Raw genomic sequence first — 41,753 nt, 5'->3', positions numbered from 1 at the left:
CCGCCGGCCCCCCCCCCGGCGGCCCCGCCCCGGGCGTCGTGGTGGTTATGGAGACGGAGTGGGTTCCGGCCGGAACTCGCTCCGTCTCCATACCCACAACCCAGTTGGTCAGTGGGCCAGGAAGCCCAGCAGGTCGTGGCGGGTCAGGACGCCGACGGGGTTGCCGTCGGCGACCACGAGGATCGCGTCGGAGCCCTGGAGGGCCGCGCGCACGGCGTCGATGCCCTCGCCCGCGCCGACGAGCGGGAACTTCTCCTCGAGGTGGTCGCCCACGCGGTCGGTGAGCGACGCCTTGCCGGAGAACACGGCGTCGAGCAGGGTGCGCTCTGTGACGGAGCCGGCCACCTCACCGATCTTCACGGGCGGCTCGGCGACGACGACGGGCATCTGCGACACCGAGTACTCGTGCAGGATCACGATGGCGTCCCGCACCGTCTCGCTCGGGTGCGTGTGCACGAGCTGCGGCATGTCGCCGGCCTTGTCGCGCAGGATGTCGCCCGCGGTGACCTCGGACTCGGCCTCGAGGAACCCGTAGGACCGCATCCAGCCGTCGTTGAAGATCTTCGACAGGTAGCCACGGCCGGAGTCGGGCAGGAGCACCACGATCACGGCGCGGGCCGCGGCCTCGGGATCCTCGTCCTCGAGCCGGCGGGCCAGCCGCAGCGCGGCGACGACGGCCATGCCGCACGAGCCGCCGACCAGCAGGCCCTCCTCGCGCGCGAGGCGGCGCGTCATCGCGAACGAGTCGGCGTCGCTCACGGCGATGACCTCGTCCGGGACCTTGGGGTCGTACGCGGTCGGCCAGAAGTCCTCGCCGACGCCCTCCACGAGGTACGGGCGTCCGTCGCCGCCGGAGTACACGGAACCGGCCGGGTCGGCGCCGACGACGGCGACGCGACCGCCGTCCGCCTCGGACCGGTCCGCCGAGACGTCGTGGAGGTAGCGGCCGGTGCCCGTGATGGTGCCGCCCGTGCCGACGCCGGCGACGAAGTGCGTCACCCGCCCGTCGGTGTCGGCCCACACCTCCGGGCCGGTCGACTCGTAGTGCGACGCCGGGCCGTTGGGGTTGGAGTACTGGTCGGGCTTCCACGCGCCAGGGATCTCCCGGACGAGGCGGTCGCTCACGGAGTAGTAGGAGTCCGGGTGGTCGGGCGGCACGGCCGTGGGCGTCACGACGACGCGCGCCCCGTAGGCCGCGAGCACGTCCCGCTTGTCCTGGCTCACCTTGTCCGGGCACACGAACACGCACTCGTAGCCCTTGCGCTGGGCCACGAGGGCCAGCCCGACGCCCGTGTTGCCCGACGTCGGCTCGACGATCGTCCCGCCGGGCTGAAGCTCGCCCGAGGCCTCCGCGGCCTCGATCATCTTGAGCGCGATGCGGTCCTTCACGGAGCCGCCGGGGTTGAGGTACTCGATCTTCGCGAGGATCGTCGCGGACAGTCCCTCGGTGACCGTGTTCAGCCGGACCAGCGGGGTGCCGCCTACCAGCTCGGAGATGTGCTCGGCGTATCGCATCCCCCCATCCTTCCGTATTCCGTCTCGCATGCCGAGCAGCGCAGGCCGTCAGCACCTTGGGACGACGACGGCCCGGCCGCCTCCCGGAGGGGGAGACGGCCGGGCCGTGGGCTCAGCGGGTCAGGCGCCCGCAGGCGTCAGTCGCTGCTCGAGAAGATCGCGATGAGGCGCAGGAACTCGAGGTACAGCCAGATCAGCGTGACCAGCAGGCCGAAGGCCGCAGACCAGGCGAACTTGGCGGGCACGCCCTGCCGCACGCCGCGCTGGATCGAGTCGAAGTCGACGATCAGCGAGGCCGCGGCCAGGCCGATCGCGATGAGGCCGATGACGATGCCGAGCGGGCCCGAGCGCATGCCGAAGCCGCCGAGCACGCCCGTCCACACCAGGACCATGTTGATCAGCGCGAACGCGGCGTAGCCGACGAGCGCGATCAGGAGCCACCGGGTGAACTTGGGCGTCACCCGCACCTTGCCGCTGCGGAACAGGAGCAGCGCGCCCGCGAACGTCACGACCGTGCCGATCACCGCCTGCGTGACCGCGCCCTCGGCGAACGAGTTGTAGACGAACGAGATGCCGCCCACGAAGACGCCCTCGAAGACCGTGTACGCGATGATCAGCGCGGGGCTCGGGTTGCGCTTGAACGCGTTGATCAGGCCGAGGACGAGGCCACCGATCATGCCGATGACCCACAGACCGGGGGCCAGGGTCCACGTCGCGGCCGCTACGACGACGAGCAGGGCCAGCAGGCCGCCCGTCTTCACGATCACGTCGTCGTAGGTGAGTCGCTTGGTGTCCGCCGTGGTGGCGGCGGGTGCTTCATACATGGCGTCGAGTTGGGCGGCGTCCATCGCGCCGTACTGGCCCGTGCCGTACTGGGGCGGTGTGCCGTAGGCAGGCGTGCCGGGGTTCTGGGTCTGGGCGGCGCCTCGCGACGCCCCGTTACGCCGGGGCTCGCCGAAGACGGCGCTGTTCGAAAAGACGGGGTTGCTCATGTGCTCCTCCTGGTCGTGCTCACCATCCTAGGGAACGCAACCAGCATCCCGGGAGTTCCTGGGGAGAAGTTCAGGGTTTCCCCGGTGTCCGCCCGGGCCCGAGGTCCCTAGGCTCGACCTACACGAAGGGCAGGGAGGCGCGAGATGATCGAGGCCGCAGGCCTGACAAAGCGATACGGCGAGAAGACCGCCGTCGATGGGGTGACCTTCACGGTCCATCCCGGGAAGGTCACCGGGTTCCTCGGACCCAACGGGGCGGGGAAGTCCACGACGATGCGCATGATCGTGGGCCTGGACCGGCCCACCGCCGGGACCGTCACGGTCAACGGGCGCCCGTACGCCAAGCATCGCCGGCCGCTCGCCGAGGTAGGTGCCCTGCTCGACGCCAAGGCCGTGCACACGGGCCGCACCGCGTACAACCACCTGCTCGCCATGGCGGCGACGGCCGGGATCTCCCGGCACCGGGTGGACGAGGTGATCGAGCTCACGGGTCTGCAGGCAGTGGCACGCAAGCGCGTCGGCGGCTTCTCGCTCGGCATGGGGCAGCGCCTCGGCATCGCCGCCGCGCTGCTCGGCGACCCGCGCACCTTGATCCTCGACGAGCCGGTCAACGGCCTCGACCCCGAGGGTGTCGTGTGGGTGCGCAACCTGGCGAAGTACCTCGCGTCGGAGGGGCGCACCGTCTTCCTGTCGTCGCACCTCATGAGCGAGGTCGCCCTCACGGCGGACCACGTCATCGTGATCGGCCGCGGCCGGATCATCGCAGACGCCCCGGTCCAGGACGTGGTCGACGGCGCCTCGCGGCGCCTCGTGCGGGTCCGCTCGCCCCAGGCGACGGACCTGGCCGAGCTCCTCACCCGCGACGGCGCGACCGTCACGAGCGGCGGGCCCGGTCTTCTGGAGATCACCGGCCCCGACGCGGCGTCGGTGGGCGAGCTCGCCGCCGCCTCCCGCATCGTGCTGCACGAGCTCACGCCCGTGGCGTCGACTCTGGAGGAGGCGTACATGGCGCTGACGGCCGACTCCGTCGAGTACCAGTCCGAGGACCTCGCGACGGCCGACCAGGCGGCCGCCGAGCGGGCGGCCGAGCAGGAGCTCGTCGCGGAAGGAGACCACCGATGAGCGCGACCGTCACCGCCCCGGGCGGGCGACCGGTGTCGAGCAGGACGGCGGAGCGCGTCTCCGTCCGTCCCGTGACTTTCGTGCGGGTGCTGCGCTCCGAGTGGATCAAGTTCTGGACGCTGCGCTCGACCTGGTGGACGCTCGGAGCCACCGTGGTCCTGATGGTCGGCCTCGCGCTGCTCTTCGCCATGGCGATCAGCGCCATACCGGCCGACGACACGGCGGCCCAGGAAGGCATGGCCGCGGGCGGCGTGGTGGGGCCCACGATCGTCACTCTCGGGTCCGAGTTCGCCCAGCTCGTCGTGGCGGTGCTGGGCGCTCTCGTGGTCACGGGCGAGTTCTCGACCGGGATGATCCGCTCCACCTTCGCTGCGATCCCGGGTCGGATCTCCGCCCTCTGGGCCAAGCTCGTGGTGCTGCTCGCGGTGACCGCCGTCGTGTCGGCGGTCGGGGTGGCTCTGGCGTACGTGGCCACTGCGGGAATGCTGGACGACCTCGGCCTGCCCGTCGACTTCGGCGACGCCGACCAGGTGCGCGCGCTCGTCGGTGCGGTGCTGTACCTGATGGCCGTCGCGGCGTTCTCGCTCGGGGTCGGCGCGCTCCTGCGCCACACCGCGGCGTCGATCGGCGTGCTCATGGCCGTGTTCTTCGTGCTGCCGATCGTCTTCCAGATCATCGTGGCGGCGTCGGGCGCGGACTGGGCGGTCGACGTCAACGCGTACCTGCCGAGCGTCGCCGGCGAGCAGATCATGTCCGGCGGTCCCACTCAGGAGGGCCGGCTCGAGCCGTGGACGGGCTTCTCCGTGCTGGCCGGCTACACCGCCGCGCTCCTCGCGGCCGCGGCAGTGTCGCTCAAGACGCGGGACGCGTAGCCTCCCCGTCCGGACGGCGTCGGGCCTTCCGTCGTTCCCGGGGCCGCTCACTGTCAGGTGACGATGTCACTCACGGTGAGCGGCCCCCGTCGGCATCGCCTTCTCGCGAAGGCGGTCGGTCCGACGTCGGACCGACCCTGTGGGCTACGGTTCCGACGTGGCCTTCACCCGCGTTGCGGACGGCGTTCTCGTCCGCACCGGCCGTCGCATGGCGACGACCACCACGATCGTCTTCCGTCCATCGGGGGTACCCGCCGGCCGGGTCCTGCCCGGCCGGCGTGCTGGCGCCTTGCCCGCCGTTCTCGTCGACCCGGCCTGGGACGCCGACGAGCTCGAGGCGATCGCGGACGAGCTCGACGCCCTCGCCGTGCGGCCGGCCGCCGGCTTCTCGACCCACGCCCACTACGACCACCTGCTGTGGCACCCGCGGTACGGCGACGTCCCGAGGTGGGCGTCGGAGGGGTCGGTCCGGGTGGTGCGGGAGCGGCGGGACGAGCTGGTGGAGCAGCTGCTCGGCGGCGACCCGGAGCGGTACCCGAAGCCGGTGCTGGACCTGTTCGCGCACGTCACCGAGGTTCCGGACCCGCCCTCCGGCCTGCCCGACCTCGACGACGCGCTCCCGCGGACGGAGGTCGTGGTGCACGACGGGCACGAGCAGGGGCACAGCGCCCTCTGGCTGCCGGAGTCCGGCGTGCTCGTCGTCGGCGACATGCTGAGCGACGCGGAGATCCCGCTCCCCTACCACCCCGACAACCTGCCCGCCTATCTCGCGGGCCTCGACCGCCTGGCCCCCTACGTCGAGGCCGCGGCGGTGCTGGTGCCCGGCCACGGGACACCGTCGTACACACCGGTGGAGCGGCTCGACGCCGACCGGCGCTACCTCGACGCGGTGCTCGCCGGGCGCGAGCCGGACGACCCGCGCCTGGCGAACCGGGCGATGGCGGAGGAGCACGAGCGCCTGGTGCGCGCGTTCCCCCCTCGTTGAGTGCGGGAGATCTGCCGGCCCCGGGGCCGCCGACCCAACAGACACGCCGCGCTCAACGGGCGGGACGGGGCGGATCGGATCCAAAGGACTTGTTGCAAAGAAACACTTGCAAAGACTTCTTGGCAAGCGTAACGTTGTCGTCATCGCAGCACCCACCCTGCCGCCGGCCCGGCCGGCCCTCGTGCAAGGAGCACCGTGATGACCACCTACGCACCGTCCGTCCGCACCGCCCTCCCGCTGAGCCCGAGCCGCGACGCTGTCGTCGTCCCGCGGCAGCCCGCCCGCGCGGAGGCGGCCGGCGAGTCCCGCACCGAGTCCCGCACCGAGACCCGTGCCGCCGTGCGCGAGCGCCTCGCCCAGGAGCGCGCCGTCGCCGACCGCCGCGCCGCCCACGCGGAGCGGATCCGCGACAACCGGGCGGCCCGCCACCCGCTCGGCCTTCGCTGAGCCCCGCTCAGGCTGGGTAACGTCACACCATGAACGACAACGAACGTCCGGTCCCCCCGAAGGGCCTCGGCGACGCCATCCGGAGCAGCGTGGCCGACAGCGTCGCCGAGGCGCGAGCCGGGGTCGCCCAGGGGGCCGAGGGGCTCGCGGAGACCCTCGGCGGTCTGGGCGGCGAGATCCGCGCCGCGGTCGAGGAGGCCACGCGCGAGGTGGTCGGGCCGAGCGCGCTCCGGGGCCTGGCCCACCCGCTGCGCGTCAAGATCCTGGACCTGCTCGGGACTCATGGCCCCCTCACGGCGAGCGGGCTGGGAGAGCTGCTGGGCGAGTCGAGCGGATCTACGAGCTACCACCTGAGGCAGCTCGCGAAGCACGGGTTCGTCCGCGAGGTCGAGGGCAAGGGCACGGCGCGGGAGCGCTGGTGGGAGCGCATGCCCGGGGGGTTCACCATCGATGCGCTGGAGAACCGGGACGACCCCGCGACGCGGATGGCGACCGACATGGTCAACGCCGAGTTCGAACGGGCCCGTCAGGAGAAGGTCTGGGCGTACCTCCGCTCGGCCGACCAGACGGCCGAGGGCTGGGAGCACACCGGGGTGCTCGCCACACAGAACCTGCGGATCACCGCCGAGCAGCTCACGAAGATCGTCGCGGCCTGGGAGGACTTCTCGCGCGAGCACCTCGAACCGCTGCACGACCAGCGCGACGTCCCCGGCGCCCGGCCCGTGCAGGTGCACTTCAACGCGTTCCCGGTGATCGACCCGGCGGAGGGCACCCGGTAGCGCGGGCCTCGCTCTGCCGTAGGCAGATCTGCCACAGGCCGAACGCCCTACCCGGCCGGCCGGCGTCGGGCGAGGCTGGCTCCATGACCGCACTCGAGACGCAGAACCTGGACGACCACCTCGCCACCCGCCTGCTGCACCAGCGCATCGTGGTGCTCGGCAGCGAGCTGGACGACGTCGTGGCCAACCGCATCACCGCGCAGCTCCTGCTGCTCTCGGCCGAGGACCCGAAGGCCGACATCGCCCTGTGGATCAACTCCCCCGGCGGCTCGGTCAGCGCCGGCCTGGCCGTGCACGACACCATGCGCCTGCTGCCGAACGACGTCTCGACGGTCGCGTTCGGGCTGGCCGCGAGCATGGGGCAGTTCCTGCTCACGTCGGGCACCCGCGGCAAGCGGTACGCCCTGCCGCACACACGCGTGATGATGCACCAGCCGTCGGGCGGGATCGGGGGGACGGCGCTCGACGTCGCGATCCAGGCGGAGAACCTCCGGCACGCCAAGCGCGTGGTGTCCGAGCTGCTCGCCGAGCACACGGGTCAGCCGGTCGAGACCGTCGTCGAGGACGCCGACCACGACCGTTGGTTCACGGCCGAGCAGGCCCTCGCCTACGGGATGATCGACCGGATCGTCGACCACGTCGACGACGTCCGCCCGACGGCGGGCCGCCGCGCCGGGCTCTGACCCGCCCTCGGGGCCGTCAGGCCGGGGCGGGCCGCTCAGGCCGCCAGGAGGACCGCTTCGCCCTGGCGCCCGACGCCGGAGACCGCGCCGGGTGCACCGTCGCGGCCCGGGCGGAAGCCCGCCGGCGCCGACCGGGTGAGATCGACGACCCGAGCGTCGTTCGCCAGGGCGAGCTCGGTCCAGGCCCGCTCCACGAGGTCGACCAGCCGCATCCCGAGCGCGTCGCACACAGCCGCGAGCACCTCGGACGACGCCTCCTTGCGGCCGCGCTCCACCTCCGACAGATAGGCCGTGGACACGCGCGCCTCCACCGCTACGTCTTGCAGCGTGCGGCGTTGGTCCCGCCGGGTCCGGCGCAGGATCCCGCCGACGAGGTGCCGCAGCAGCGGCTCGCGCGTGTGCTCCAGGTATCCCACCGCCGGCGCGCCCGCGCCCCGCGTCGTCACCGTCATCGCAGCCTCCCCGCCGTCGCCCGTTCCCGCCACCGTACCCGGGGTCACCGATACGACCCCAGACCTGGGCGTCTGCTGCTGGCGTAATCCCGACCCGCCCCCGGTGGGCCCGCCCTGCCGGGTGTCAGGGACCCGCCGCCTCCCGCACGCCGTCGGCCGCCAGACGCACGGCGGCCCGGGCCGTGGAGTGGATCCGCACCTCGACCCGATACACAAGTCGTGGGGCGACCACCGGGACGAGGGCAAGGCCGTCGGGCACGGCAGCGGTGAGGGGTGCACCGGCGAGCCCGTGACCCGCTCGCACGAGCGACGCGACAACTGCCGGCGTCGTCCCGGTGTAGGCGGTGCCGCGGCGCAGGGCGAGGCGGGCGACCGAGGCGAGCTCCGCCGTCGAGCACGCGACGCGGGACGTGTCGAGCCAGCGCGCCTCGGTCAGGCTCGTCAGGTCCAGACCTGGCCGTCCGGAGAGCGGGTGGTCGGCCGGCAGGAGGACCGCGACCGGCGACTCCCGCACGAGCCGGACGGCGACGTCCGGGCTGGAGCCGGGCAGCGGGTCGCCCGGTGCGGCGACCCCGTCGACCACGGCCAGGTCCGCCCGCCCGGACTCGAGCGCACTGGCCGCGTCCGTCGTGTCGAGCACGAGCACGGCGGCGAGCGGACCGGCGGCCGCGACGAGGTGCTCGGCGGCGGGGGTCACGGCGACCGTGACGGGCGCCTCGGCGTCGCGACCGGTCGCCCTGGCGACGGCGGCGTGTGCCGCCTGCTCGTGCGCCAAGATCGCGCGGGCATGCCGGAGGTACTCGAGCCCGGCCGGGGTGGGCACCACGGCGGGGCGCCGGGTGAGCAGCAGGGTGCCCGCCGAACGTTCGAGCCCTGCGACGTGCTGGGAGACTGCGGACTGCGTGAAGCCCAGGCGCGCTGCCGCGCGGGAGAACGAGGCGGTGTCGGCAACCGTGACGAGGCTGAGCAGAGCGCGGGTGTCCACGCGTATCAGTATCTACGATCGGGAGATCACGACTCATCGTTGGACGCGATCGGACCCGCGACCGGAGCATGAGGGCATGAATCCCGTACGCATCGCGCTCGTCGGGGACCGCTCGACGGCGGTCCGCGCCCACATGCAGATCCCAGCGCTGACCACCCGTTACGACGACGTCGACGTTCACTGGCTTCCCACCACCGAGGTCACACCCGAGGACGCGACCGCGTTCGACGGCGTCTGGGTGGTCCCGGGCTCGCCGTATGCCGACGAGGAGCGTGTCGTCGCCGCGCTCGAGGCCGCGCGGACGGCCGGGACGCCGCTCCTCGGCACGTGCGCCGGGTACCAGCACATGCTCCTCGAGTTCGCGCGGAACGTTGTCGGTGCCCGCGTGCGGCATGCGGAGAGCCCGGGGGGCGGCGACGCACCCGCGCTCATCACGCAGCTCGCCTGCTCGCTCGTGGGTCACAGCGGTCAGGTGGACTACCTGCCGGGGAGCCGGGCCGCGGCCATCCTCGGAGAGCGGAGCTTCGAACGCTTCCACTGCGCGTTCGGCCTGGCTGCCGCCGAAGCCGCCCCGCTCGTCGCGGCCGGGCTCGTCGTGTCCGGGCGCAGCCTCGACGGTGAGCCGCGCGTGGCCGAGCTGCCCGGGGACGCGTTCTGGCTCGGCACGGCCTTCCAGCCCGAGCTCGCGGACGAGCAGCCGCACCCGGTCGTCGACGCGTTCATGGACGCGGCGCGCGCCCGGGCTGCGGTGCGGGCGGCGGCCCCGGCGTCGGCGGCCCTGTCCGCCTCGAGCAGGCGATCAGGTATCGCCCACCGCCACGACGCGATACCTGATCGCCTGCTCGGAGCGGACACAAGCCCGGCCGGTGCGGAGGTCGGCGCATGAGGTATGTGACCGTGCCCGGGATCGGTGGCTCCGGACCCGACCACTGGCAGACGCTCTGGGAGACCGACCTCCCGGCGACCCGGTTCGCGCCCGCGTCCTGGGAGACACCGGAGCCCGGCGACTGGGCAGACGCCCTGTCCCGCGCAGTCGCGGACCCCACACCCGGCGACCCCACGCCCGGCACGGTGCTGGTGGCGCACAGCCTCGGATGTCTCGCCGCCGCCTCGTGGCTCCTCGAGCGAGGCCCGGGCGGCGTCGTCGCGGCGCTCCTGGTCGCGGTGCCGGACCCGTCCGGGCCTGCCTTCCCGCTCGCAGCCCGGGACTTCGGCGTCGCCCGCGATCGCCTGCCGGTCCCCGCGCTGGTCGTGGTGTCGGACGACGATCCTTTCGACTCGCCCGGAGGGGCCCTGGGCCTGGCAGCGGCCTGGGGCGCCGCGACGGTCGGCATCGGGGAGGCCGGTCACGTCAACGCCGCGAGCGGGCTGGGCGCCTGGCCCCAGGGTCGGGACCTTCTCGGGCGGCTCGTCGCCGCGCTGTCGGGCGACGTCGTGCCCCCACCCGGGTTCGAACCGGGACTTGGCCGGGTTTAAGCCGGCTGCCTCTGCCAGTTGGGCTATGGGGGCGCACCCCAGAGACTACCGACGACCGGGTGCGCAGACGGAGCCCCGGGCAGAACAGAAGGGCTCTTCTCCCGGTGTGTCCGCCTCGAGTACACGATCAGGCATCGCGTCGATGCAGAAGGCGATACCTGATGGTGTTCTCGAGGCGGACGCCGGCCGGGAAGAACAACCCAGAGGCTCAGCGCTTCGCGACCGCCGGCTGACCCTCCTCGGCGGTGGCCGCGGAGGACTCGGCCTTCTGCTCCACCTTCGCGCCCGCCTGCTTCGGCGGGACGGCGGCGGCGCGGAACTCGGACCGCGGGTCGTGCAGCGAGCCGAGCGAGACGAGCTCGCGGCCCATGAGGAACTGCCCGATCCAGCCGACCATGATGCGGACCTTGCGGTTGCCGGTCGGCATCGCCATGACGTGGTAGGAGCGGTGCGCGAGCCAGGCCAGCGGGCCACGCAGCTTGACGAAGCCGAACAGCTCCGCGACGCCCTTGTACAGGCCGAGCGACGCGACGACGCCGACGTTCTTGTGCCGGTACTCGACGGCGGGGCGGTCCTTGTAGCCGGCCACGATGTTGTCTGCCAGGCGGACAGCCTCGCGGATCGCGTGCTGCGCGTTCGGCGGGCAGAACTTGCCGGGGTTGAGCACGTCGGGCACGGCGGCGCAGTCGCCCGCCGCCCAGGCACCCTCGACGACGTTGCCGTCCTCGTCCGCGACCTGCAGCGTCGGCAGCACGATCACGCGACCCAGCTTGTCGACCGGCAGGTCCGACTCGTCCTTGATGACCGGGTTGGCCTTCACGCCCGCGGTCCAGACCACCGTGTCCGAGTCGAACTCGACACCCGTCGAGGTCACGACGTGGCCGTCCACGCACGACGACAGGAACGTGCTGAGGTGGAACTCGATGCCGCGCTTCTTCATCTCCTCAAGCGCCCACAGGCCCATGGGCTCGGAGACCTCCGGCAGGATGCGGCCGGCGCCCTCGATCATGACGAAGCGCAGGTCCTCGGGCTCGATGGTCGGGTACTGCCGCGTCGCGTAGCGCGCCATGTCCTCGATCTCGGCGAGGGCCTCGATGCCGGCGAACCCGCCGCCGACGAACGTGAACGTCAGCATGCGCTTGCGCTGGTCGACGTCCCACGTGGACGAGGCGACGTCGAGGCGGTTGAGCACGTGGTTGCGGACCGCGATGGCCTCCTCCACGTTCTTGAAACCGATCCCCGTCTCCGCCAGGCCGGGGATCGGCAGCGTGCGGGACACCGAGCCGAGGCCCACGACGAGCTGGTCGTAGGACACCTCGTAGTCGTCGGCCTCCTCAGGGCGGATGGTGATGTGGCGGTTCGCGTGGTCGATGTGCACGACCTTGCCCTGCAGCACGTCGATGCCCTTGAGTGCGCGGCGGTGCGGCGCGACCACGTCGCGCGCGTCGATCGAACCCGCAGCTGCCTCGGGCAGGAACGGCGCGTACGTCATGTACGGCCGCGGGTCGACGACGACGATCGCCGCCTCCTTCTTCTTCAGCTTCTTGCGCAGTCGGCGGGCCACGTAGAGGCCGACGGACCCGCCGCCGAGCACCACGATGCGCGGCACCTTGCGCGGGCGGGGCGCAGGGGCCGACATTTCCTGGGCAGGGCTGACCGAGGTCAGGTCGTTCTGAGGCATAGCCCAAGATTACCGCGCGTCGTGAAAGCTCTCCGACTGGCTCACTGTGTGGTCCTGACCACTGTGAAACCCTGCGGAGACGCCGACGCGGCGCCGCCCGTGAGCGGCGCCGCGTCGCCGTCAGTCGGCCTCGGTCGCCTCGACCGTCGCGGGCGCGGGGTCCTCGTCGGGCACCGTGTCCGACGCCGGACGGTCACCTCCCGGCACCGTCCCGGCCGGTGCGTCGGTCGCCGGGGCGTCCGGGTCCTGCGTGCCCGCGTCCCCGGTGCCGGTCTCGTCGGTGCCCGGCTCGACCACCTTTGACGGGATGTCGGTCGGGGCCTTGAGGAACGGCCACGGCATCGTGGTCGGCTGGATGCCGGTCAGCGGCCTCGGCACCTCGGTCACCCACTCGGGGTCGCTCTCGTCGGGCACCCACTCGACGTCGTTCACGTCGACGGCCCGCAGCGGGTAGACGTTCCAGCGCTCCCGGCCGTCCGAGGCGATCGCAGGCTGGAAGAACCAGTCGCCCGGCAGCTCGGGCACGGTCCAGGTCTGCGCCGTCCCCTGCGCGGTCATCGTACGGACGGGACGCCCGCGGTCGTCGAAGACCTGCACGTCGCGGATCGGGTCGCCGTTCCGGTCGTAGACGAAGAGGTTGGACACCTGCATGCCGTCCACCCACACGCCGGTGTCGTCGCCGTATCCGCCGCCGTCGCTCACGGAGGAGTACTGGGCCTCGTTGTAGCCGTCGCTCCAGCCCGCCTCGTACGACGAGAACCCGACGTCCGAGGGCCGGTCCTCCGACACGTACAGCAGGAGCGGGACGACCGCGACCGCGGCGCCCACCGACGCCACCCGCAGCAGGCCCGGCGCCCATGACAGGCGGGGCAGCCAGCGGCCGCGACCCCACTGGATGCTCACGACGACCGCCGCGAGGAGGACGATGCGCCCGGGAGTGCTCCACGGCCAGATCGCGGGCGTGCCGCCGAACGGGTACATCAGCACCATCGCCGCGGCCCAGCCGCGCAGCACCCACCACACGGGGGCGAGCGAGCGGACGAAGTCCCGGAACCCTGCCCACGCCGGCGTCGACGTGAGCGGACGCCAGGCGTGCGCCCACCGTTCGGAGCCCAGCTCCCACGCCACGACGACCGCTCGGCCCAGGGCCCAGCGCCGCGCCAGCCGGTTCGCCTGCGCAGCCCGCGGCGGGAGGCCCGCGGACTCGCGCAGCTCGGCGGCGTACTCGGCGGCCGGGCCGAAGGCGGCGGCCAGGTCCAGGACGGCATCGCCCGGCGCGCCCGAGCCGACCCCTCCGGAGGGCGAGCCCGGCGCCGACGGCGAGCGACCGGCGTCGGGCACGGTGGCCGTGCGGTCGAGGAGGGAGTCCGTGAGGTCCGCCTCGAGGCCGTCTGTGAGGTCATCGACGACGTCGGGGCCGAGGTCGTCGAGGTGCAGCCGCACGGCCTGTGCATAACCGCGCACGTGTGCGGCGAGCGTCTCGGTGCTGGTCGTGACCATCAGGCTGCCTCGTTCCTGTTGCCGAGGAGGCCGGCGACCGTGCCGGTGAACTCCTGCCACTCTTTGCGCTGGGTCGCGAGCATCTGCCGGCCGTGCGCGGTGATGCCGTAGTACTTGCGGTGCGGGCCCTCGTCGGAGGGAACCACGTAGCTGGTGAGCGCCCCGGCCGAGTACAGGCGGCGTAGCGTTCCGTACACGGAGGCGTCACCGATGTCGGCGAGGCCGGCGGCCCGCAGACGACGCAGCACGTCGTACCCGTAGCCGTCCTCCTGCTCGACGACGGCCAGGACGGCCGCGTCGAGCACGCCCTTGAGCAGCTGTGTCATGTCCACGGTGCCCCTCTCTCTCGCACGGGAGACTACTACGCGAAACGCAATACCGCCAGGCGGTCAGCGGTGTGATCGGCAGTTCGGCGCGTGGTCGGTAGTTCGAGCTGCCGATCACGCGCCGAACTGCCGATCGCACCGCTGACAGGGAGATCAGGCGAGGCCTTCGGTCGCCTGAGCCTGCGGTTCCGCTCCGGGCGACGACCTCGCACCTCGGCCCGCACCCTGCGCTACACCTCCGGCTCAGGCGACGGACAGAGCGATCCCGTCCAGGATGTCGTGCTCGCTCGTCACGACCCGCGTCAGCGAACCGCCCGCCGCCGTCACCTCGCTCTGCACGCGCCGGATCACCTCGGACCACACGAGCGCCCCAGCGCCGATCACGTCGACCCGGCCGGGGTGCATGAAGCCCATCGCCGCACGCTCCTCGCGCGGCGCGGCGAGCAGCGCGTCGCACGACGCCAGGACGGCGTCGGCAGGGAGAACCGACCCGTCGATCCGCGACCGCTCGTACCGCCCCAGCCCGAGGGCGTGCGCGGTGACCGTCGTGATCGAGCCCGCGAGGCCCACGAGGGTGACAGCCTTCCCGAGCGGCACGACGCCGGCCGCGACGTCGAGCGCCGACCGCACGTCCGCGCGCGCTTCCGCGACGTCGGCCGACGTCGGCGGGTCCGACCGCAGGTGCCGCTCCGTCATCCGCACCGAGCCGACGTCCATCGAGTACGCCGCGTCGACGGTGCGCGTGCCGAGCACGAGCTCCGTCGAGCCGCCGCCGAGGTCGACCACGAGGAACGGCCCGGGATGCGCCGCACCGACCACGCCGGTGGCGCCGCGGAACGACAGCTCGGCCTCCTCGTCGCCCGACACGACCTCGGGTTCGACGCCGAGCGCGTCACGGACGCCCGCGGCGAACGCGTCACGGTTGCGCACGTCCCGCGTCGCCGAGGTGGCGACGAACCGCACGCGTTCCGCCCCGAGCGTCTCGATCACGGCCGCGTACTCGCGGGTCGCGGCGAGGGTGCGCTCGAGCGCCTCGGGCGCCAGCTCACCGGTGCGGTCCACGCCCTGGCCGAGCCGCACGACCTCCATGCGGCGGTCGAGCTCCGACAGACCGCCCTCGTGCACGTCGGCGACAAGAAGGCGGATCGAGTTGGTGCCGCAGTCGATCGCGGCCACGCGAGTGGTCATGCAGGAGGTCCCTCTCGGGTCTGCCGTGGTCAGGCGGGGGCGGGTGGGTTCAGCAGGAGCAGCGGTCGGGGCGCCACTGGTCGCGCACGAGGGCCAGCGCCTCGTCGCCCAGCGGGTTCACGCCGGGGAACCCGAGCGCGTGCGCCATGAGGACGTGCAGGCACTTCACGCGGGTGGGCATCCCGCCGGCAGAGATGCCCGCGATCTCCTCGACGATGCCGAGGGCCTCGCGCTGCGCCAGGTAGTGCTCGTGCGCCGCCAGGTAGGCAGCGGCGAGCTCCTCGTCCGCGGCGAGGCGCTCCGTCATCTCCTTCATCACGCCGTTCGCCTCGAGGGTCGACGCCGCGGCGACCGCGCCGGGGTGCGTCAGGTAGAAGGTCGTGGGGAACGGGGTGCCGTCGGGCAGGCGGGGGGCGGTGCGCACCACCGTCGGCCGCCCGCACACGCAGCGTGCCGCGATCCCGACGACGCCGCGGGGCTCGCGCCCGAGCTGCTCGGCCAGGACCGCCAGGTCCTCCTCCGTCACGGTGCTCCCGGCACCGGTGACGGCGCCGCCCGGGGCGACCGGTCCGGCGCCCTCACCCCACGACGTGTCCTCGCTTCGCTGCGGTACTTCGCGGGGACCCCGAGGATCGGGCACGACGGGCTGCGGCTGGCTGGTGTTCTGCGTCACGGAAGATCCTCGGCGAAGGGAAGGAGAGAAACCCATTGTCCCCTACGCCGGACCCGGACCGACCCGCGACCGGCCGCCCACGCCCCGGTCCGCGCCTCGCGCCTCCGGGTCCGCCTCGAGAAGGCGATCAGGTACCGCATCGGCAGCCGGGACGATACCTGATCGCCTTCTCGAAGCGGACCCGACGGGCCCGGGGGTCAGCCGCCCGCGATCCGGACGGAGTCCCAGACGGACGTGTACCAGGGCGTGTCGTCCTGGGCCGACGGGCTCGGGCTGGTGTCGACCGGGCCGGGCTCCGGCTCGTCCTCCGGCACGCTGTCCGAGTCGAGCGTGCGCCACACCTTGTCGCCGGGCATGACGAAGCTCAGCCGTGACCGCGCCTGCTCGATCACGTACTGCCGGTCGTCCCACCGGGCCAGCTCGATCTCGAGCTCCTGCTTCTGCTCCTGCTGCGCAGCCAGCTCCGCACGCAGGTCACGGAGCTGCGCCTGCTGCGACATCACCGCTCGGACCGTCGGCAGGAGCAGCACCACCGCGAGCAGCACGACCACCGACAGCACCATCGCGCGGACCGTCAGCACCTCCGGCAGCACGAGGCCGTACCGTCCGCGGCGCCGCTCGGAGCGGGCCGGGCGGCGCGTCGCCGCGACGCTGCCGTTCACCGCCTTGCGGGCCCGCGGCTGCACCGGCCGCTTGCCCGCGGCCGTGGTGCGAGGGGCCGACGGCGCAGCGGGGCGGGCCGGGCTCGCGGACCGCCAGGCGCCCGCGGTGGGGCGCTGGGTCGCCGGCTTCGCCCCATCCTTCGGCGCGGGCTTCTTCGGCGCGTTCTTCGACGTCGGCTCGGACGCTGCGCCCGACGCCGGAGCACCCTTCCCCTTCCCCTGCCCGCCCGAGGTGCCGGGCGTGCGCGGCGTGCCGGAGCCGCGCGTCGTCCCGCCGCCGGAGCGCCCTGCTGACGCGCCCGGACGCGCCGCGGGCCGCCGCGCCGGACCGGAGGGCGACGCAGGGCGTCGAGAGGAAGGCACGCGTCGATTGTCCCGATCTCCAGGGACGATGCACGCAACCGCGCCCGGCGAGCCGGGAGTTCACCCGCTTTCGGTCGTGACCTTGGGTTCCGGGCCGCTCACTGTGTGTTGATGCCGGCAACCCACAGCGAGCGGCCCTCGGCATACCGATACGCCCCGGCGCCGGGCGGCACCGGGCCAGCAAGCAGCGGTAGGTGGCGGCGCGCGTCGCGCTCCTCACACGACCGAGGGCCGGCCACCGCCGACGCGGTGACCGGCCCTCGAAGGGCAGGCTCAGGCCTGGAAGCGCGGGAACGCCGAGCGACCGGCGTAGCGACCGGCCTCGTCCAGGGCCTCCTCGATGCGGAGGAGCTGGTTGTACTTGTTGATGCGCTCGCCGCGGGCGGGGGCACCGGTCTTGATCTGGCCGGCGTTCGTCGCCACCGACAGGTCGGCGATGGTGGTGTCCTCGGTCTCGCCGGAGCGGTGCGAGGTCATCGTGGTGAAGCCGTTGCGCTGCGCGAGCGTGACCGCGTCGAGCGTCTCGGTGAGCGTGCCGATCTGGTTGAGCTTGACCAGCAGCGAGTTCGCCGACTTGAGCTGGATGCCCTTGGCAAGGCGCTCCGGGTTGGTGACGAACAGGTCGTCGCCCACGATCTGCACCTTGTCGCCCACGACGCCCATGAGCTGGCCCCACGAGTCCCACTCGTCCTCGGACAGCGGGTCCTCGATGGACACCAGCGGGTAGTCGGCGACGAGCGCCTGGTAGTACTCGATCATCTCGTCCGGCGTCTTCTTGCCACCCTCGAACGCGTACACGCCGTCGGAGAAGAACTCCGTGGCCGCGACGTCGAGCGCGAGCGCCACATCGGTGCCGGCCGTGAAGCCGGCCTTCTCGATCGCGACGAGGATCAGGTCCAGCGCCTCGCGGTTGCTGCCGAGGTTCGGGGCGAAGCCGCCCTCGTCGCCCAGGCCGGTGGCCAGGCCCTTCTCCTTCAGCACGGACTTGAGGGAGTGGTACACCTCGGTGCCGGTGCGCAGCGCCTCGCGGAACGTCGTCGCGCCGATCGGCGCGACCATGAACTCCTGGATGTCGACGTTCGAGTCCGCGTGCGAACCGCCGTTGAGGATGTTCATCATCGGCACGGGCAGAACGTGAGCGTTGGGGCCGCCCACGTAGCGGAAGAGGTCCAGCCCGGCGCTCTTGGCGGCGGCCTTGGCCACGGCCAGCGACACACCCAGGATCGCGTTGGCGCCCAGCTTGCCCTTGTTGGCGGTGCCGTCCAGGTCGATCAGAGCCTGGTCGATGATGCGCTGCTCTTCGGCGTCGTACCCGACCAGCTCGGGGGCGATCTCGTCGTTCACCGCGGCGACCGCGGCCTCGACGCCCTTGCCCAGGTAACGGCCCTTGTCGCCGTCACGGCGCTCTACGGCCTCGAACGCGCCGGTCGACGCACCCGAGGGGACCGCGGCGCGGGCGAAGGTGCTGTCGTCGAGGACGATCTCCACCTCGACGGTGGGGTTGCCGCGCGAGTCCAGGATCTCGCGTGCTCCAACGGCTTCGATGCTAGCCACGGGCTCTCCTTGGAAGGTTTGTTGCTCGGAGGTTACGCACCCAGACTAGTGCCGCCCGTCGGGGTGAGCCTCCCCCGTCTCCGCATCGCGGACACCTGCCTCCAGGGCGCGGGACGCCGCCCGCAGCGCGCCCTCCGCGTCGACGCCGTCGGCCTCCGCGCGCGCCACGATCGCGAGCAGCTCACGCCCGTAGCCGGCGGCCAGGCCGTCGCCGCCGTCGTCGGCACGGCCTTCGCCGTCGGGCAGCGCGGGCAGGAGGCCGGCCCGGGTCGCCCGCGAGACCACCTTCTGCGCACGGGCGAGCGCGCCCTGCGCGAGCGGGATGCCCTCGAGGATCGAGCCGCGCGCCTTCTCCGTCTGCTTGAGGTCCTCCCAGCGGGCGAGGACGTCAGTGCTGCTGATCCCGGCCTCCTCGGGCGACGCCGCCGCGGCGAAGACGTGCGGGTGGCGGCGGACGAGCTTCGCGGCGAGGTCGCCGGCGACGTCGTCGAGGGTGAACGGCTCCTCCGCGTCCTCGGCCGCGATGCGCGTGTGGAACAGGACCTGGAACAGCACGTCGCCCAGCTCCTCCCGCATGTTTGCGCGGTCGCCGGCCTCGATGGCCTCGGCGAGCTCGTGCGCCTCCTCCAGGAGGTAACGGACGAGCGACTCGTGAGTCTGCTCGCGGTCCCACGGGCAGCCGCCCGGCGAGTAGAGGCGGTCCATGACGTCGACGGCGTTCCGGAGCTGGTCCACACGCCCATCCTCGCAGCCGGACCGGGCGTGCCTGGGCTCGACGGCCCGACACATAGGTGGACCACAGGGCCACGCCAGGATGAACACATCGCGCGCTACCACGCTCACCACATGTTCTTCACCTACCTGCGCCGAGAGCTGCGCAACAGACGAAAGCAGACCGTCGTCGTCGCCATCGGGCTTGCCGTGGCGATCGCGCTGGTGATCGTGGTCAACTCCGTGTCTGCCGGCGTGCGCGACGCTCAGGCGTCCGTGCTGGAGTCGGTGTACGGCGTCGGCACTGACGTGACGGTCACCCAGGCCGGCGAGCCCGGGGCGGGCGGCCCCGGCGCCTTCGCCTTCGGGTCCGAGGACGGCGAGGCCTCCGAGGACGGCACACGCAGCCTGGCCCAGGACAACCTGAGCGTGGCGCGGGGTTCGGCGTCGTTCGACGTGTCCGCCCTGGAGACTGTCGCAGCGCTCGACCACGTGACCGGGGTCTCGGCGACCCTCGGCCTGCAGAACACGTCGTTCTCCGGCGAGATGCCCGACTTCGAGGCCATGCAGGAGCAGATGGAGGCAGGCGAACGGCCGGAACCGGGCACCGCGGGCGGCGGCGGCGCTGCGGGCGGGTCGTCCTTCGAGGTCAACAGCTTCGACGTGACGGGCGTGGACCCGGCCGCCGACGCCGTCGGCCCCCTGACCACCGTGGAGGTGGCCGAGGGCCGCACCCTGACGGCCGACGACGCCGACGCGAACGTGGCCGTCCTCGACGCCACGTACGCGGAGCAGCAGGAGCTCGCCGTCGGTGACACGCTCACCCTGGCCGGGACCGAGCTCGAGATCGTCGGCACCGTCACCTCCACGACGGGCGACGGCGTCGCCACCGCTTCCGACGTGTACGTCCCGCTCGCCGTCGCGCAGACCCTGGCGAGCCTCGACGGCCAGGTCACCGACCTGTACGTGTCGGTCGACTCGGCGTCGAACGTCGACGAGGTCGCGTCCGCGATCGAGGCCGCGCTCCCCGACGCGTCGGTGAGCACCCAGTCCGACCTGGCCGAGGACGTCACCGGCTCGCTGTCCACCGCGTCCTCGCTGGTCGGGACGCTCGGCACGTGGCTGTCGATCATCGTGCTCGCCGCCGCCTTCGGCCTGGCGATCCTGTTCACCGTGTCCGGCGTGAACCGCCGCACCCGGGAGCTCGGCACCCTCAAGGCGATCGGCTGGTCCCGCAACCGCGTCGTCGGCCAGATCGCCGGCGAGTCCGTCGCCCAGGGCCTGATCGGTGGTGTGGCGGGCGTGCTGCTCGGCGGGCTCGCCGTCGCGGCGATCAACCTGGCCGGGATCACGCTCACCGGTTCGTCCGGCGGCGGCGCCTTCAGCTTCGGCGGGGGCGGCGACGTCGGCGACCGGCTCCAGCAGATGGGCGGCCAGGCGCCCGACGCCGGCGCCGCAGGCGCGGCCGCGCCCGGCGGCGGACCGTTCGGCGGAGGCGGCGCCGTGGCCTCCGCGGTCGACGTCGTCCTCTCGGCGCCGGTGAGCCTGTGGATCGTCCTCGCGGCGGTCGGCCTCGCGGTCCTCGGCGGGCTGCTCGCCGGCGTCGTCGGCGGGCGGCGTGCTGCCCGGCTCCGGCCGGCCGAGGCCCTCCGCTCGCTCGCCTGAGCCTGCGCCGACGCGACCCCACTTCTGAGAGGAACCCCATGTACCAGATCGACACCCTGACCAAGACCTATCAGCAGGGCAAGCGCGTGGTGCACGCACTGCAGGACGTCAGCCTGCGCATCGACGACGGCGAGCTCGTGTCCATCCAGGGACCCACGGGCGGCGGCAAGTCCACGCTGCTGCAGATGCTCGGCGGGCTGGACCGGCCGACGTCGGGCTCCATCTCGCTCGACGGCACGGACCTCGCCGGCATGAACGACACCGACCTCACCCGGGTGCGGGCCGAGACCATCGGCTTCGTGTTCCAGAACTTCAACCTGATCCCGACGCTCACCGCGCAGGAGAACGTCGAGACGGCGCTCGTGCCGTCGGGGGTGTCGAAGGAGGAGCGGGCGGCGCGAGCCGTCGCCGCCCTGGAGTCCGTGAGCCTGGGCGACCGCGCCGACCACCTGCCGGGCGAGCTGTCGGGCGGGCAACAGCAGCGCGTGGCGATCGCACGCGCGCTGGTGAAGAACCCGAAGGTGCTGCTGGCGGACGAGCCCACCGGCAACCTCGACGAGGAGACCCGCGACGAGATCGTCGACCTCCTCGAGGGGCTGTGGAAGGAGCAGGGGCTGACGCTGATCCTGGTCACCCACGACTCCGTGGTCGCGAGGCGGACGCCGCGGCGGCTGCGGATCGCCAAGGGCCAGGTGAAGGACCTCACGGCCTGACGCCGGCCGCCCGGACCACACGTCGGACCACGCGCCGAGACAGATCGCTGCGTCGGGGGGGGGGGGGGGGGGGGGGGGGGGGTGGGCCCCCCCCCCGGCCGCCCCCCCCCCCAGGGGAGTTGGGCCCCGGGGGCCCGCACACGGTGGGTTCCATGTGTCAACGCACAGTGAGCGGCCCCCTGAGGCATGTTCATGCTCGCCAGGTTCACCCTGGCCCCCGCTCGACCTCCCGGGGAGCATGACAGTCATGAGAGTCGTCGTGGTGGGTGCGGGGATCGTCGGGCTTGCGGTCGCGGCGCGGCTGGCCGCGCGCGGCGACGAGGTGGTCGTCGTCGACAAGGAGAGCGACCTCGCCACTCATCAAACGGGCCGCAACTCCGGCGTGATCCACTCGGGCCTGTACTACGCGCCCGGCAGCCTCAAGGCACGCCTCGGCGTGGCGGGCGCCGCCTCGATGACGGCGTTCGCGCACGAGCACGGCGTCGCCGTCGAGACGTGCGGCAAGCTCGTCGTCGCCACCTCGCCGCGCGAGCTGCCCCGCCTCGCGACGCTCGCCGAGCGCGGTCGCGCCAACGGCGTCGGCCTGCGGGAGGTGTCGCCCGACGAGGCCCGCGAGATCGAGCCGCACGTCGCCGCCCCCCTGCGTGCGCTGCACGTCCCGGGCACCGGCATCGTGGACTACCGCGGCGTCTGCGCCGTCCTCGCCAAGCAGGTCGAGGCCGCGGGAGGCAGCCTGCGCCTCGGCACGCGCCTGGTCTCCGCGGTCACGCGCGGCGCGCAGGTGGAGGTCACGGTGCACCCGGGTCACCGGTCCGACGTCGGACAGCCGGAGGTCCTGGTCGCGGACGCTCTCATCACGTGCGCCGGGCTGTACGCCGACCGCGCCGCGCGGGCGTGCGGTGTCGACCCGGAGGTACGGATCGTGCCGTTCCGCGGCGAGTACTTCGAGCTCGTCCCCGAGAGGGCCGGCCTGGTCAGCGGCCTGATCTACCCCGTGCCCGACCCCCGCTTCCCCTTCCTGGGCGTCCACCTCACGAAGATGGTCCACGGCGGGGTGCACGCCGGGCCCAACGCGGTGCTCGCGGGCGCACGCGAGGGCTACCGGCGGCGCGACGTCGTGCCGCGGGACGTGGCCGACTGGCTTTCCTGGCCGGGGCTGTGGCGGCTCGCCGCCCGCAACGCGGTGCCCGGTGCGCAGGAGGTGCTGCGGTCGCTGTCGCGGGGGCTGTTCGCTCGGTCGCTCTCCCGGCTCGTGCCCGGGATCGGGCCGGACGACCTCGTCCCGGCGCCTGCCGGCGTGCGCGCCCAGGCTCTCGCCCGCGACGGGTCGCTCGTGCAGGACTTCCACGTGGTCACGGCGCCACGGCAGGTGCACGTGATCAACGCGCCGTCGCCGGCCGCGACCGCGTCGCTGGAGATCGCCCGGTATCTGGAGAAGCAGCTCGACGAGACCCTCGGGGCGCCCACCCCGCCGAGGTAGTCGATCCGTCGGACGGATCGACCACCTCGGCGGGGGTGGGCGGGTTGCGCGGGAGGGTCAGACCGCCGCGACCGCGTTCTTCCGGCCGACCGTCACCGGTGCCGACTCAGCCGACACCGGGTCGAAGCCGTCGGCCGAAGCCGTGACGACGACCGACAGCTCGTGCCCCTCGTCGGCCTTGGTCACCTTGTACGTCCGGGCGGTCGCCGACCAGGCCGGGTCGTCGGCATGGGCGATCGGCTCGCCGTCGCGCAGCCACTGGTAGGTGAACGACGCCGGGACCGACCAGGACCCCGGGTCAGCCGCGAGGACCGAGCCCTTCACCGGGAACCCTGCGATCGCGGGAGCCGTGAGGTTCACGATCCCCGCCGGGCCGACGAGCTGCCCCACGCCCCACCGGGCGGTGGACTGGTAGCCGGCGCCGGTCGGGTCGGCCCAGTTGCGGACCGAGGTCCGCGCGCCGCCCGACGCGTCGTTGACCTGGAAGTCCAGGCCGTGGAACGTGCCGAGGCCGCCGTACTCGAGCAGCGAGACAGCCGCCTCGACGACGTACCCGGTCTCGGTGCGGCTCGTGGCGCTGACCACCCGGCTCCGCTGGAACGCCTCGTCGCCGGTGCCGAAGGACACGGCGTTGTCGGCGTTGATACGGATCTGCGTGTCGTCGTAGCGGTAGGAACCGTTCTTGGCGTGCCCCGGGTCCACGTAGATCTCGACGGAGTCCTGGATCCACGGGTCGGAGCCGCTGACGTCCACGACCGGGTCGGTCACCTCGGCGAGCACGTACAGCGTGCCGCCCTGCCACAGGGTCCGGACCTCGGCGGCAGCGCCGTCGGAGCCCGACACCTGCTTCCCGGTGGTGACCACTCCGGCGTCGGACCAGGTGGCGTCGGCCGTGCCGTCGACCACGGGCGCGGTCCGGGCCTCGACGACGTCCAGGTACGACAGCTCCTCCACCAGCGTCAGCGAGCCCGTCACGCCGGGCGTGTTCCACCCGGTCACGACGCCGTCGTTCGCGACGCGGACGTCCAGGGCGAGCGTGCCGCCCTGCGCGGCCGCCACCGGCAGGTGCACGACGGCGACCCACCCGCCGTCGCGCTCTGCCGTCACCGCGGGCACGTCTGCTGTGCCGTCGCGGGAGACGGTGTACTCGGCCGAGCCGAGCCGGAAGGTGACGGAGTCGCCGGAGGAGGCTCCGCCGTCGGACACCGTGACGTAGGCGGTCAGGTGGTCCGGGGCCCAGCGGAGCTGGAACTGCGCCGTGTCCTCGATCGCGTGGAGCGGGAGCTTCGACCACTCGAGCGACGTGGTCGCGGCGGCGTCGACCGGGACGTCGCCCGCGAAGACGGTCGCCGTGCGCGCACGGGCCGGCAGCTCGCCGTCGACCGCGCCGTAGTAGGCCGGCTTGGCCTGGAAGCCGTCGTCGAAGACGAGCGGCGCGCCGCTGCTCACGCGCCACGAGCGCCCGTCGGTGAGGCCCCACACCGTCACCGAGAACATGTCCTCGGCGTGCGCCCGGAACGACCGGAACGCGTCGCGGAAGTAGTAGCCCTGCTGGATGAGGTTCGCCTGCGTGACCGGCGAGCCGACCGTCACATCGAGCTCGGTGACGGCCTGCGTCACGGGCAGGTCCGCGAACCGGGTGATCGCCGCGTCGAGCGCCGACACGGGCATCGCGAGCGACACGTGGAACTGGTGCCCGACGCCGTCGACCGGCACGCCGCGGGCGAGCAGGCGCTCGACGAGCGCGCGGTACCGGTCCTGCTTGCCGCCCTGCTCGGTGTTGTAGTCGTTGATGAACAGCGTGACGGGGCGGTCGGCGCCCACAGCCGCGTAGGTGCCGTTGAACGCCTCGTCGGCGTACTGGAACGTGAGGTCGATGAACTCCTCGCCGAGGATCCGGTACCACTCCGAGCGACGCAGGCCGTCGGTGTACTCGCCGCCGTCGCTGACGACCTCGTTGACGACGTCGAACGCCGCGATCGGGTTGCCGCCCCCGAACTCGCCGTAGGCGCTCAGCGCCTCGGCGACGTTGTCGATGTGGGTGCGCAGGCGGTCGCGGAGAACCTGCTTGTCGGCCTCGCTGCTGGTCAGCGGGGCGCCGGCCGCGTCCTGGAAGAACCAGTCCGGGGTCTGGCCGTGCCACGCGAGCACGTGGCCGTAGACGCGCAGGTCGTTGTCCTGGGCGTACTGCATGAGCGTCGCGGCCTCGGGGTGGATGCGGAACGTGCGGTCCGCGTCGTACCAGGCCTCGGGCTTCATGTGGTTCTCGGGCGTGATCTGGTCGAAGTGACGCACCAGCAGGTCCGACGCCGACCCCGCCGTCTCACGGCTGTCGATGGCGACGCCCACGGGGAAGGCGACGGTCTCCTTGATGCCCGGCAGGTCCTGGACCACACCAGGCTCGGGCACCTCGATCACGACGTCGTCGACGAGGAAGTCGCTCGTGTTCGTGCCGTTGTAGTCAGTCTCGAAGTACAGGAACGCACTCTCGGCGGCCCCCATGGTGAAGCTCTGGCGCACCTCGGTCCAGCCGCCGTTCGTCACGGTGTCGAACTGGCCCAGCGTCGAGTACGACGTCGCGCCGCCGACGGTGCGCGCCATGCTCAGCCAGACGGCGTCCGTGGCGGCACCCGCGGCGAAACGGACCTGGGCCGACAGGTCGTAGGTGACGCCCTCGGTCAGGAGGCCGGTCACGTCGCGGCCGATGCCGTCGCCCTGCCCGTCACGACCGCTGACCAGCGCCGACTGCGTGCCGGACACCGCGTCCGCGGTCGAGATCTCCACGACGGGGTCGGTCGAGCCGCCCGCGCGCGGGCCCCAGCCGTCCAGGCCGCTCTCGAAGTCCGTGCTGAGCGCGACCTCGCCGCCCAGCGGCGATGTGCCCTGCGGGAAGGTGAACGTCCAGCCGGCGGCCAGGCGCTCGGTGACCACGGTCTGCACCGCGGCGAGGGTGCCGTCACGGTCGCCGCCGCCGTCGTGCGCCAGGACGATCTCGCCCGGCTTCATCGCGGTGCGGAGGTTCTCCGTCAGGGTCGGGACGTCCTGCGTGGACCAGTCGTTGATGGTGTTCACCACGGCCAGCGGCTGCATGCCGAGGCTCACGGCGACACCGGGCGTGACGCCCCACGAGCCGTTGGGCGCACGCCAGAACGGGATCTTGGCGTCGGGGTCGCCCAGGGCGTCCCGGATGATCCCCATGTTCTCGACCAGGTCGGCCTGCACCTGCTCGGCCGTCCACGAGCCCATGTCGGCATAGCCGGTCGAGTGGTTGCACAGGACGTGCCCGTCGGCCACGATCCGGCGCAGGATCTCGGCGCCGCCGCCTGCCTGGATGTTCTGGCCGATCACGCAGAACACGGCCTTGATCTGGTGCTCGGCGAGGAAGTCGAGCAGCTCGGGCGTCGTGCCCGGGTTGGGGCCGTCGTCGAACGTGAGGGCAGCGACGTCTCCGGTGCCCTGCGCGAGCGAGACGGGTGTGGTGACGGGGTTGACCGCCCCACCAGGGACCACTGGGGGCACTTCGCCTCCGTCGGACTGGCTCGTGACGAGGACGTCGTCCACCAGGAACGACGGGTGCGCGCCGCCCACCGGCGCCGCCTCGATGTACAGCGTGGCGCTGGTCAGCCCCTCGGGGAAGGTGTAGGTGCCGCCGATCTGCACCCATTCCCCTGCCGTCGCGGTGACCGCACCGCCCACCCACGTGTACGTGGTCGAGGACCCGACCTGCTCGGCCGTGAAGTGGACTCCCGTGCTGCCGGCGGTACCGGCGGGAAGCTTGACCCAGGCGGAGACGGTGTACTGGCCGCCGGGCTCGAAGATCGCCGCCGCGTTGGTGGCCGGGCCCTGCCACTCGGCCGTGCGGCCGGTGACGGACAGGCTGCTCGCGCCGGTGCGGGCCTCGGCGCCCGTGACGGCGAGCGTCACGCCGCCGCGCGGACCCCAGGGTGCATGCGTTCCGTCCTCGAAGCCGTTCTCGAGGACCACGACGTCCTCGGCCGCCGCAGTCGCCGCCACCGTCGTGACCGCGCCGGTCAGGACGAGCCCGAGTGCCGCGACCGCCGCTACGGGTCTTGCTGTAAAACGATTTCGAATCTGCATCGAGCGCTCCCTTGCGCGGGGTCTGTGTTTCTGGTCGTCCGGGTGTCGTCCCGTCGGCAGCTGCGCCGCGGGGTCCGGGTGCGCTGAATCGTACAGACGGGGGCCGGGCGCGTCGAGGGTAGTTCCCTCGTCGGACCGGGCTCGGGGCGCGGTCCGCCTTGAGAACACCCTCGGGTATCGCTCGGCCACGGACGGCGATACCCGAGGGCGTTCTCGAAGCGGACTCGGGGTGCGCCGGGCGGGGCGCGACCGATTTGCCACCCGCTGAGCTGGCGCTCGGGCGCGCGTCCGCGTGCCACTGCGCCGAGGTCGTGCTGGGCTGGACGGAAGCGCCGCAACCTGTCCCGCGGCGCCAGGTCGACGGACGACCCGGCGGGCCCGGGTCCGGCGACGGCGTGTCGGCACGACGGAAGGAGACGCCCGTGAATGACGTCGCACTCGGCGCGAGGCGCGTGCCGCCGTCGTGCAGCAAGAGCCGGCCGCTCCTCGTGGGCGACGGCGGCCGCGCCGCCTGCCGCTTCGCCCGCCCGCCCGCGCGGGGGGCCGTGTGATGCGCGTCCTCGTGGTCCAGAACTCGCCGACCAGCGGTGCGGGGCGCCTCGACGACTGGCTTGCCGACGCCGGGATCGAGCCCGTGCTCACCCCCGGCGACGACCTTCCGCCGGATCTCGCCGGCTTCGCCGGACTCATCCTGCTCGGCGGGGGTTTCGTGCCTGACGACGACGAACGTCACCCCTGGCTCGCGCACGAGCGGTCCCTCGTGTCGGCGGCGCTCTCCGCCGAGATGCCGATCCTGGGGATCTGCCTCGGCGCGCAGCTGCTGGCGTACGTCGCGGGCGGCACGGTGACGGCGCAGTCGGGCGAGACCGAGCGCGGGATGTGCGCGCTGCGGGTGCTGCCCTCGGCCGCCGGGGATCCGGTGTTCGCGCTGCTCACCGAGGTCGGGCCGCTGTGGATGATCCAGAACCACCAGGACTCCGTGACCGCGCTGCCCGCCGGAGCGGAGCTGCTCGCGACCAGCGACGCGTGCGCGGTGCAGGCGTTCCGCGTGGGGTCCTCGGCGTGGGGGCTGCAGTTCCACCCCGAGGTGCGGCCCGAGCGGATCGCCGACTGGAACGAGGCCGCGCTCTCGGCCCAGGGCATCGACCGGGCGGCGCTGGCGACCGCGGCGCTGGAGCGGGCGGACGAGAACGCGACGCAGGCCGAGGCGCTGGTCCGGGCGTGGGCGGAGGTGGTCTGCGCGCCCGTGCCGAAGTAGTCGGCAGGTTCTACCTCGGCGCGCTCACGCCGCCAGGCCCTGGGCCTCGAGACGGTTCGGGTTCTCGAACGCCTCTGCCATGAGCGCGATCTCCTCCCGGGGCAGCCCCACCTCCGCGGCGAGCGTCGCCCACCCGCTGGTCGCGGCCTCGACCTCGGCGAGCACGCGGCGAGCCTCGGACCCGCGCAGCCCGTACGAGTCGCAGCTGCGCAGCAGCTCGCGCACGTCGCGGTCGAGCCGGTCGCCGCCGGGCCGCAGCGGCGTGGACTCGGCGACGGCGAACGGGTTGGGATTGACGTCGAACAGCGGGGAGAGCGACCAGCCGTCGGGCCGACGCAGGAAGCCGTGGTTCTTCATGTGGTCGTCGATGTTGCGGACGAGCAGCGTGAACGCGACGCGCCGGAAGAGGTCGTGCCCGTCGGTCGCGGGGCGGCCCGAGTGGTCCGCCAGCGTCTCGGCGAGCGTCCGGTAGTCGATGGTCTCGAAGAACGCCTTCTGCGTGAGGCTGTCGGCGGAGAGGAACCCGATCCGGTCGTCGCTCGCGGAGCGGTCGAACCGCCGGGTGAGGAGGATGGTGCCCCCGTCGTCGACCCGGTGCAGCCTCGCGACGGGCACCTCGATGCCGGCGCGGGACGCAAGCCTCAGCGTCACGTACTCCCAGGCCTGCACGTCCCAGCGGTCGGCGCGCTCGGGCAGCTTCGCCATCCAGAGCGTCCCGTCGGCGTCCCGCACGGTCACCTTGGGCCGGGCGCCGCCCATGGAGGTGCCCGCCTGGACGAGGAGCCGCACGTCACGGTCGGTCTCCCGGTGGTGCACGACGGCGTCCGCCGCCTCCGTCAGCGCCGGCAGGTCCACGAGGGACGGGATCTCGGCCCGGGCCGGTGCGAGGAACGTCTTGCCCTCGTCGGTGGAGAAGCGCAGGGCGCCGAGCCGCGTGTCGTCCTGCACGCCGAGCAGGAAGTCCACCTCGGTGAGGGTCAGGAGCCTGCGGCCCTCGGCCTTGGCCGCTCGGCGCTCGGCGTTGAAGAGCAGGGTGCGGCCCCACTGGTCCGGCTGGCAGTCGGCGAAGACGCCGAACAGCGGCCGGTCGCCGCCCGAGGGGATGGACCCCGGGGTGAGCGGCAGCTCTGGGCAGAGCGGGTACGCGCGCGGGTGGCGCAGGTAGGTCGCCGCGTAGCTGAACGTTGAGCCGATGAGGGCCCCGCCCCGGTTGAGGTGCAGGTCCAGCTCTCCGGCATGGACCATCTCGCCCCCGGGGAGCTGGACGGTGACGTGGATGCTCATGCGATCACCTCGGTACCCGGACGCGCTGCGGGAGCGTCCGTTCCGCGTGGAACCTGCCGATCTCGGTGGTGAGCGGGTCCGTCGCCGCGACGACCGTGTCCGCGATGCCGAGCACTCGCAGGACGGCGAGCACGTTCTCGAGGCTGGCCGCGCCGGTACCCGTCTCGATGCCGCGCAACGTGGTGCGGGTGATGCCTGCACGGTCGGCGACGAGCTGGGCGGTCAGTCCGTGGATCTTGCGCCAGGCGCGGACGTTCTCGCCGAGGACGAGGAGGTCGCGCTGGGTCCGGAGGGAGGTACGGGCCATCGAAGGGATCCTTTCCGGTTACCAGGGTAACCGGAACAAGCTCTAATGGACAGGGTACTGACCATTAGACGTAACGATTCGACGCCGGACGGACCGACTGTCTCGGCACGGTTCCCACGCCGAGGTGGTCGCGTGGTCCGACGGACCGACCACCTCGGCGGGTGGGTCAGCTCGGCCGGGGTCCCGGGGCGGGCGTCAGGCGCTCGTGCCGACCTTCGCCGCCGCCGCGACGTCGGCCAGCACCACCGCATCGATGAGCTGCCGCGCCCAGGCGAGCACCTCGGCCCCGCGCAGCGCACGGCCCCCGATGCGCGCCGTCGTCGGGTACGGCACCAGGAATGCCCGGATCGCCGGCTTCAGCACGACCCCCGGGTAGAGCCGCTTGAGGCGCAGCTGCGCGGACTCGGGCAGGTCGACCGGCGCGAACCGGATGAACTTGCCCTGTGCGGTGACGTCCGTGAGCCCGGCGCGGCGGACGTGGTTGCGGAAGTCGGCGACGTCGAACAGAGCCGAGGCGACGTCGGGCAGCGCGCCGTACCGGTCGACGAGCTCGGCCCGGACCTCCTCGAGCGCCGCCGGATCCATGGCGGACGCGATCTTCCGGTACGCCTCGAGGCGCAGCCGCTCGGTCGCGATGTACGTCTCGGGCAGGTGCGCGTCGACCGGCAGCTCGATCGAGACCTCGGGCTGCTCCTCCTCGCGGTCGCCGCGGAACGCCGCCACGGCCTCCCCCACCATCCGCACGTAGAGGTCGAACCCGACTCCAGCGATGTGGCCGGACTGCTCGCCGCCGAGCAGGTTGCCCGCCCCGCGGATCTCGAGGTCCTTCATCGCGATCTGCATGCCGGCGCCGAGGTCGGTGTGGGCGGCCATGGTGGCGAGGCGGTCGTGCGCGGTCTCGGTGAGGGGCCGCTCCGGCGGGTACAGGAAGTACGCGTACGCGCGCTCGCGCCCGCGGCCCACGCGACCGCGCAGCTGGTGGAGCTGCGACAGGCCGAGCACGTCGGCCCGCTCGAGGACCAGCGTGTTCGCGTTGGAGATGTCGAGGCCGGTCTCGATGATCGTGGTGCAGACCAGGACGTCGAGCTCCTTCTCCCAGAACGACCGGATGACCTGGTCGAGCTGGTGCTCGCCCATCTTGCCGTGGGCGACCCCGATGCGGGCCTCGGGCACCAGCTCGTTCAGCCGGGACGCGGCGCGCTCGATCGACTCCACCTTGTTGTGCACGTAGAACACCTGGCCCTCGCGCAGGAGCTCGCGGCGGACCGCGGCCGCGATCTGCTTCTCCTCGTACGCGCCCACGTACGTGAGGACGGGGTGCCGCTCCTCGGGCGGGGTCTGCAGGGTCGACATCTCACGGATGCCGGTGACCGCCATCTCCAGGGTCCTCGGGATCGGCGTGGCGGACATCGCGAGCACGTCAACGTTGGTGCGGAGCTGCTTGAGCGTCTCCTTGTGCTCGACGCCGAAGCGCTGCTCCTCGTCGACGATCACGAGGCCGAGGTCCTTGAACCGCACCTGCCCGGTGATGAGGCGGTGGGTGCCGATGACGACGTCCACCGTGCCGTTCTTCAGGCCCTCGATCACCGCCGCCGACTCCTTGTCGCTCTGGAACCGGCTGAGCGCCTTCACGGTCACCGGGAAGCCCGCATACCGCTCGGAGAACGTCTCGAAGTGCTGCTGCACGAGGAGAGTCGTCGGCACGAGCACGGCCACCTGCTTGCCGTCCTGCACCGCCTTGAACGCGGCCCGGATCGCGATCTCGGTCTTGCCGTAGCCGACGTCGCCGCAGACCAGGCGGTCCATCGGCGTGGGCTTCTCCATGTCGGCCTTGACCTCGTCGATCGTGGCGAGCTGGTCCGGCGTCTCCACGTAGGCGAAGGCGTCCTCGAGCTCGCGCTGCCACGGCGTGTCCGGCCCGAACGCGTGCCCCTGCGTCGCCATGCGCGCGGAGTAGAGCCGGATCAGCTCCGACGCGATCTCGCGCACGTGCTTGCGGGCGCGCGACTTGGTGTTCTTCCAGTCGGCGCCGCCCATCTTGTTGAGGCTGGGGGCCTCGCCGCCGGAGTACTTCGTCACCTGGTCGAGCTGGTCGGTCGGCACGAACAGGCGGTCGCCCGGCTGCCCCCGCTTGCTCGACGCGTACTCGATGACGAGGTACTCGCGCGTCGCCGCGTTGCCACCGGTCCCGAGCGTGCGCTGCACCATCTCGACGAAGCGCCCCACGCCGTGCTGCTCGTGCACCACGAAGTCGCCCGCCTTGAGCTGCAGGGGGTCGACCACGTTCCGCCGCCGCGACGGCATGCGGCGCATGTCGCGCGTCCCGCTGCCCCCGGCACGGCCCGTCAGGTCCGCCTCGGTGAACACGGCCAGCCGCAGCTCCGGCACCACGAAGCCCTTGCCCACCATGGCAGGCACCACGTGCACGACGCCGGAGCTCACCTCGTCCGCGAGGGTCGCCTCGAGCCTCGCCGCGGTCTGCGCCGCCGTGAGCTGCTCCGTCATGCGCTTGGCCGGGCCGTGGCCCTCGGTCGTCAGGACGAGACGCCAGTCCTCGAGCTGCAGCCGGCGCACGTCGTCGAGGGCCCGCTGGAAGTCGCCGCGGTACGACTCGACGTCCCTGGCGCCGATGGTGAACACCGTGTCGGTCTCCGAGGTCACGCCGTCGTCCGCGGAGGGGGAGGCGCCGGCGGCGACGTCGGGCACCGTGGCGAGCTCCGCGTCCTGCGCGAAGGACGAGAGGGTCCACCAGCCGAGGGCGCGGCGCGCGGCCACGTCGCGCACGTCGGTGAACGACGCGAACGACGCCGCCGACAGGTCGATCGGCGCGGTACCGCCTGCGACCGCCCCGGACCACGCCGCGGCGAGGAACTCCTCCGTGGTGGCGGCGAGGTCGTGGGCGCGGCGGCGCACCCGCTCGGGCTCGTTCACGACCAGGAGCGCGTCCTCCCGGACGAGCTCCAGCACCGGGACCATGCGGTCCACCAGCACGGGCGCGAGCGACTCCATGCCCTCCACGGCGATGCCCGCGGCGAGGCGGTCCAGCATCTCCGCCGCGCCCGGAAGCTGCTCCACGAGAGCCGCGGCCCGCCGGCGCACCGCGTCCGTCAGCAGGATCTCCCGGCACGGCGGCGCCCACAGACCGTGGTCGGCGATCTCCAGGGAGCGCTGGTCGGCGACGGCGAACCAGCGGATCTCCGTGACCTCGTCACCCCAGAACTCGAGGCGCAGCGGATGGTCCTCCGTCGGCGGGAACACGTCGAGGATGCCGCCGCGCACCGCGTACTCGCCGCGCCGCTCCACCATGTCCACGCGGGTGTAGGCAGCGGCGGTCAGTCGCTCGGCGATCTCGGTCAGGTCGGCGGTCTGGCCGGTCGTGAGGAAGACCGGCTCGAGCTCGCCCAGGCCGTCGACCACCGGCTGCAGGAGCGCCCGAACAGGCATGACGAGGATGCGGATCTCGCCCGTCAGGCCAGGCTCCGGCGTCGGATGCGCAAGCCGGCGGAACACCGCCAGCCGCCTGGCCACGGTGTCCGCCCGGGGGGACAGCCGCTCGTGCGGCAGGGTCTCCCAGGAGGGCAGGACCGCGACGTCGTCGGACCGCTCGTCCGGCAGGTACGCGCGCAGGCTCCCCGCCAGCTCGTCCGCCTCGCGGCCCGTCGCCGTGACGACGACCAGCGGACGGCGCTCCGCCGCGGCCGCGAGCAGCGGCGGGCGCACGCCCACGGGACCCACGACGTCGGCGAAGCCACGGGCACGCACGTGCTCGACGGCGGCGGCCGCGCCGGGGTCTTCGAGGAGGGCGGGCAGGAGGCCAGAGAGGTTCATGGGAGTCCTTCGCTCGGGGCTCGCGGGCGGCGGCGCACGGACGCAGACGCACGACGGCGGGCCCACCTCCCCCTGGATGGGGGGTGGCGGGCTGTCCTCAGGTTACTCCGAGCCACCGACAGGCACGCCCGGCGGCCGGCCCGGCCGCTCCGCCGCCCCGCCCGCCCGAGTGATCGGTAGCTCCCACTGCCGCGCAGCGTGATCGGTAGTTCGTCGGGGGGGGGGGGGGGCGGGCCGGGCGACAAGGGACCGGCAAGCCAACACGCCGTGGGGTGCATGATCGGCAGCTCGAACTGCCGATCATGCGACGAACTACCGATCACTCCGTGGCGTGTCCATTCCCAACTGATACTCCTGCCGAATTCGAGTATGGCGCGTAGCGCAGGACCCACTCACCTTCAGGCGCGTCCGGGTCAAGCCCGCGGAGGTTCACAGTGCTGGACCGCCATCGCGCGCGAATCGAATCGGGCATCGCGATGGAACCCTGCTGAAAGTGCGCCATCCCGTCATACCAATCAAGGTTGACAAGGTCGAGTCGAACCGATCGAACGACCTGCTCCAGGAACTGCGTGACAACTGCGCTGTCATCGACCGTATAGTCGACGGCAATGAATTCCGTTCGCTTCACTCGCACCACCTTGTTCATGCCAGGCGGATCGGCGTTGACGGACCCGATCCGGCCGAGATGCCGTCAGAGCCTGGCCCCACCCGGTATCAGGACAGCCAGCGACGAATCGATTCTTCGGCCAATTGGACCCGGCGCCTACCTCGCGAAGAAATGGCGTACGTTGCGACAGACGTCAACTCGACCTGGTCCCCCTCGGCCGTCGTCACTACTGGTACAACCAGCATGCCACCCCACCATGTGTCGCAGATTCCGGGACCTCCACACGGGCCGGCCTGTTGATCCGCAGAGACTTGCCAATCCTCCGCTCCACGATCCCATTCGCCGTGCAAACGACGCAAATTCTCGCGCCGGCAATGGTGAATCCCAGAGAGGCCACACCGCCAGACACGGCACCCCATCGAGTGATTGGATCACTTGTACTGTCGAAGAAGACGGCGGCCGAGATCATGAGGAATGTTGCGCCTACAAGCGAGAGCAGCGCGCGCCAGCCAACTGGCCTCACATGCGAGTCACTGATGAACACTGGTGCCACCCGCTCCGGTCTCGTCCTGCACTGCAACTGCGCTCGAGCGCCCCTCGACATACTCGTCCACGGTCATGTCGTACAACCACTCGCCTTCTTCCATATCCGCCGTATTCCACGCCACGGTCGCACCCATGTCTTGCAGGACGCGCACTTCTTTCGCCGTCGCCTTTCGCGGCTTGCCCGCACGTAGCCCCAGTGCATGCAGCCGCCGCTTGGCCTCGTTCAAGTTGTCGGCAGCGGCGATCGCCAACGAGGGAAGCAGGTTGCTCGTCGAGGCTCTTGGCAACTTGCCGCGACTGGATAAATCCGAGAAGTAGAAGTATTTCATCCACGTCACCTCCAGCTGTTGAGCCGCTACACGCGCTGCTCGGAGCGTTCGACCAGACGCAGCCGACCGGCATGGCCGAGTGCGGCTTTGAGGCATCCGCACGCCCGCGAGTCCCCCGCGGCGCAAAGGTAGCGAACAGATCCTGGAGGAGTCCATGGATTCCAGCGGGCGTCATGTCACGCCCGGTCAGCCTTTGGAGCACGCATGACGCCCCACGCCGAGGCCGTGCCATAACAGATCCGCTATACCGCGGTACCGTGGTGGCGTGGACATGGACTTCCCCCGGTGGCTCAAGGCTCGGCGGACAGCACTCGGCCTGACCCAGACGCGCCTGGCGGAGCTCTCGGGCGTCCACCAGCCCACGATCGCGTCGGTCGAGTCGGGCCGGCGGGCGGCCACGGACGACGTCCGCCGTCGGCTCGTCGCCGCGTTGCGTGCGCGACCCGGCGACCTCCTGGCGCGCAACCGGGAGGCCGTCCTGGCCACCGCGGCACGGTTCGGGGTGCGCGACGTCCGCGTCTTCGGGTCGGTCGCGCGGGGCACGGACACCGAGTGGTCGGACGTGGACCTGCTGGTGACGTTCCCCGACACCGAGTCCCGGCTGGGGTTCTTCGCACTGACGGAGGCATTCGAGGAGCTCCTCACCGTCGACGTCGACGTCGTCGACGACACGGGCGAGAGCCGCACGCTGGACGAGGCCCGGCGTGAGGCGCTCGGGCTGTGACCGGCGGCGAGGCGGAGCACCCTAGGTTCCGACGCGACCCCGCGCCGCCGGGGAGCCTCGGCGACGTCGCGCGGCGTCCTTACGATCCCGGGCAGACCCAGCGTCGGCTGCGCGATCTGGTCGTGTTCGTGGACCAGGCCGCTCAGATCGTGGCGGCCGGCCATGACGCCTTCGTCGCGAAGGACGCATGGCAGCCCCGGGCCGCCGCCACGTACCTGATCATCGAGATCGCGAGCGTGGCCGAAAAACTGCACGGCCGGGTGAAGGAGCACTTCCACACGGTGCCGTGGCGGCAGATCGCCCAGACGCGGAACATCGCCGCGCACCAGTACGACGACGTCAACTACGAGATCGTGTGGGCGGTGCTCAGTGTGGCGGTCCCCCGGCTCGCTGCCGACCTCGGGCTGCCCGCGTCGCCGGACGACCCGATCGACCTCCCCGACGAGCTGGCCGCACCCGAGCGCCCGGCTTGAGTCGTTCTCACTCGCCTCGGTGAGCGACTCCACTCGTCGTAGCCAAGGTGTCTTTGGCTACGCCATGCCCCGGTGCCATACCGGTCGATGTCCGCTCACTGTGAGTTGACATCGTCAACCCACAGTGAGCGGCCCCGGCAGTCGAGTGCCAACCGAAGGCGCCAACAGCCGGAGCCAGGCCTTTCCAGGTGGCGGGACGATGAACGACTCAAAGAATCCGAGCCCGTTCAGGCCTCATTGATCTCGACCCGGCGACCCGCGCGGGAGTCACCGACGCGCTCGAAGAACCACTCGCACAGGAGCTCGATCCAGGGATAGGCGTACCCGTCGGAGCCCACCTCGGCCGTCGACCTGAGAGGCAGGTGCAGTGTCACGGTCTGCTCAGTCAACCGTTCGTCCTTCCGCGCAGGGGTAGCAGGGCCAGACGGTAACCCACCGCCGCCCCGTACGACCGGCACATCACTCGAGGATGGGACGGCGCCTGGCAGCAGGCTGAGGAACAACGCGTCCTCGGACGGGCCGCACGGCCACAGCGGCTCCGGATCGCGCCCCTCACGCGAGGGACACCCGCGGCTCGTCGAGCGCCACGACGAGCAGACTGACCACGAAGTCTTCTCGGGTGTCATCCCACAGCTCGTGGAGGGCCACCGCGACAACGCGGTCACAGCCAAGACCGCGCTCACGCAGGAAGTCCGCACCCGTCTCCAGGAGCGCTGGGACGTCGTTGCCGGGCGCGTCCGCCGGCCGCTCGACGTGGAACACGCGGGCGGGAGCCCCGTCTCGTAGCGCGGCGGGCAACGGGTACGGCGCCGGAAGGACGAAGTCGGCCTACCCCTCCACCGGCACGTCCGTGAGGCGCAGCGGCATGGTGCCGGTCGCCTCGCCGAGCTGCAGCGTCACCGACTCTGCGCCCTCGACGTCCGGGTAGATGGCGGTAAACGTCAGCGTCTGGCCGCCGTCGATGCGCCGCAGCGTGTCCGCCTCGCCGAGCGGAAACCACGTGGGCCGCCCGCCCGCGGTCTCGCCGGCCAGGTAGTCGAGCGGGTACACGGCCGTGCTGCCCGACAGCAGCACCAGGCTCATCGCGTCGCGCGGCGAGTCGGCGTCTCGTCCGCGATACGACCAGAGGCCGTTGAGGAACGCCACGCCGTCCTCGTCGTCCACGGCCTCGTCGAGCGCCGTCACCTGGACCTCCACGACGAGGTGCCCGTCCACGCGGGTCGCCCGCGGCGCGGCAACCCGGTACGGGCGGTTCGACGTCACCTCGACGCCCTCGGGGCCCGCCCCCACTGGTCCGGCGCCGAACGGCGGCAGCTCGCCCTCGGCCTGCACCGTCGTCTCGGTCACGACCTCGGACGTCAGAGTGAGCGTGACGCGCCGGTTCAGCGCCCGGTTCGCGTCGCCGTCGTTCGGCACGAGCGGCTCGGACTCGCCTCGCCCCTCGGTGCGGATCGGGTAAGCGCCAGTGTCGATGCGCTCGGTGAGAGCCGCGGCCACGGCCTGTGCGCGGCGTTCCGACAGGTCGAGGTTGTGGTCGTCGTCCGCGATGTCGTCCGTGTGCCCGACGACGTCGATCGTCCCCGGCGCACGCCCCGCAAGGTGCGCCGCCGCGGCGTCGACGGCGGCGACGGCCTCGGGCGTGAGCTCGGCCGAGTCGACGGCGAACAGCACGTCCGCGCCGAGCGTGACCTGCACCTGCTCCGTGGTGGTCAGGGTGGAGACGGCGCCGTCGAGCTCGCGCGTGTACGAGTCGAGCGCGACGACGGGCGCCTCGGCGACGGCGTCGAGGTCGAGGGTCGCCTCGCCGTCACCCGTGTCTTCGGTGCCCGACGCCGGTCGCAGGGCTCCGGCGGTCGCCTCGCCCTCGATCACGGGAACCTCGGGTAGGTAAGCGCCCGGCAGGAGCAGGCCGAGGCTGTCCTGGTCGGCGGGCGGCGCGGCGTAGGCGGACCGGACTCGCAGACCGGCGGCCGGGATGGTCGGCGACTCGTCGAGCGTGGTGACCGCGTCCCCGCCAGCGTCGAGCGCGACGGTGTAGACCGTGTCGGCGGGCAGGTCGACCAGGCGGAGGCCGCCGCCCGCCGTGGTGTGCACGCCGATCTCCGTCTCGAACAGATCGTCGACCGCGAGGTCCTCGCCCTCCGGGGTGCCGGGCAGGAGGTCGAGCGTGAGGATCGCATGCTCGCCCGCCCGGACGACCGGATGCACCTCGACGGTGAGCTCACCGCCACCGGCGACGATCGCCGTCGTCGCGACGACGTCCTCGGGGCCAGGCCCGGCCGAGGGAGACGCGACGGGCGTGCCCGGCCCGGGCTCCGGCGTCGGGCCGCCGGATGCGGCGGGCGTGCAGGCGGCAAGGGTCAGCGCAAGGGCCATGACCAGGGCAGGAACCGTTGGACGCACGCACGACTCCTACCACGTCGGCCACCTGAGCGCCGATCGCCGCACGGGCGCCGCCTACGATGGGGCGCGTGACTGCGCCCTGGACCTCGACCGGCGCACGACCCCGGGAAGAGCTGCCACCGCGCCTCGCCTGGGCCGACACGGCCCGCGGGCTGGCACTCACCCTGGTGGTGCTGTTCCACGCGACGGACTACTCGATCGGCTTCGGCTTCGACGCGTACGGCGTGCGCGAGGTGAACGACGCCGTGCGGTCGCTGCGCATGCCGCTGTTCTTCGCCGTCTCGGGGCTGTTCGCCGGGCGCTGGGTGGCGGGCGGCTGGCGCCCCCTGCTCCGCGGGAAGGTCATGTTCCTGGTGTGGGTCTTCTGGTTCTGGGAGGCGGTCACCACACTCGTGCGGCTCTTCGTGGGCTGGCGCAGGGGGACGCCCGCCGAGGTGACGAGCGAGATCCTGCTCGCGCCGCTGATCCCCCGCACGGAGCTCTGGTTCCTGTGGACGCTCGCCGTGTTCTTCATCGTCGCCCGGGCGGTGCGACGGGTGCCGGTCGCGGCCCAGATCGCCGTCGCGGGCGGGCTCGCCGCCGTCGCGCTGGCCGGGTGGGACGCCGAGGTGATCGCCTGGCGGGCGGTCGCCGAGTACCTCGTGTTCTTCCTCGGCGGGCTGCACCTGCGGACGGCGCTGATCCGCTTCGCGGACGGGCTCGGCTGGACGACGGGTCTGCTGGCGGTGGCCTTGTGGGCGGTCGCGGTCGGCCTGGTGCGCGGGCTCGCGCTCGAGGAGGTGCCCGGTGCCTACCTGCTCTGCTGCGTCGCGGGCGTTCCGGCCGGGATCGCGCTGGCGCGGGGGCTCGCCTCCCTCGCCGCTCAGGACGTGCGGGCCGCGGACACGGTGCGCGGGTTCGGCGCCCGGACGCTGCCCGTCTACGTGGCGCACGCCGCGCTGGCGCTGCTCGTGGTCCGGGCCGTGGACCTCACGGTCCCGACCCCGCCGGACCCCGTGGGCAACCTGCTACCTGTCCTGGCCGTGCCCCTGGTGGTGTGGGCAGGGCTGCAGGTGCACGACCTGCTCCAGCGCGCCGGGGCCCGGTGGATGTACGAGCCGCCCGGACTCGTGGGGCGGGTCGCCGGCGGCCGGCAGGGGCGGTGAACCGCGCAAGGACGACCCGCCCGCTCACACGGTGAGCGCGTCCTCCTCGGCCGGCCGCAGCCCGTCGTCGGCCTCGACGTACTCCTCGCCCGTCGCCGGGCAGCGCCAGAGACCCTCGCCCGCCTCCTCGAGCGGCACGCCCGCGCGCCCCACCCAGCGGATCCGGCGTGCGGGAACCCCCGCCACCAGGGCGAAGTCGGGGACGTCGCGCGTCACCACGGAGCCTGCGGCGACCGTGGCCCACCGCCCGACCGTCACAGGCGCGATGCACACCGCCCGGGCTCCGATCGACGCCCCGGTGCGGACCGTGACGCCGACGGCGTGCCAGTCGTCGGCCGACTTCACGGACCCGTCGGGGTTCACGGCCCGCGGGTAGAGGTCGTTGGTGAGAACGGCCGCGGGTCCGACGAAGACGCCGTCCTCCAGGATCGCAGGCTCGTAGACCAGGGCGTGGTTCTGCAGCTTGCAGCCGGCACCGATCACGACCCCCGGCCCGACGTAGGCGCCGCGCCCCAGGGTGCAGTCCTGTCCGACGACGGCGTCCTCCCGGACCTGAGCCAGGTGCCACACCGACGTGCCCTCGCCGATCGTGGCACGCTCGTCGACGTCGGCCGACTCCGCGATCCGAGACATGTGCACCTCTCCCGCCCCGTACGACGCACGCCCGGATGGTCCGGGGCGCTCGCTGCGAGACTAGCGACGCGAGCTCTCCCCGGGCGCGGCCTCACGGGGGTGAAAGGCCAGGTTCACCCGGGCGAGCACGCCCAGGTGCCGGTCGCCCCGACCTACAGTGACGAAGCCCGAACCTGCACCGACCCCGGGGACCCCGTTGAGCTCTCTCACCCGACCCGCTCAGCGGTCCGACGCCGAACCGCCCGCGCCGCGGACCACCGGGTCGACCGCTGGCTCGAGAGCGGCCAAGGAGACGGCATCCCGGAAGAGCGCACGCCGGTCGCGCGTCGTCCCGCGCGTCAGCTCGACCGTCGTCACGCTCGGCGTGGTCAGCCTGCTCACCGACGTCTCCTCGGAGGCCGTCGCCGCCGTCCTGCCGCTGTACATCACTGCCTCGCTGGGCCTGACCACGGTCGCCTACGGGTTCGTGGACGGCCTCATGCAGGGCGCGAGCGCACTCGTCCGGGTCGCCGGCGGGTGGGCCGCGGACCGGGGCGACCACCCCAAGTGGGTGGCCGTCGCGGGGTACGGGCTGTCCGCCCTGACGCGGGTGGGCCTGCTCCTGGCGTCGGGCTTCGCAGCCGTCGCGGCACTGGTCGCCATCGACCGGGTCGGCAAGGGCGTGCGCACGGCGCCGCGCGACGCCATGATCGCGGCGTCCTCGGACCCGCGGTCGCTCGCCCGGTCGTTCGGCACGCACCGCGCGCTCGACACCGCGGGCGCCGCGCTGGGCCCGCTGCTCGCCTTCGTGGTCCTGTGGGCGATCCCGGACGGCTACACGACGGTGTTCGTGATCTCGCTCGGGGCCGCGGTCCTGGGTCTCGGCGCGCTCGTCCTCCTCGTGCCGGACGTCCGGCCCCGACGAGCCGCCTGGCTCGACCGGCACCAGACGCGCGAGGGCCGCGGCCTGCCGAAGTGCAAGGGCTGCACGTGCGACGCCCTCGGCGGCCTGCGGCCCGCGGAGCGCCCGTTCAGCTGGTCCTTCCTGCGTGACCGGGCCACCCGGCGGCTGCTCGTCGTCGCCTCGGTGCTGGGCCTGCTCACGGTGGGCGACGGATTCGTCTACCTCGCCCTGCAGGATCGCGACGGGTTTGCCACCCAGTGGTTCCCCCTCCTGTACGTGGGCACCAACGCCGCCTACATGCTGCTCGCGACGCCGGCCGGCCGGCTCGCCGACCGGTTCGGCCGCGGCCGGGTCCTCGTGTGGGGCCACTGCCTGCTCGTCCTCGCCTACCTCTGCGCCGCGCTCCCCCTG

General features: G+C 72.6%; 40 protein-coding genes and 1 tRNA gene (1 of these 41 running past the window's edge). 17 read left to right on the top strand and 24 right to left on the bottom strand.

The genetic code is table 11. The annotated features are described in order from the left end of the window. Positions 1-108 precede the first annotated feature (108 nt). A complete protein-coding gene (locus L1785_RS03490) occupies positions 109-1,515 on the bottom strand; it encodes a cystathionine beta-synthase (protein WP_236087742.1) in 1,407 nt (468 codons plus the stop codon). A 137-nt stretch (positions 1,516-1,652) separates the two neighbouring features. Then, positions 1,653-2,507 (bottom strand): Bax inhibitor-1/YccA family protein, encoded by an 855-nt coding sequence (locus L1785_RS03485; RefSeq protein WP_236087741.1) that lies wholly within the window; start codon positions 2,505-2,507, stop codon positions 1,653-1,655. A gap of 144 nt (positions 2,508-2,651) precedes the next feature. Between L1785_RS03485 and L1785_RS03480 the strand changes: the two genes are divergently transcribed. From L1785_RS03480 to L1785_RS03455, 6 genes are all read left to right on the top strand, one after another. Next, positions 2,652-3,629 carry an ABC transporter ATP-binding protein gene (locus tag L1785_RS03480; protein ID WP_236087740.1) on the top strand — a complete coding sequence of 326 codons (978 nt, stop codon included), beginning with the start codon at positions 2,652-2,654 and terminating at the stop codon, positions 3,627-3,629. After that, a complete protein-coding gene (locus L1785_RS03475) occupies positions 3,626-4,501 on the top strand; it encodes an ABC transporter permease subunit (protein ID WP_236087739.1) in 876 nt (291 codons plus the stop codon). Before L1785_RS03480 ends, L1785_RS03475 begins: the two co-directional genes overlap by 4 nt. 157 nt (positions 4,502-4,658) lie before the next feature. Further along, on the top strand, positions 4,659-5,486 hold the full coding sequence (locus L1785_RS03470; protein WP_236087738.1) for an MBL fold metallo-hydrolase: 828 nt from the start codon (positions 4,659-4,661) through the stop codon (positions 5,484-5,486). Positions 5,487-5,684: 198 nt separating this feature from the next. Then, the gene (locus L1785_RS03465; RefSeq protein WP_236087737.1) at positions 5,685-5,933 is read left to right on the top strand and encodes a hypothetical protein; all 249 of its coding nucleotides are present in this window, start codon (positions 5,685-5,687) and stop codon (positions 5,931-5,933) included. Positions 5,934-5,962: 29 nt separating this feature from the next. Further along, positions 5,963-6,712, top strand: coding sequence for a winged helix-turn-helix domain-containing protein (locus L1785_RS03460; protein WP_236087736.1), 750 nt, complete (start codon positions 5,963-5,965; stop codon positions 6,710-6,712). Positions 6,713-6,795: 83 nt separating this feature from the next. Continuing rightward, complete coding sequence (locus L1785_RS03455; protein ID WP_236087735.1) at positions 6,796-7,395, top strand: ClpP family protease; 600 nt, start codon at positions 6,796-6,798, stop codon at positions 7,393-7,395. 35 nt (positions 7,396-7,430) lie between these two features. On the opposite strand, the gene L1785_RS03450 is transcribed toward L1785_RS03455, so the two are convergent. Together L1785_RS03450 and L1785_RS03445 are read right to left on the bottom strand one after the other, a co-directional pair. Continuing rightward, the gene (locus L1785_RS03450) at positions 7,431-7,847 is read right to left on the bottom strand and encodes a helix-turn-helix domain-containing protein (protein ID WP_236087734.1); all 417 of its coding nucleotides are present in this window, start codon (positions 7,845-7,847) and stop codon (positions 7,431-7,433) included. Between the two features lie 124 nt (positions 7,848-7,971). Further along, the gene (locus L1785_RS03445; protein WP_236087733.1) at positions 7,972-8,832 is read right to left on the bottom strand and encodes a LysR family transcriptional regulator; all 861 of its coding nucleotides are present in this window, start codon (positions 8,830-8,832) and stop codon (positions 7,972-7,974) included. 76 nt (positions 8,833-8,908) lie between these two features. Between L1785_RS03445 and L1785_RS03440 the strand changes: the two genes are divergently transcribed. Further along, positions 8,909-9,718, top strand: a complete 810-nt coding sequence (locus L1785_RS03440) for a glutamine amidotransferase-related protein (protein ID WP_236087732.1) — start codon at positions 8,909-8,911, stop codon at positions 9,716-9,718. Further along, positions 9,715-10,308: an RBBP9/YdeN family alpha/beta hydrolase gene (locus L1785_RS03435; protein ID WP_236087748.1), complete on the top strand. Its 594-nt coding sequence runs from the start codon at positions 9,715-9,717 to the stop codon at positions 10,306-10,308. Before L1785_RS03440 ends, L1785_RS03435 begins: the two co-directional genes overlap by 4 nt. On the opposite strand, the gene L1785_RS03430 is transcribed toward L1785_RS03435, so the two are convergent. The 9 genes from L1785_RS03430 to L1785_RS03390 all read right to left on the bottom strand — a co-directional run bounded on the left by L1785_RS03430 (position 10,268) and on the right by L1785_RS03390 (position 18,990). Continuing rightward, positions 10,268-10,341: transfer RNA gene (locus L1785_RS03430), tRNA-Leu, on the bottom strand. The two genes, L1785_RS03435 and L1785_RS03430, sit on opposite strands and share 41 nt — an antisense overlap. A 175-nt stretch (positions 10,342-10,516) precedes the next feature. After that, positions 10,517-11,989, bottom strand: coding sequence for an NAD(P)/FAD-dependent oxidoreductase (locus L1785_RS03425; RefSeq protein ID WP_236087731.1), 1,473 nt, complete (start codon positions 11,987-11,989; stop codon positions 10,517-10,519). A 120-nt stretch (positions 11,990-12,109) separates the two neighbouring features. Next, a complete protein-coding gene (locus tag L1785_RS03420) occupies positions 12,110-13,489 on the bottom strand; it encodes a hypothetical protein (RefSeq protein ID WP_236087730.1) in 1,380 nt (459 codons plus the stop codon). Further along, positions 13,489-13,821, bottom strand: a complete 333-nt coding sequence (locus tag L1785_RS03415; protein ID WP_236087729.1) for a PadR family transcriptional regulator — start codon at positions 13,819-13,821, stop codon at positions 13,489-13,491. The genes L1785_RS03420 and L1785_RS03415 overlap by 1 nt, the downstream gene beginning before the upstream one ends. A gap of 237 nt (positions 13,822-14,058) precedes the next feature. Further along, entirely contained in the window at positions 14,059-15,003 is a 945-nt protein-coding gene (locus L1785_RS03410; RefSeq protein WP_236087728.1) for a Ppx/GppA phosphatase family protein, read from the bottom strand. 49 nt (positions 15,004-15,052) lie between these two features. Next, positions 15,053-15,529 carry a DUF501 domain-containing protein gene (locus L1785_RS03405; RefSeq protein ID WP_236087747.1) on the bottom strand — a complete coding sequence of 159 codons (477 nt, stop codon included), beginning with the start codon at positions 15,527-15,529 and terminating at the stop codon, positions 15,053-15,055. 344 nt (positions 15,530-15,873) lie between these two features. After that, a complete protein-coding gene (locus tag L1785_RS23140) occupies positions 15,874-16,701 on the bottom strand; it encodes an FtsB family cell division protein (RefSeq protein WP_236087727.1) in 828 nt (275 codons plus the stop codon). Positions 16,702-16,974: 273 nt separating this feature from the next. Beyond that, positions 16,975-18,255, bottom strand: a complete 1,281-nt coding sequence (gene eno / locus L1785_RS03395) for a phosphopyruvate hydratase (protein WP_236087726.1) — start codon at positions 18,253-18,255, stop codon at positions 16,975-16,977. A gap of 45 nt (positions 18,256-18,300) precedes the next feature. Beyond that, the gene (locus tag L1785_RS03390; protein WP_236087725.1) at positions 18,301-18,990 is read right to left on the bottom strand and encodes a nucleoside triphosphate pyrophosphohydrolase; all 690 of its coding nucleotides are present in this window, start codon (positions 18,988-18,990) and stop codon (positions 18,301-18,303) included. A 111-nt stretch (positions 18,991-19,101) separates the two neighbouring features. Here L1785_RS03390 and L1785_RS03385 point away from each other — a divergent pair, with 111 nt between their 5' ends. The 3 genes from L1785_RS03385 (at position 19,102) to lhgD (ending at position 22,824) form a co-directional block, all read left to right on the top strand. Then, positions 19,102-20,631 carry an ABC transporter permease gene (locus L1785_RS03385; RefSeq protein WP_236087724.1) on the top strand — a complete coding sequence of 510 codons (1,530 nt, stop codon included), beginning with the start codon at positions 19,102-19,104 and terminating at the stop codon, positions 20,629-20,631. A gap of 38 nt (positions 20,632-20,669) precedes the next feature. Further along, on the top strand, positions 20,670-21,344 hold the full coding sequence (locus tag L1785_RS03380; protein ID WP_236087723.1) for an ABC transporter ATP-binding protein: 675 nt from the start codon (positions 20,670-20,672) through the stop codon (positions 21,342-21,344). Between the two features lie 247 nt (positions 21,345-21,591). Beyond that, a complete protein-coding gene (lhgD, locus tag L1785_RS03375; protein WP_236087722.1) occupies positions 21,592-22,824 on the top strand; it encodes an L-2-hydroxyglutarate dehydrogenase in 1,233 nt (410 codons plus the stop codon). A 57-nt stretch (positions 22,825-22,881) separates the two neighbouring features. Here the strand turns inward: lhgD and L1785_RS03370 are convergent, their stop codons facing one another. Then, complete coding sequence (locus L1785_RS03370) at positions 22,882-26,922, bottom strand: endo-1,4-beta-xylanase (RefSeq protein ID WP_236087721.1); 4,041 nt, start codon at positions 26,920-26,922, stop codon at positions 22,882-22,884. Between the two features lie 422 nt (positions 26,923-27,344). Here L1785_RS03370 and L1785_RS22695 point away from each other — a divergent pair, with 422 nt between their 5' ends. Then, positions 27,345-27,473, top strand: a complete 129-nt coding sequence (locus tag L1785_RS22695) for a hypothetical protein (RefSeq protein WP_268914773.1) — start codon at positions 27,345-27,347, stop codon at positions 27,471-27,473. Next, entirely contained in the window at positions 27,473-28,180 is a 708-nt protein-coding gene (locus L1785_RS03365) for a type 1 glutamine amidotransferase (protein ID WP_236087720.1), read from the top strand. The genes L1785_RS22695 and L1785_RS03365 overlap by 1 nt, the downstream gene beginning before the upstream one ends. Before the next feature lie 24 nt (positions 28,181-28,204). Here L1785_RS03365 and L1785_RS03360 read toward each other — a convergent pair whose 3' ends face one another. The 5 genes from L1785_RS03360 to L1785_RS03340 all read right to left on the bottom strand — a co-directional run bounded on the left by L1785_RS03360 (position 28,205) and on the right by L1785_RS03340 (position 35,081). Continuing rightward, positions 28,205-29,464, bottom strand: coding sequence for a type II toxin-antitoxin system HipA family toxin (locus L1785_RS03360; RefSeq protein WP_236087719.1), 1,260 nt, complete (start codon positions 29,462-29,464; stop codon positions 28,205-28,207). A 4-nt stretch (positions 29,465-29,468) separates the two neighbouring features. After that, on the bottom strand, positions 29,469-29,771 hold the full coding sequence (locus L1785_RS03355; protein WP_236087718.1) for a helix-turn-helix transcriptional regulator: 303 nt from the start codon (positions 29,769-29,771) through the stop codon (positions 29,469-29,471). Between the two features lie 195 nt (positions 29,772-29,966). Next, positions 29,967-33,599 carry a transcription-repair coupling factor gene (gene mfd / locus L1785_RS03350; protein WP_236087717.1) on the bottom strand — a complete coding sequence of 1,211 codons (3,633 nt, stop codon included), beginning with the start codon at positions 33,597-33,599 and terminating at the stop codon, positions 29,967-29,969. A 319-nt stretch (positions 33,600-33,918) separates the two neighbouring features. Then, the gene (locus L1785_RS03345) at positions 33,919-34,245 is read right to left on the bottom strand and encodes a hypothetical protein (RefSeq protein ID WP_236087716.1); all 327 of its coding nucleotides are present in this window, start codon (positions 34,243-34,245) and stop codon (positions 33,919-33,921) included. A gap of 491 nt (positions 34,246-34,736) precedes the next feature. Next, positions 34,737-35,081: a hypothetical protein gene (locus L1785_RS03340; protein ID WP_236087715.1), complete on the bottom strand. Its 345-nt coding sequence runs from the start codon at positions 35,079-35,081 to the stop codon at positions 34,737-34,739. Positions 35,082-35,352: 271 nt separating this feature from the next. On the opposite strand from L1785_RS03340, the gene L1785_RS03335 reads away from it, so the two are divergent. Further along, positions 35,353-35,805 carry an XRE family transcriptional regulator gene (locus L1785_RS03335; protein WP_236087746.1) on the top strand — a complete coding sequence of 151 codons (453 nt, stop codon included), beginning with the start codon at positions 35,353-35,355 and terminating at the stop codon, positions 35,803-35,805. After that, positions 35,802-36,278, top strand: a complete 477-nt coding sequence (locus tag L1785_RS23135; protein WP_236087714.1) for a HepT-like ribonuclease domain-containing protein — start codon at positions 35,802-35,804, stop codon at positions 36,276-36,278. Before L1785_RS03335 ends, L1785_RS23135 begins: the two co-directional genes overlap by 4 nt. 227 nt (positions 36,279-36,505) lie before the next feature. On the opposite strand, the gene L1785_RS03325 is transcribed toward L1785_RS23135, so the two are convergent. The 3 genes from L1785_RS03325 to L1785_RS03315 all read right to left on the bottom strand — a co-directional run bounded on the left by L1785_RS03325 (position 36,506) and on the right by L1785_RS03315 (position 38,681). Beyond that, the gene (locus tag L1785_RS03325) at positions 36,506-36,667 is read right to left on the bottom strand and encodes a hypothetical protein (RefSeq protein ID WP_236087713.1); all 162 of its coding nucleotides are present in this window, start codon (positions 36,665-36,667) and stop codon (positions 36,506-36,508) included. A gap of 163 nt (positions 36,668-36,830) precedes the next feature. Beyond that, positions 36,831-37,040, bottom strand: a complete 210-nt coding sequence (locus tag L1785_RS03320) for a hypothetical protein (protein ID WP_236087712.1) — start codon at positions 37,038-37,040, stop codon at positions 36,831-36,833. Between the two features lie 66 nt (positions 37,041-37,106). Continuing rightward, on the bottom strand, positions 37,107-38,681 hold the full coding sequence (locus L1785_RS03315; protein WP_236087711.1) for an OmpA family protein: 1,575 nt from the start codon (positions 38,679-38,681) through the stop codon (positions 37,107-37,109). A 68-nt stretch (positions 38,682-38,749) separates the two neighbouring features. Here L1785_RS03315 and L1785_RS03310 point away from each other — a divergent pair, with 68 nt between their 5' ends. Further along, positions 38,750-39,826, top strand: a complete 1,077-nt coding sequence (locus L1785_RS03310; RefSeq protein WP_236087710.1) for an acyltransferase family protein — start codon at positions 38,750-38,752, stop codon at positions 39,824-39,826. A gap of 24 nt (positions 39,827-39,850) precedes the next feature. On the opposite strand, the gene L1785_RS03305 is transcribed toward L1785_RS03310, so the two are convergent. Next, a complete protein-coding gene (locus L1785_RS03305; protein ID WP_236087709.1) occupies positions 39,851-40,459 on the bottom strand; it encodes an acyltransferase in 609 nt (202 codons plus the stop codon). 219 nt (positions 40,460-40,678) lie between these two features. Then, positions 40,679-40,840, bottom strand: a complete 162-nt coding sequence (locus L1785_RS03300; RefSeq protein ID WP_236087708.1) for a hypothetical protein — start codon at positions 40,838-40,840, stop codon at positions 40,679-40,681. Between L1785_RS03300 and L1785_RS03295 the strand changes: the two genes are divergently transcribed. Continuing rightward, positions 40,824-41,753: the 5' portion of an MFS transporter gene (locus L1785_RS03295; RefSeq protein WP_236087707.1), read on the top strand. It continues 330 nt past the right edge of the window; only the first 930 of its 1,260 coding nucleotides appear in the window; its start codon is at positions 40,824-40,826; its stop codon lies beyond the right edge, outside the window. The two genes, L1785_RS03300 and L1785_RS03295, sit on opposite strands and share 17 nt — an antisense overlap.

The organism is Antribacter soli (genome assembly GCF_021568775.1).
GTDB lineage: Bacteria > Actinomycetota > Actinomycetes > Actinomycetales > Cellulomonadaceae > Antribacter > Antribacter soli.
The sequence above is the reverse complement of the archived record's forward strand: the minus strand, read 5'-3'. Positions and strand labels throughout refer to the sequence as shown.

What these genes read in the sequence shown, in the direction of transcription:
- L1785_RS03490 (WP_236087742.1), bottom strand. Translation starts at nt 1,515, where the DNA reads ATGCGATACGCCGAGCACATCTCCGAGCTGGTAGGCGGCACCCCGCTG.
- L1785_RS03485 (WP_236087741.1), bottom strand. Translation starts at nt 2,507, where the DNA reads ATGAGCAACCCCGTCTTTTCGAACAGCGCCGTCTTCGGCGAGCCCCGG.
- L1785_RS03480 (WP_236087740.1), top strand. Translation starts at nt 2,652, where the DNA reads ATGATCGAGGCCGCAGGCCTGACAAAGCGATACGGCGAGAAGACCGCC.
- L1785_RS03475 (WP_236087739.1), top strand. Translation starts at nt 3,626, where the DNA reads ATGAGCGCGACCGTCACCGCCCCGGGCGGGCGACCGGTGTCGAGCAGG.
- L1785_RS03465 (WP_236087737.1), top strand. Translation starts at nt 5,685, where the DNA reads ATGACCACCTACGCACCGTCCGTCCGCACCGCCCTCCCGCTGAGCCCG.
- L1785_RS03460 (WP_236087736.1), top strand. Translation starts at nt 5,963, where the DNA reads ATGAACGACAACGAACGTCCGGTCCCCCCGAAGGGCCTCGGCGACGCC.
- L1785_RS03455 (WP_236087735.1), top strand. Translation starts at nt 6,796, where the DNA reads ATGACCGCACTCGAGACGCAGAACCTGGACGACCACCTCGCCACCCGC.
- L1785_RS03450 (WP_236087734.1), bottom strand. Translation starts at nt 7,847, where the DNA reads ATGACGGTGACGACGCGGGGCGCGGGCGCGCCGGCGGTGGGATACCTG.
- L1785_RS03440 (WP_236087732.1), top strand. Translation starts at nt 8,909, where the DNA reads ATGAATCCCGTACGCATCGCGCTCGTCGGGGACCGCTCGACGGCGGTC.
- L1785_RS03435 (WP_236087748.1), top strand. Translation starts at nt 9,715, where the DNA reads ATGAGGTATGTGACCGTGCCCGGGATCGGTGGCTCCGGACCCGACCAC.
- L1785_RS03425 (WP_236087731.1), bottom strand. Translation starts at nt 11,989, where the DNA reads ATGCCTCAGAACGACCTGACCTCGGTCAGCCCTGCCCAGGAAATGTCG.
- L1785_RS03420 (WP_236087730.1), bottom strand. Translation starts at nt 13,489, where the DNA reads ATGGTCACGACCAGCACCGAGACGCTCGCCGCACACGTGCGCGGTTAT.
- L1785_RS03410 (WP_236087728.1), bottom strand. Translation starts at nt 15,003, where the DNA reads ATGACCACTCGCGTGGCCGCGATCGACTGCGGCACCAACTCGATCCGC.
- L1785_RS03385 (WP_236087724.1), top strand. Translation starts at nt 19,102, where the DNA reads ATGTTCTTCACCTACCTGCGCCGAGAGCTGCGCAACAGACGAAAGCAG.
- L1785_RS03380 (WP_236087723.1), top strand. Translation starts at nt 20,670, where the DNA reads ATGTACCAGATCGACACCCTGACCAAGACCTATCAGCAGGGCAAGCGC.
- lhgD (WP_236087722.1), top strand. Translation starts at nt 21,592, where the DNA reads ATGAGAGTCGTCGTGGTGGGTGCGGGGATCGTCGGGCTTGCGGTCGCG.
- L1785_RS03370 (WP_236087721.1), bottom strand. Translation starts at nt 26,922, where the DNA reads ATGCAGATTCGAAATCGTTTTACAGCAAGACCCGTAGCGGCGGTCGCG.
- L1785_RS03365 (WP_236087720.1), top strand. Translation starts at nt 27,473, where the DNA reads ATGCGCGTCCTCGTGGTCCAGAACTCGCCGACCAGCGGTGCGGGGCGC.
- L1785_RS03360 (WP_236087719.1), bottom strand. Translation starts at nt 29,464, where the DNA reads ATGAGCATCCACGTCACCGTCCAGCTCCCCGGGGGCGAGATGGTCCAT.
- L1785_RS03355 (WP_236087718.1), bottom strand. Translation starts at nt 29,771, where the DNA reads ATGGCCCGTACCTCCCTCCGGACCCAGCGCGACCTCCTCGTCCTCGGC.
- mfd (WP_236087717.1), bottom strand. Translation starts at nt 33,599, where the DNA reads ATGAACCTCTCTGGCCTCCTGCCCGCCCTCCTCGAAGACCCCGGCGCG.
- L1785_RS03345 (WP_236087716.1), bottom strand. Translation starts at nt 34,245, where the DNA reads ATGAACAAGGTGGTGCGAGTGAAGCGAACGGAATTCATTGCCGTCGAC.
- L1785_RS03340 (WP_236087715.1), bottom strand. Translation starts at nt 35,081, where the DNA reads ATGAAATACTTCTACTTCTCGGATTTATCCAGTCGCGGCAAGTTGCCA.
- L1785_RS03335 (WP_236087746.1), top strand. Translation starts at nt 35,353, where the DNA reads ATGGACTTCCCCCGGTGGCTCAAGGCTCGGCGGACAGCACTCGGCCTG.
- L1785_RS03305 (WP_236087709.1), bottom strand. Translation starts at nt 40,459, where the DNA reads ATGTCTCGGATCGCGGAGTCGGCCGACGTCGACGAGCGTGCCACGATC.